The sequence below is a fragment of the Micromonospora sp. NPDC049139 genome (assembly GCF_055586845.1).
Map to the genome: position 1 here is coordinate 112,546 of NZ_JBVJHK010000014.1, position 56,761 is coordinate 169,306.

Sequence of the window (56,761 nt, forward strand, 5' to 3'; positions counted from 1 at the left end):
TGGAGTTGCGCCCGTAGGTCTTGCGCGCGCCGATGGCGAAGCCGCCGGGCAGCACGCCGCCGGGCAGGATGACCACGACCCGGTCGCCCGGGGCGAAGTTGCGGGCCCCGCAGACGATCTCCTGCGGCTCGCCGGTGCCGTTGGCGTCCCCGACGTCGACGCGGCAGAACCGGATCGGCTTCTTGAAGCCGGTCAGCTCCTCGATCTCCCGGACCTCACCGACCACCAGCTGACCGGTGACGGTCTCCCGCAGGTCCACGACGGACTCGACCTCGATGCCGAGGTCGACCAGGGCCTGCTCCAGGTCGCCGGCGGGCAGGTCGGCGGGGAGGTCGACGTACTCCCGCAGCCAACTGACAGAAACTCGCATGACTCAGACCACCGTCTCCGTAACTCGTACCCGCATCGCCTACGCCCCGGCCCCGAACGCGCGGGTGAACCGCACGTCGCCCTCGGCCATGTCCCGCATGTCGCTGACCCCGTGCCGGAACATCACCGTCCGGTCGATGCCCATGCCGAACGCGAATCCCGAGTAGACCTCGGGGTCGATGCCGCAGGCGCGCAGCACCCGCGGGTTGACCATGCCGCAGCCGCCCCACTCGACCCAGCGCGGGCCGTCGCGGTGCTCCGGGAACCAGACGTCGAACTCCGCCGACGGCTCCGTGAACGGGAAGTAGTGCGGCCGGAAGCGGGTCTTCGCGCCCTCGCCGAACATCGCCCGGGCGAAGTGGTCCAGGGTGCCGCGCAGGTGCGCCATGGTGATGCCCTTGTCCACCACCAGGCCCTCCACCTGGTGGAAGACCGGGGCGTGGGTGGCGTCCAGCTCGTCGGTGCGGTAGACCCGCCCCGGCACGATCACGTAGATCGGCGGCTTGCGGGTCAGCATGGTGCGCGCCTGCACCGGCGAGGTGTGGGTGCGCAGGACAAGGCCGGAACCCGCCGGCTCGCCGGCCGTCCCGGCGGTGCCGTCGGCGGGTGCGATGTGGAAGGTGTCCATCAGGCCGCGGGCCGGGTGGTCGGCCGGGATGTTGAGCGCGTCGAAGTTGGTCCACTCCAGCTCGACCTCGGGCCCCTCGGCCACCTCGTAGCCCATCCCGACGAACAGGTCACTGATCTGCTCCATCAGGGTGCTGATCGGGTGCCGGGCACCCCGGGGCCGCCGGTCGTGGGGCAGCGTCACGTCGACGCGCTCCTCCACCAGCACCCGCTCCGCCTGTTCCCGCTCCAGGACCTCCTGGCGGGCGGCGTAGGCGGCCTCGACGGCGCGGCGGGCCTCGTTGACCCGCTTGCCGGCGTCGGACTTCGCGGCCGGCGGCAGCGCGCCGATCTCCCGGCGTGCCAGCGACACCGGGGACCGGTCGCCGAGGTGCGCCGGGCGCAGCGCGGTCAGCGCGTCCGGGTCACCGGCCTCGGCGAACGCCTTCTCGGCGGCGGCGACAGCCTCGGCCAGGGCGGCCGGGTCGAGCAGGGCGACCTGCTTCGGGTCGTACGGATCGTTGCGGTAGCTCATGGCGTACGGGCACTCCCTCACGGCGGCGCCAGCCCTCACGGGGGCGGCGAAGCGAGTCTACGGACGCGCGGCTGTGCCGCAGCCCGCCGGTGGGAGTTGCGCGGAAAGCAGGTCAGGCCCGCCGCCCGCCGACACCGGCGGGCTGGCTAAACGAACGCCGTGGCGCGTTCACGGGCGGATGCTCTCCTCTGCTGGGTGCCTCGCGGGACCGGTGTCCGGTCACCGCTGCGCTCTCGCTGAAGCGTACAGGCAGACGGCGGCGGCCGCAGCCAGGTTCAGGCTCTCGGCGCGCCCGTGCAGCGGCACCCGGACGCGAGCGTCGGCGGCGCCGGTGAGCGCCTCCGGCAGGCCGTGCGCCTCGGAGCCGAACAGCCAGGCGGTGGGGGCGGCGAGCCGGCCGGCGTCGGCGAGGTCGTCGAGGTCGTCCTCGCCGTAGCCGGTGGTGGCGAGCACGGTGAGGCCGGCGGCGCGCAGCGCGGCGACCACGTCCAGCGGGTCGGGCGCGCGGACCACGTCGACGTGGAAGAGGCTGCCGGCCGAGGCCCGGACGCACTTGCCGTTGTACGGATCGACGGCGTCGCCGGCGAAGACGACCGCGCCGGCTCCGGCGGCGTCGGCGGTGCGCAGCACGGTGCCGGCGTTGCCCGGGTCGCGGATCTCGGCGAGCACCGCGACGAGGCGGGGCCCGCCGGCCAGGGCCCGCTCCAGGGGCACGTCGAGGTGCCGGCAGACGGCGACCAGGCCCTGCGGGGCGACGGTCTCGGCGAGGGCGGCCAGGGCCTCGTCGGTCACCTCGGAGACCGGCACGTCGGCGCGGGCGGCGCCGGCGGCCAGGTCGGCGTGCCGGTCGAGGGCGGTGGGCGTACCGAAGAGTTCGGTGACCACCCCCGGGCGGGCCAGGGCCTCGCGGACCGCCTGCGGCCCCTCGGCGAGGAACCGGCCGGTGGCCTCGCGGTCCCGGCGGCGCTGGAGCCGGCGGGCGGCGACCACCCTGGGGGTACGCGGGGTGAAGGGGCCGGAGACAGCGTCGAGGCGTCTCCCGCGCGATGGTGACTGCATGGGAGACGCCTCGATCTGCTGGTGCGCGGGGATCAGGCGGCCTGGGCCGCCGCGCCGCCGGTGCCCTCGGCCGTGACCGCGGCCCGGGCCAGCTCGACGATCGCCGCGAACGCGGCGGCGTCGTTGACGGCCAGGTCGGCCAGGATCTTGCGGTCGACCTCGATGCCGGCCAGGCGCAGGCCCTGGATCAGGCGGTTGTAGGTCATCCCGTTGGCGCGGGCGCCCGCGTTGATCCGCTGGATCCACAGCTGCCGGAAGTCGCCCTTGCGGTCGCGACGGTCCCGGTAGGCGTACTGCATCGAGTGCAGCACCTGCTCCTTGGCCTTGCGGTAGAGGCGGGAGCGCTGACCGCGGTAGCCGCTCGCGGTCTCCAGCAGGGTACGGCGCTTCTTCTGGGCGTTCACAGCCCGCTTGACGCGTGCCATCTCAACTCCTTCTTACGTCAGGTGGCGCGCGTCAGCGGCCGAGCAGCTTCTTGATGCGCTTGACATCGGCCTTGGCCAGCACGACGGTGCCGGTCAGCCGACGGGTCTGGGTGGAGGGCTTCTTCTCCAGGTTGTGCCGGAGGCCGGCCTGCTGGGCAACGATCTTGCCCTTGCCGGTCACCTTGACCCGCTTGCCCATCCCCGTGTGGCTCTTCATCTTCGGCATGTGGAACGTCTCTCCCCTGTTACTCGCCGCTGGTTTCGGCGACTGTGCCGGTGTCACCGGCCGCTGCGGTCTCGCCGGCCGGGGCGGCGCCCTCGGCTTCCCGCTCCCGCGGCCCGCCCCGGGCGGCCGTCGCGGCGACTGCGGCGGCCTTCGTGGCGCGGTGCGGCGCAAGCACCATGATCATGTTTCGGCCGTCCTGCTTCGGCGCGGCCTCGACGTACCCCAGCTCCGAGATCTCCGACTCGAGCCGGCGCAGGAGCCGGTAACCCAGCTCCGGGCGGCTCTGCTCGCGACCGCGGAACATGATCGTCACCTTGACCTTGTCGCCGGCCTTGAGGAACCGCACCACGTGACCCTTCTTGGTCTCGTAGTCGTGCGGGTCGATCTTCGGCCGGAGCTTCATCTCCTTGATGACGGTCTGCTGCTGGTTACGCCGCGCTTCGCGCGCCTTCAGTGCGCTCTCGTACTTGAACTTGCCGAAGTCCATGAGCTTGCACACCGGAGGGCGCGCCATCGGCGCAACCTCGACCAGGTCCAGGTCTACGTCCGCGGCCAGCTGAAGGGCGCGCTCCAGCGGGACGATGCCCACCTGCTCACCCTCGGGGCCGACCAGTCGGACCTCACGTGCCCGGATCTGCTCGTTCACGCGTGGTTCGACGCTGATGGGGCCTCCTCGAGTCAAAGTCTCCTGCGTGGCCGACCCCGCGGCTCCCGGATGGGAGCCGACCCGGAAAGCAGAAGGCCCCGGCGCATGCCAGGGCCCGCTCGACCGGTCGGCACAATCACATGATCGCGCATCCGGCGCCGGGACGTGCCCGGAACCGGTGACCGGACCCGGCCACCGTGGCGGCGACTCGGGTGGGAGCAGGCGCTCCTCTTTCATGGCTGTCTGGTCACGGGCGACTTGCTCGCACGCGGAGACAGCCTGGTCGACTCGACAACACTACACCCTCGCCCGAGCGCCCCCAAACCGGGCACCCCCGGGGGCGGGCCAGCGGCCTCGCCGGCGGCGGCTCAGCGGCCGGTCGCGCCCTCGGCGAGGCGGGCCTGGTGCGCCTGGTGCAGCCGGCGCAGCGCGCGGACCCCCTCGACGGCCAGCTCCTTGTCGGCGGCCTGCAGGGCGACCATCGGCAGCAGATCGTCGTCGTGCAGCTCCAGGCTCGCCCAGGGCGCGCCCCGGTCGAAGCGGACCCCGCGGACGACCTCCCACGGCAGCTCGTACGAGCCGAGGACGTTGCGCACGCGCACACCGCGCCCGTCCGCCTCCACCCGGGGCCGGGTGAAGAGCAGGAAGCCGAGGGCACCGAACACGCCGAGACCGACCATCGCGACCTGGTCGCCGCGTTGGAAGCTGCCGTAGCCGTTGCCGGTTGCCCCGGTCAGCGAGGTGGCCACCAGGCTGAACACCACGAGGAGCACGGCCGCCGAGGTCCAGCAGACCACCCGGATGCGGCGCGGGCGGAGGCGGATCGTCTCGGTTTCACTCACCCCACCAGTCTGCCACCCGCTCCGGGCCGCTCGTCCGCCGCCACACGGGCGGACGGCACCTCGGCGCGGGTACGCGACCGGGCGGAGCCCCAACCGGCGATCAGCGCGGCCAGCAGGGTCAGCAGCGCGCCGGCGAGCACCGGCAGCCGGACGCCCGGCCCGCCCGGCACCAGCGCGTCCAGCAGCAGGGCGCCGCCCAGTTGCCCGGCGACCAACGCCAGGCCGGTACGCAGCACCCCGATCGCGGGCACCCCGACCACCAGGCTCGCCACGATGACCACGCCGAGCAGGCCGCCGGTGTAGAGGTACCAGGCGTCCGGCCAGGTCGGGGCCGGGCCGGTCAGGACGCCGGCCAGCGCCGCGACGAGCAGCACCACCGGCGTGGCGGTGGCGAAGTTGACCGCGACCCCGGCGACGGCCGAGCCGGCGGCGGAGACCCGTGCGTTCAGCGCGGACTGGAGCGCGACGGCCACCCCGCCGGCCACGGCCAGCAGCACCAGCCCGAGGGCGAGGTCGCCGACGGGCCGGCCGAGCTGGGCCAGCGCCACGGCGGTCACGCCCAGCAGGGCGCCGGCCACCCGCGCCGGGGTGAGCGCCAGTCGCCCGACCGGCGCCAGCCCCGCCCGGTCCACGGCCAGCCCGCCGAGGCTGCCGCCGGCCACCTGCGCGATGGTGAAGACCGCCACCCCGAGCACCGGGACGATGTACGCGCCGAGCAGCACGATGGCCGCCCCGCCGAGCCCGCCCAGGTACGCCCACCAGGGCAGCCGGGCCCGGCGCAACGCGACCAGGCCGGCGCGTGCCGAGGGCAGTGCCAGCACCCCGACGCCGATCAGCAGCGTCCCGCCGAGGTTGTTGACCACCGCGCCCAGGGTGGCGTTGCCGGCCCGCTCGCCCAGCTCGGCGTTGGCCACGCCCTGCGCCGCCGAGGCGAACCCGGCGAGGGTGACCACCACCATGGCCGCCCACGGCGGCAGGACGCGCGGCACCGGCCGGGCCGGGATGCCCGCCGCCGCGGGTGGGCCGCTCACAGCCGGCAGGCGTGGATGTTGGTGACGAGGATCGCGCGGGCACCGAGCTCGTAGAGCTCGTCCATGATCCGGTGCACGTCGTCGCTGAGCACCATCGCCTGCACGGCCACCCAGCCCTCGCGGTGCAGCGGGGAGACGGTCGGCGACTCGATGCCCGGGGTCAGCGAGCTGGCCCGGTCCAGCAGGCCGGCCGGCACGTCGTACGCGAGCATCACGTAGCGGCGGGCCACCAGGACGCCGTGCAGGCGGCGCAGCAGCTGCTCCGACTGCGGGTGCGCCGGCGCGCCGGTGCGGCGGACGAGCACCGCCGAGGAGCGCAGCAGCGGCTCGCCGAAGACCACCAGGCCGGCCTGGCGCAGCGTGGTGCCGGTCTCCACCACGTCGGCGACCACGTCGGCGACGCCGAGCCGGATGGCGTTCTCCACCGCCCCGTCCAGGCGGATCACGTCGGCCTTCACGCCCAGCTCGGCCAGGTGCCGCTCGACCAGCCCCGGGTACGCGGTGGCGATCCGGTGCCCGCCCAGCTCCCGTACGTCGTCGACGTCCTCGGGGCGGGCGGCGAAGCGGAAGGTGGCCCGGCCGAAGTCGAGGTCCACCACCTCCTCGGCCGGCGCGCCGGAGTCGATCAGCAGGTCGCGGCCGGTGATCCCGACGTCGAGGTCGCCGGAGCCGACGTAGGTGGCGATGTCCTTGGGCCGCAGGTAGAAGAACTCGATGTCGTTGGCCTCGTCCCGGCAGACGAGGTCCTTGGGGTCGGTGCGCTGGCGGTAGCCCGCCTCGCGCAGCATCTGGGCGGCCTTCTCGGCCAGGGCGCCCTTGTTGGGTACGGCGACACGCAGCATGACGGAGTGCTCCTTCGATCGGATCTGATCAACGTCGGGGCGCACTCACAGATGTCGGTAGACGTCCTTCAGGTCGAGGCCGCTGGCCAGCATCAGCACCTGGACCTGGTAGAGCAGCTGGGAGATCTCCTCGGCGGTCCGCTCCGGCCCCTCGTGCTCGGCGGCCATCCACGACTCGGCCGCCTCCTCGACGACCTTCTTGCCGATGAAGTGCACGCCCTTCTCGAGCGCGGCGACCGTGCCCGAGCCAGGGGTGCCGGCGGCGGCCTTGGCCTGCAGCTCGGCGAACAACTCCTCGAACGTCTTCACGCCGCGATTCTTCCAGCCGCCCGCCGAGGTCTCGTGCTCCGGGTCCGGCCGCGTCGTCTTCCCCACCGCATCCTCCCGAGGGGTGGGACGGCCCACGCCGGTCGATCGACCCGGCCGCCCCACCGCCGGCCCCGGCGCTCAGCCGCCGAAGCCGACCCGGTGGCCGCTGGTGGCAATGCCCCGGATGGCGAGGGCGGCGTCGAGCGCGGCGACCGTGGCCGCCCAGCCCTTGTCCTCCGCCGAGCCGGGCAGCCCCGCCCGGTCCCGGGCCTGCTCGATCGTGTCCACGGTGAGGACGCCGTGCGCCACCGGCTTGCCCTCGTCCAGCGCGACCCGGGTCAGCCCGTCGGTCACCGAGCGGCAGACGTAGTCGAAGTGGGCGGTGGTGCCCCGGACCACCACGCCGAGCGCGACCACCACGTCGCAACGGCGCGCGAGGGCCTGGGCCACCACGGGCAGCTCGACCGAGCCGGCCACCCGGGCGGTCACCGCGCGGGCCCCGCACGCCTCGGCGGCGGCGACCGCCCGGTCGAGCATGTGGTCGGTCAGCTCCCCGTGCCACCGCGCGGCAACCACGCCGACCGTCATTCCGGCGGCGTCCACCGCCGTCACGCCCGGCTCCCCGAAACCTGCCATGTCTACGCTCCGATCTCGTCGCCGGGGACCGGCCGGCCCATCGGGGCCTCGGTGACCTCGTCCAGCTCGTCCAGCAGGTGCCCCATCCGGTCCCGCTTGGTGCGCAGGTAGCGCACGTTCTCCGGGTGCGGCCGCACCGGCAGCCCCTCGCGGCCGGTGACGGTCAGCCCGTAGCCCTCCAGGCCGGCCCGCTTGGCCGGGTTGTTGGTGAGCAGCCGCATCGAGCGCACCCCGATGTCGTAGAGGACCTGCGCGCCGGTGCCGTAGTCCCGGGCGTCGGCCGGCAGGCCCAGGTCGAGGTTGGCGTCCACGGTGTCCCGGCCCTGGTCCTGGAGCTGGTACGCCTGGAGCTTGTGCAGCAGGCCGATGCCGCGCCCCTCGTGGCCGCGCACGTAGAGCACCACGCCGCGCCCCTCCTCGGCGACCCGGTCCAGGGCCGCGTCGAGCTGGGGGCCGCAGTCGCAGCGCACCGAGCCGAAGACGTCGCCGGTGAGGCACTCGGAGTGCACCCGCACCAGCACGTCCCGCCCGTCGCCGATCTCGCCCATGACCAGGGCGACGTGCTCGGCCGAGTCGTGCTCGCTGCGGTAGCCCAGCGCCCGGAACACCCCGTGCCGGGTCGGCATCCGGGCCTCGGCGACCAGCTCGACCTGCTTCTCGGTGCGCCGCCGGTACGCGACCAGGTCGGCGATGGTGACCAGGGTCAGCGCGTGCTCGGCGCAGAACTTCTCCAGGTCCGGCAGCCGCATCATGGTGCCGTCGTCGTTGACCAGCTCGCAGAGCACGCCGGCGGGGCGCAGCCCGGCCAGCCGGGTCAGGTCGACGGCGGCCTCGGTGTGCCCGGGCCGGCGCAGCACGCCGCCCTCCCGGGCGCGCAGCGGCACCACGTGCCCGGGGCGGGCCAGGTCGGTCGGGCCGGTGCCGGGGTCGGCGAGCAGCCGGATGGTGTGCGACCGGTCGGCGGCGGAGATGCCGGTGCTGACCCCCTCCCGGGCGTCCACGGTCACCGTGTAGGCGGTGCCCCGCCGGTCCTGGTTGGTGTGGTGCATCGGCGGAAGGTCCAGCCGGTCGCACTCGCTCTCGGTCAGCGGCACGCAGATGTAGCCGGACGTCCACCGCACCATGAACGCGAGCAGCTCCGGCGTCGCCAACTCGGCGGCGAAGATCAGGTCGCCCTCGTTCTCCCGGTCGGCGTCGTCGACCACGACGACGGGCCGGCCGGCGGCGATGTCCGCCACCGCCTGCTCGATGCTCCCAAAGGTGGTCATGCCACGGCCTCCGAGTAGGTCTGCGGGATCGGGGCGGGCGCCGGGCGGGCGACCCGCGAGGTGCGCCACCAGGCGACGACGCCCCAGGCGCAGAAGGCGCCGTAGACGAGGTACATGGCCGCCGAGGGGTAGAACCCACCGCGTAGCAGCAGCGGCACGCCGACGGCGTCGACGGCGATCCAGACCAGCCAGAAGTCCACCCAGCCGCGGGCCATGCCGTAGGTGGCCAGCAGGCTGCCGGTGAGGATCCAGGCGTCCGGCAGCGGGCCCCAGGAGCCCAGCGCGGCGAGCACCGGGTAGAACGCGGCGGTGCCGAGGACGGCGGCGGCCAGCAGGCCCAGCCGCTCCCGGCCGGTGGCCCAGCGGGGCGCCACGGCGGCCTGGTCGTCGTCGCCGCCGTGGCGGCGGTTGCGCGACCAGCGCCACCAGCCGTAGAGGCTGACCGCGAAGAAGAAGACCTGCCGGCCGGCCTGCCCGTAGAGGTCGTGCGCCTGCGGCGTGGCGAAGACCCCGCCCAGGAACACGGTGAACAGCAGCGCGTTGCCGATCATGCCGACGGGCCAGGCCCAGACCACCCGGCGCAGGCCGAACAGGGCCGAGGCCAGCCCGAAGCCGTTGCCGACGATCTCCCGGACCAGCACCGGCGAGCCGCCGATGCTCAGCTGCGCGTCGAGCAGCCACCCGAGCGGGCCCATCAGGCCGCCCCGCCCGCCGCGGCGGCGTCCGGCAGGCCGGCGACCGGGGCGCCCGTGCCCGGGAGCCCGCCGGGCGGGCCGGCCTCGGGGCGGCCGGGGTCGGCCAGCCGGGCGCCGAGCAGCCGCTCGACGTACTTGGCGAGGACGTCCACCTCGAGGTTGACCGGGTCGCCGACGCCCCGCGCGCCGAGGGTGGTCAGCTTCAGCGTGGTCGGGATCAGCCCGACGGCGAACCAGTCCGGGCCGACGTCGGCCACGGTCAACGAGACGCCGTCGACGGTGATCGAGCCCTTCTCCACCACGTACCGGGCCAGGGCGGCGGGCAGGCGGAACCGGACGGTCTCCCACTGCGCGGCCGGCTCCCGGGCGAGCACCTCGCCGACGCCGTCGACGTGGCCCTGCACCAGGTGCCCGCCGAGGCGGCTGCCGAGCGCGGCGGCCCGCTCCAGGTTGACCGGGTCGCCGGCCCGCAGCCCGCCCAGCGCGGAGCGGCGCAGCGTCTCCCCCATCACGTCCGCCGTGAAGACCCCGTCGACGGCGTCCACCACGGTCAGGCAGACGCCGTTGACCGCGATCGAGTCGCCGTGCCGGGCGTCGGAGGTGACCAGCGGGCCGCGGACCGCGACCAGCGCCGAGTCACCCGCCGTCGGAGTGATCCGGACGACCTCACCCAACTCCTCGACGATGCCGGTGAACATGTCAGCCCTCCCTCTTCCGGGGCAGCGCGGTGATCCGCAGGTCCGGTCCGACCTGCGTGACGTCGACGTACTCCAGGTCGATGGCCTCGGCGATGGTGGTCACACCGGCGTCCACCAGGGCGGTCGGGCCGGCGCCGAGCAGCCGGGGCGCGACGTAGCCGACGATCTTGTCGACCAGGCCGGCGGCGAGGAAGGCGCCGGCCAGCGTGGGGCCCCCCTCCAGCAGCGCCGCCCGGACCCCGCGCCCGTGCAGCGCGGCGAGCAGCGCCGGCAGGTCGACCCGACCGTCGGGCCCGACGCCGACCTCCGCGGCGGTGGCGACCCACGTCCGGGCCGCGCCGTCGCGGACCCGGGCGTCGACCGGCGTACGCCCCGCCGAGTCCACCACCACGCGCAGCGGCTGCCGGATGCTGAGGGTGCCGTCGCGCAGGTTGCGGGCGGTGAGCCGGGGATCGTCGGTGAGCACCGTGCCCACCCCGGCGATCACCGCGTCGACGGTGCCGCGCAGCGCGTGCACGTCCATCCGGGCCGCCTCGGAGGTGATCCACATGCTGGTGCCGTCGGCCGCCGCCGACCGGCCGTCCAGCGTGGCGGCGAACTTCCAGATCACGTACGGCCAGCCGCGGCGCATCGAGGTGAGCCAGGCGATGTTGCCGGCCTCGGCCTCCACCTCGCGTACCCCCAGGTCCACCTGGACCCCGGCGGCGCGCAGCGTGGCGGCCCCGCCGGAGGCGACCGGATTGGGGTCGGGCACGGCGATGACCACCCGGGCGACGCCGGCCTGGACCAGCGCGGTGCTGCAGGGACCGGTGCGGCCGGTGTGGTCGCAGGGTTCGAGGGTGACCACGGCGGTGCCGCCGCGGGCGCGCTCCCCCGCCTGGGCGAGCGCGACGATCTCGGCGTGCGGCCCGCCGGCGTAGGCGTGGAACCCCTCGCCGACGACCTGGCCGTCGACGTCCAGCAGCACGCAGCCGACCACGGGGTTGGGGCTGGTCGTGCCGAGACCGCGCGCGGCGAGTTCGACCGCGCGACGCATCGCCTCGTCGACGGAGACGCCCCCCATTGCCCTGCCCTCTCATTCGCCGGTCGGCGCGCGGGCGGGTCACGGGAGGCAACGGCACGGGCCGCGGGCGTGCGGCGGCGGAGGTCCGGGTACGGCGGAGCCGACCCGGGGGGCGCGCACGGCACGCTGAGGTCAGCGGCCGGGCAGGGCCCGTCCGTCCCGCGCGCTGTCTCCCATCCGGACTGTCTGGGCGCGGTTTCCCGCCCCCAACCGTCGGCCCCGGATTCTCACCAGGTCCACCGGGCGGCACGAGGCCGACCGGGTCGCGGGCTTACCACGGTCACGCCGTGGATCACCGCCGGTTCGGAATTACACCGAGTCCCGCCAGCGCGTGGTGGGTACACCGGCAGTCTTACACGCCCGACGGGGGGTGGCGCCACCGAGGCGAGCTACTTCACAGCGGGAATACGCGGTCACGTCACCCCGCGTCGCCGGTCCACCGCCACGTACGAGCCGGGCTGGCTCTTGGCCACCGTCTTCATCTCGGAGGCGACCGCGATCGCCTCGAGGGGGTCGGTGAACCGCTTGTTGGCGTCGGAGATGGAGACGCCGATGGAGAGGGTGACCAGGGCGGCGCGCCGGATGTTGCCCCGCCGGTCCTTCAGCTCCACGTAGCCGCGGGCGGCGTCGGCGGGGTCGTAGAGCGAGTCGGCGGCCTTCTCGAAGTCGGCGGACACCCGCGAGGTGAGCGGACGCACCTGCTCCGGCGTGCAGACGATGACGAAGTCGTCGCCGCCGACGTGGCCGAGGAAGGCCGGCGGCAGCCCCACCGAGACCACCGCCCGGTGCAGGCTGCGCGCCAGGGCCGAGATGAAGTCGTCGCCGCGCACGAAGCCGTACCGGTCGTTGACGCTCTTGAACCGGTCGATGTCGATGTAGCCGACGGCGTAGTCGACGCCGCTGCGGACCCGGTCGGAGATCTCCCGGCGGATCCGGCTGTTGCCGGGCAGCCCGGTCAGCGGGGAGACCTCGCGGAACTCCTTGTTGCGCCGCAGCGTCGAGCTGACCCGGGCCACCAGCTCCGCCGTGTCGAAGGGCTTGACCAGGTAGTCGTCGGCGCCGGCGCTGAGCCCGTGCACCTTGTCCACCGTCATGCCCTTGGCGGTCAGCATGATCACCGGCAGCGCCGAGGTCATCGGGTCGGCCCGCAGCCGCCGGGTCAGCTCCAGCCCGTCGATGCGCGGCATCATCAGGTCGACCACGGCCAGGTCGGGCCGCTGTCGCTCGATCACCTCGAGCGCCTCCTGCCCGTCGCCGGCGTGGATCACCTCGAAGCCGTGCAGCCGCAGGTTGAACTCGACGAAGCGCGCGATGTCCTCGTCGTCGTCGACGACGAGGATGATGTCCTTGCGGTCGCCGGCGGGCTCCACGTCAGGCCCCGGGGGCGGCGCGTTCCGCGAGTGCCCGCAGCTTCCGGACGGCCTCGGCGGGGTCGTCGGCGCCGTAGACGGCGGTGCCGGCGACGAAGGCGTCCGCGCCCGCCTCGGCCGCCTGCGCGATGGTGTCGGCGGCGATCCCCCCGTCGACCTCGATGCGCAGTTCGAGGTGGCCGCTGTCGACGTGCCGGCGGGCGGCGCGCACCTTGTCCAGCAGTTGCGGGATGAAACGCTGCCCGCCGAAGCCCGCCTTGATCGTCATGATCAGCAGCGTGTCGAAGCTCGGCAGCAGCTCCAGGTACGGCTCGATGGGCGTGTCCCGGTCGATCGCCAGCCCGGCCTTCGCGCCGGCCGAGCGGAGGTCCTTGGCCAGCGCCACCGGGTCGTCGCACGCCTCGGCGTGGAACGTGACGTTGTACGCCCCGGCGTCGGCGTAGCCGGGGGCCCACCGGCGCGGGTCCTCGATCATCAGGTGCACGTCGAAGGGCAGCTTGGTGGCGGCCCGCAGGCTCTGCACCACGGGCAGCCCGATGGTCAGGTTGGGTACGAAGTGGTTGTCCATGACGTCCACGTGCAACCAGTCCGCGGCGTTCTCGACGGCACGGACCTCTTCGGCGAGGCGGGCGAAATCGGCGGCGAGGATGCTGGGCGCGACGATCGGCGGCGGTACGGTCACGGGGCCAGTGTACGAACGCGGTGATCGGCCGCCCGCAGCGCGCCACCCACCGACACCGGGTGACCCGGCGGTGACCACTGGTGATGATCGACCGGGGTGCGGTGTTTCCTGTGGAGCGACGACCGGAAGCCGACCCGCTCGATGCGGGGCGCCGGCCCGCAGGGACTCCCCGCGATGTGAGCGCGGTGCCGTATGCTGCCGCACCGTGACGTGTCCGGCCGCCTCGCGCCGCCCGGACCACGATCGGCGGGAGGTCGGGGCGATGCGACGGTGGTGGACGGCGGCCGCGGCCGGCGCGGTGGCGGCCCTGGTGCTCGCCGGCTGCGGCACCCCGGCCGGCACCGACGGGGACCTGACCGACGACTGGCCGGCGCCCGCGGCACCGCAGGCGTTCGTCCCCGCCAACGGCGTCTGCCACCGGGACATCCAGGACGTCGGCTACCTCACCGCCTACAACCCGGTCGACTGCGCCGAGTCGCACCGCGTGGAGACCGTGCACGTCGGCACGCTCACCGGGGCGGCGACCGAGCGCAGCACTCCTCCGCCGGCCGGCTCGGCCGGCATGCGCGCCGCCCGGGCCGAGTGCGACACGAAGGTCAACGAGGTGGTCGGCGGGGACTGGCGCTCCGGCCGGCTCGGGCTGGGCGTCGTGCTGCCGTCGCCGCAGGCGTGGGGCGGCGGCGCCCGCTGGTTCCGCTGCGACCTGAGCGAGCAGACCAGCCTCGACGAGCCGAGCGCGAAGTCCCGGACGGGAAGCCTGAAGGGCGCCCTGGCCGGCGCCGCCCCGCTCGCCCACCGCTGCTTCAACCCCAAGCTGAGCAACGACGAGGTGCGGGAGATGGTGGCGGTGGCCTGCACCAGCAAGCACCACGCCGAGTTCGTCGGCGTCTGGCGGGCCCCGGACACCAGCTACGACGCCTTCACCCGGGACAGCCTCGGGGTGCACCGGGCCTGCCGCGCGTTGATCGCGAAGTACGTCAAGGTGCCGAACAACGGCGACCTGAAGTACCGGGCGGGCTCGATCTTCTACCACCCCCTCGAGCAGGAGTGGCGCAACGGCAACCGGGGCGTGCAGTGCTTCCTCTGGGTCAGCGACCGCAACCTGACCCGCTCCGTGAAGGGCGCCGGCACGAAGGGTCTGCCGGTCACCTGAGCGCCCGGACCGGCACCGGACCGACCCGCGACGGGGCGGCCACCCGAGGGTGACCGCCCCGTCGGGCGTCCGTTGTCAGGTGCGGCGCAGCACCGCGAGGAACATCGCGTCGGTGCCGTGCCGGTGCGGCCACAGCTGCACCGTCGGCCCGTCGCCGAGGCCGGGCATCCCCGCCGGCAGCAGCGGCCGGGCGTCGACGAAGTCGACCGGCACTCCCGAGCGGCGGGCCGCCTCGGTCACCGTCACGTGCGTCTCCACGGTGTGCGGGGAGCACGTCACGTAGGCGACCAGGCCGCCCGGACGGACGGCCCGCAGCGCCGCGGCGAGCAGCTCCCGCTGCAACCGGGTCAGCGGCGGCAGGTCCGACGGCTCGCGCCGCCAGCGGGACTCCGGCCGGCGGCGCAGCGACCCCAGGCCGGTGCAGGGAGCGTCGACCAGCACCCGGTCGAAGTGCGCCTCCGGCAGTTTCGGGTCGGCGCCGACCGTGCGGCCGTCGGTGTGCAGCACGGTCACCGGCAGGCCCCGGGTGGCCTGGGCGACCAGCCGCGCCCGGTGCTCGGAGACCTCGACGGCGGTCAGCCGCGCGTCCCGCTGCGCGGCGAGGGCGCCGAGCAGGCCGGACTTGCCGCCCGGGCCGGCGCACAGGTCGAGCCAGCGCCCGTCCGGGCCGTCCAGCGGGGCCACCGCCAGGGCGTTGGCCACCAGCTGGGAGCCCTCGTCCTGCACGTGGGCCCGCCCCTCGGCCAGCGCCGGCAGGTCGCCGGGCGCCCCGCCCGAGAGATAGACGGCGTACGGGGAGAAGGCCCCCGGGGCCCCGCCGACCTCGTCGGCCAGCGCGACCGGGTCGGCCAGCCCGGGCCGGGCGCACAGGTGCACCGGCGGGCGCTCGTTGTCCTCGATGAGCAGCCGGGCGGTCTCGCCGAGGTCGCCGCCGAGCGCCTCGGCGAAGGCCCGCACGATCCACTGCGGATGGCTGTACGCCAGCGCGAGGTGCCCGATCGGGTCGGTCTCCATCGGCGGGGCGAGCTTGGCCACCCAGGCGTCCGCGTCCCGGCCGGCGACCTCGCGCAGCACCGCGTTGGCGAAGCCCGTCGCGCCGGGGCCGACCGCGCGGACCAGGTCGACGGTCGAGGAGACCGCGGCGTGCGCCGGCACCCGGGTGTGCAGGAGCTGGTACGCCCCGAGCCGCAGCGCGTCGCGTACCGGCGGGTCGATGCGCTGCACGTCCCGCCCGGCCGCGTCGGTGAGGATCGCGTCGAGGGTGCCGAGGTGGCGCAGCGTGCCGTAGGTCAGCTCGGTGGCGAAGGCCGCGTCCCGGCCGGTCAGCCCGGTGTCACGCAGCAGCGACGGGAGCACCAGGTTGGCGTACGCGTCGTCCCGGTGCACCGCCGCGACGGCCTCGTACGCGACCTGCCGCGGCAGGTCCACCGCCGGGCGGGCCGGGCGCCGGCCGCCGTCGCGCCGGTCGCCGCCGGGGCGGGCGCCCCACCGGCCGCCCCCCGCCGGCCGGTCGCCGCGGCGATCGCCCGCCGGGCGATCGGCGCGCCCGGGGCCACCGGGCCGCTCACCGCGTCGCTCCGCCGGGAAACGGTCGCCGGAGGACCGCTCGGGGCCCGTCACGCGAGCTCCTCCCCCGCGGCCACCCGGGCGCCGCGCGCCCAGTCGGTCGCCGCCATCGCCCGCTTGCCCGCGGCCCGCACCTCGCCGAGCCGCACCGGGACGGTGGCCGTGCCGGCCAGCACCCGGGACTTCTCCACCAGCAGCTCACCCGGCTTCAGCTCGGGGCCGTCGGTCACCGGGGCGACCGGGCCGAGCTTGACCCGCTCGCCCCGGAAGGTCGTCCACGGCCCGGGCGCCGGCGTGCAGGCCCGGATCCGCCGGTCCACCGCGAACGCCGGGTCGGCCCAGCGCACCCGGGCGTCCTCCACGGTCAGCTTCGGCGCCAGCGACACCCCGTCGGCGGGCTGCGGCTCGGCCCGGGCGGTGCCGTCGGCGATCGCGTCGAGGACGGCCACCAGCAGGCCCGCGCCGGAGTGGGCGAGCCGCTCCAGCAGGTCGCCGGAGGTGTCGGCCGGGCGGATCTCGTCGGTGAGCGTGCCGTAGACCGGCCCCGTGTCGAGGCCCTCCTCCAGCTGGAAGACGCTGGCCCCGGTCAGCTCGTCGCCGTGCAGCACGGCGTGCTGGACGGGCGCGGCCCCGCGCCACGCGGGCAGCAGGGAGAAGTGCAGGTTGATCCACCCGTGCCGGGGGATCTCCAGGGCGGCCGGCGGCACCAGCGCGCCGTAGGCCACCACGGGGACGCAGTCCGGGGCCAGCTCGCGCAGCCGGTCCAGGAACTCCGGCTCGCGCGGGCGGGCCGGGGTGAGCACCTCGATCCCGTGCTCGTCGGCCCACGCCCCGACGGGGGACCGGGACAGCCCGCGCCCCCGCCCGGCGGGCGCGTCGGGGCGGGTGACCACGGCGAGCAGCTCGTGGCGGGAGGCCGCCACGGCGGCCAGGGCGGGTACGGCGACGGCCGGGGTGCCGGCGAAGATCACGCGCACGGGCGGCTCACCGACCCAGGCCGAAGGGGCTGCTGGCGGTGTGCGGGTTGAGCTTCACCGTCGGCGGGGCGGCCGGGTCGTACCACTCCGCCTGGCGGATCGCCTTCATCGCCTCCTTGCGGCCGGCCGGGTCCAGCCGGTCCACGAAGAGCACCCCGTCGAGGTGGTCCGTCTCGTGCTGCACGCAGCGCGCCATCAGGCCGGTACCGACGATCTGCAGCGGGTCGCCGTAGCCGTTGAAGCCCTTGGCGATCACGTTCTGCCGGCGCTTGGTGTCGAAGTAGAGGCCCGGAATGGACAGGCAGCCCTCCGGCCCGTCCTGCTCCTCGGCGTCGGGAAACTCCAGCACCGGGTTGACCAGGTGGCCCAGCACGTCGTCGACGTCGAAGGTGAACACCCGCAGGCCCACACCGAGCTGCGGCGCGGCGAGGCCGGCGCCGTTCTGCTCGCGCATCGTGTCGGTCAGGTCCGCGATGAGCTTGCGCAGCTCGACGTCGAAGTCGACCACCGGATCGGCCGGCGTGCGCAGCACCGGATCCCCGAACAGACGGATGGGCTGGACGGTCACTCGGCGTGGCTCCTTCGGCTGGACGACGTGGTGCCGTACCAGTCTACGGAGTGCCGGGAGCCGTCCCGGGCGGCGTACCGCGTTGCGCCGCCGCCGGTTCCGTGTCGATGATCACCACGCAGCCGGTCGTACGTCCGGTCGGCCCGCGGGCGCCCGCGGAACAGCTGCCGGTCCTGAGGTGTGGCCGACCGGGCGGCTCAGGCGCCGGCGCCCGGCTCCCCGGCCAGCACCGTGCCCCCGCCGAGCAGGGCGTGCTCCGGCAGCGGCAGCTCGATCTTGTGGGCGGCCTCCCAGTCGTGGATCAGGGTCGGCCGGGCCTGGGCGGCGAAGTAGTCCACCGCGCTCATCCCGCCGACCACCTGCTCGTCGACCTCGGCAACGAGTTGGGCCGGCACCAGGCGGAAGCCGTTCTGCAGGGCGGCGCTGAGCCGGCGGTGCCCGTCGACGACGAAGAAGTACTCCCCCGTGTAGCCGATCCGCAGCGGCTCCAGCGCCTCGTCGCCGGCCGCGGCGACGTCGCCGACGAACTCCGAGTCCCACAGGTCGCGCAGGGCGGCGATGTCCTCGGTCGGGTAGACCCGGGCGGGGTCGAGCAGCAGCAGCGGCGGGGCGTCGCGCAGCACGTCCGCGCACAGCCGGCCCTCGTACGCGTCGACGATGTGCTCGATGACCTCGTCCGCCGAGGCGCGGGTGGTGTCGCAGATCAGGTCGTAGTTGCGCAGCCGTGCCTTGTCCACCCCGTAGCGGACGATGAACCGGCCCCGCTCGCTCTCGCTGCGCTCCCGCAGCTTGGCCGTGGCTTCCTCCAGCGACGTGTAGCTCTCGGCCGGGCCGGAGGGGCGGGCGAGCACCCGGCGGGCCGCCTCGCCCGGCTCGGTGATCATGTGCACCTTGAGCGCGTCGGTGAAGAAGTGCCAGGCCAGCCGGGAATCCATGACCAGCCGCTCGCCCGAGGCGGCGATGTCCCGCTGGAGCTGGTCGACGTAGCCGTCGACGGCCTGGTCCAGCTCGGCGTGCAGGTTGAGCTGAAGCGCGGTCATCTGCCGCTCCTGCGCCATCTGCCGGTAGAGGTCACCGACGCTGACCCGGCGCAGGCCGAGCCGCTTCGCGATCTCCACCGAGACGGTGCTCTTGCCGCTGCCGAGGTCACCATTGAAGACGATCGACTGACGAACGGTCACGACTGGTCCACCCCTGATCACCGGCTGATTGACATCATCGACATCGCGCCGAACCGACGCGCTCCCGCCATCGTCGCGCGATCCTGCGACAACTCCAGCTCGGCGCGTCTGACGCCGCGCCCCGACCTGGAGCCGTCGTACGCCCCGGCATGACGGGCGATGCTATCACCCGATCGCGGGCCGCCCGCCGTACCCGGCGTGCGACGGCGGGCCGGTCGGGCGCCCGGAACGGCGGGACCGTGCGGCGGATCACGGGCGGCCCATCACGGGCGGCAGGGCCGTGGCGAGGGATCGCGGTCGTGGCGACGGACCGCCGGCGGCCCGGGCAGGGCGGCGGATCACCGGCGGCCCGGCCGTGGCGACGGACCGCCGGCGGACCGGCCGTGGCGACGGACCGCCGGCGGCCCGGCCGTGGTCGCGGGCGGCGCGGGTGTCGTCCCGGTCAGAAGAGGCTGAGTGGGTCCACCTGGAGACGGACCGGGTCGACGGCCTTGCGCGCCGTGCGCACCCCGGCCGCCGAGTGCAGCGCACCGGCCAGCGCGACCGCCCGGGCCCGGGGCACCCGGACCAACATCCGCTCCCGCTCCCCGTCGGCCGGCACCGGCCCGAGCAGCTCGGCCTCGGCCGGGAGCCGGGCCTCGGCCAGCAGGTCGGCCACCGCCGCCGGCGGGCCGGTCACGCTGGCCATCCGCACCGCCGGCGGGAAGCCCAGCTCCCGCCGCTCGGCCAGCTCCCGGGCGGCGAACCAGGCGGCGTCCCAGCGCAGCAGCGCCTGCACCGGGGCGAGGGCGCCGTCGGCGACCACCACCACCCGGCCGCCGCCGGCCGCGGGGCGGGCCAGCGCGGCGGCGGCCAGCCAGCGGCGCAGCGCCTCCTCCCCCGCCCGCAGGTCGGCCCGGGTGAGCAGGGCCCAGGAGTCCAGCAGCAGCACCGCGCCGAAGCCGCCCTCGGCGACCGGCTCGGCGCCGGGGGTGGCGATGACCAGGCCGGCGCCGCCCGGCACGGTGGCGAGCACCTCCTCACGGCCGGAGGTGCGCACCGGCACGCCGGGGAAGGCCCGCCCCAGCTCCTCGGCCGTGCGCCGGGCGCCGGTGACGGAGGCGCGCAGCCGCCGCCCGCCGCACTCCGGGCAGGCGTACGCGGCGGCGACCCGCCCGCACCACCGGCAGGCCGGGGTGCCCTCGGCCGAGGGCAGCGCGAGCGGCCCGGCGCAGTGCGGGCACCGGGCCGGGGTCCGGCACTCGGCGCAGGCCACCGAGGGCAGGTAGCCGCGGCGGGGCACCTGGACCAGCACCGGCAGGTCGGCCCGGATCGCCTCGCGGGCGGTGGTCCAGGCCAGGCTGGGCAGCCGGGCGGTGGCCGCCCCGGGGTCCCGGGCCAGCTGCGGGTCGTCGCCAGTGGGCGCGATCGCCGGCATCCGGGCCCGCAGGGTGGCCCGGTCGGCCACCACCTCGCGGGCCCACCCCGTCTCCACCAGCAGCTGCGCCTCGGCCGTGCGGGCGAACCCGCCGACCAGGGCGGCGGCGTCGCCGAGCTGGGCGCGGGTGAGCAGCACCTCCCGGGCGTGCGGGTAGGGGGCCCGGGGCTCGGCGTGCAGGTCGTCGCCGTCGTCCCAGATCGCCACCAGGCCGAGGCGGGCGACCGGGGCGAACATCGCGGCGCGGGTGCCGACCACCACGGGCACGTCGCCGCGCCGGGCGGCGAGGAACGCCCGGTAGCGCCGGGCGGGGCCGAGGGCGGCGGAGAGGCAGACGTGCCGCCCCGGGCCCAGGGCGGCGTGCAGGGCGACGTCGAGGCGATCCAGGTCGCGGTTGTCGGCGACCACCACCACCGCGCCCCGGCCGCCGGCGACGGTCGCGGCGACGGCCTCGGCGTACCGGGCGGGCCAGTCCTCCCCGGGCAGCGCCGACCAGACCGCGCGGGGTGCCCGCCCGTCGGCCAGCGCCCGGAGCAGGGCCGGCCCGGCCGGGTAGTCCCGCCAGGCGTCCGGACCGGGCCCGACCACCGGCCCGGCGCCCGCCGGGGCGTCCACCGGCACCGCGACCTCGGGCACGGCGACCTCGGCGGGACCGTCGTCCGGCACGCCGGAGCCTCCGCCGGACGCCGTGCGGCCGCCCTCCGGCGCCGCGGCGTCTCCGCCGGACACGTCGGCGCCTCTGGCGGACACCGCCGCGTCCCCGGCCGGCGCGGGCGCGTCCCCGGCCGGCGCGGGCGCGTCCCCGGCCGGCGCGGGCGCGTCGCGGGCGCGGACGTCCTTTTCCACCCGGGCGTGCCGGGGCGGTACGGCGAGGCGGAGCACGTCGGCGAGGCTGCCGGCGTAGCGGTCGGCGACCGCCCGGGCCAGCCGGGCGACCTCCGGGGCGAGCACCGGCTCCGGCGACACGACCTTCTCCAGGTACGCCAGTCGGCCGGTGTGCCCCGAGTCGTCAGCCCGCTCCAGCAGCCAGCCGTCGACGAGCTGCCCCGCGAAGCGGACCTTCACCCGCGTGCCGGGAACGGCGTCGGCGTCCAGCTCGGCGGGGACGAGGTAGTCGAACGGGCGGTCCAGGTGGGCCAGGGGCAGGTCGACGCAGACGCGAGCGACCGGCGACCCCGCAGCGGGTCGCCGGTCGCTGCGCCTGGTGCCGGTCAGGCTCCCGCGGCCGACTTGAGGTCGGCGGCCCGGTCGGTGCTCTCCCAGGTCAGGTCCGGCAGCTCACGGCCGAAGTGGCCGTACGCGGCGGTCTGCTGGTAGATCGGGCGGAGCAGGTTGAGGTCGCGGATGATGGCGGCCGGCCGCAGGTCGAAGACCTCGGTGACGGCCTGCTCGATCGAGGCGACCGGCACGGTCTCGGTGCCGAACGTCTCGACGAAGAGGCTGACCGGGTGGGCCTTGCCGATCGCGTAGGCGACCTGCACCTCGCACCGCTCGGCCAGGCCGGCGGCGACCACGTTCTTGGCCACCCAGCGGGTCGCGTACGCCGCCGAGCGGTCGACCTTCGACGGGTCCTTGCCGGAGAACGCGCCACCGCCGTGCCGGGCGTACCCGCCGTAGGTGTCGACGATGATCTTGCGTCCGGTCAGGCCGGCGTCGCCCATCGGCCCGCCGATCTCGAACCGGCCGGTCGGGTTGACCAGCAGCCGGTAGCCCTCGGTGTCCAGGCCGAGGCTCTCCAGCTCCGGGGCGATGACGTGCTCGCGCACGTCGGGGGTGAGCAGCGATTCCAGCGAGATGTCCGCGGCGTGCTGGCTGGAGACGACCACCGTGTTGAGCCGGACCGGGCGCAGCCCCTCGTACTCGATGGTGACCTGGGTCTTGCCGTCCGGGCGCAGGTAGGGGATGGTGCCGTCCTTGCGCACCTGCGACAGCCGGCGGGCCAGCCGGTGCGCCAGCGCGATCGGCAGCGGCATCAGCTCGGGCGTCTCCGAGCAGGCGAACCCGAACATCATGCCCTGGTCGCCGGCGCCCTGGGCGTCCAGCGCGCTCTCCGAGGCCCCGGTACGCAGCTCGAAGGCGTTGTCGACGCCCTGGGCGATGTCCGCCGACTGGGCACCGATGGAGACGTTGACGCCACAGGAAGCGCCGTCGAAGCCCTTCTTCGACGAGTCGTAGCCGATGTCGAGGATGGTCCGACGGACAATGGTCGGGATGTCGGCGTACGCCTTGGTGGTCACCTCGCCGGCGATGTGCACCTGGCCGGTGGTGATCAAGGTCTCGACCGCGACCCGGCTGCGCGGGTCCTCGGCGAGCAGGGCATCGAGAATGCCGTCGCTGATCTGGTCGGCGATCTTGTCCGGGTGGCCTTCCGTGACCGATTCGGAAGTGAAGAGGCGGCGTGTCACGGCACTCCTAGCTTGTGGATAAGTCGTTCCGCGGAAGTCTAGTCATCCGCGCGCGCGCCGGGGGCCTTCGGTCATGCTCGGTTCCAGCCGTCAGGAACGGTCGGGCAACCGGGCCGCCGCGAGATCCCAGACGGCGTCGGCGAGGTCCTCCTTGGACTGTTCGGGCAGCCGGCTGACCGACCCGTCCGCGCCGATGACGGTCGCCGCGTTGGTGTCGGCGCCGAAGACCTTGTCGGTGCCGACCTCGTTGATGACGATGAGGTCCGCCCGCTTGCGGGCGAGCTTGGCCCGGCCGTTGGCCTCGGCGTCGCCGGTCTCCGCGGCGAACACCACCAGCACCTGCTCCGGGCGACGGCGCTGGCCCAGCTCGGCGGCGATGTCCGGGTTGGTGACGAGCGCGATGGTGGGTGCGTCGCCGTCGTCCGACTTCTTGATTTTGCCAGGCGCGTAGGTCGCCGGGCGGAAATCGGCCGGAGCCGCCGCCATCACCACCACGTCGGCCCCGGCGGCCGCCGCGAGCGTGGCCTCGCGCAGCTCGGCGGTGGTGCCGACCCGGACCAGGTCGACGCCCGCCGGGTCGGGCAGCGAGACGTTGGCCGAGATCAGGGTGACCCGGGCCCCGCGGGCGACGGCGCAGCGGGCAAAGGCGTAGCCCTGCTTGCCGGAGGAGCGGTTGCCCAGGAAACGGACCGGGTCGAGGGGCTCGCGGGTGCCGCCGGCGGTCACCACCACGTGCCGCCCGGCCAGGTCGGCGGGGGCGGCGAGGCCTCGGGCCAGGGCCCGGCGGGCGACCGCGAAGATCTCCGCCGGGTCGGGCAGCCGACCCTTGCCGGTGTCGGCCCCGGTGAGCCGGCCGACGGCGGGCTCGACCACCCGGACGCCGCGGGAGCGCAGCGTCGCGACGTTGGCGACGGTGGCGGGGTGCTCCCACATCTCGGTGTGCATGGCCGGGGCCAGCACGACCGGGCAGCGGGCGGTGAGCAACGTGTTGGTCAGCAGGTCGTCGGCGAGGCCGTGGGCGGCCTTCGCGAGCAGGTCGGCGGTGGCCGGCGCGACCACGACGAGGTCGGCCTGCTGGCCGAGCCGGACGTGCGGCACCTCGTGCACGTCGGACCAGACGTCGTCGGCGACCGGCTGGCCGGAGAGCGCCGCCCAGGTCGGCGCCCCGACGAAGCGGAGCGCCGACGCGGTCGGCACGACCCGGACCCGGTGACCCGACTCGGTGAAGAGTCGCAGCAGCTCGCACGCCTTGTAGGCGGCGATGCCGCCGCCGACCCCGAGGACGATCCGGGGGGACATCGGCGCGGGGCGGGTTACGGCTGGTCGGTCGGCTCGGCGGTGAGCAGGCCCGCGTTGATCTCGCGCATGGCGATGGAGAGCGGCTTCTCCTGCGGGGTGGTCTCGACCAGCGGGCCGACGTACTCCAGCAGGCCCTCACCGAGCTGGCTGTAGTAGGCGTTGACCTGGCGCGCGCGCTTGGCGGCGAAGATGACCAGCGCGTACTTCGACGTCGTCTTCTCGAGGAGCTCGTCGATCGGCGGGTTGGTGATGCCTTCGGGGCTTGCGATGGATCCCACGAATTAACCTCTGCGTCTATCGCACCGCGGACAGCGGTGCTGGCGCTCAACCGCGCAGATGCGGTCGCGCCGGAGCCAGGAAAGAAGAACCGGACAAGCCTACCAGCTCCTCGACGACCCGATCGGTGAGGCCGTGCGGGACGGTGTGGTCGAACGCGGCGAGGGTGCCCGCCGGGGGGACGATGCCGGGCGGGTGCAGCAGCACCAGCCGGGCGTCGGGCAGCGCCGCCCGGACCAGCAGCGCGCCGGCGAGGTCGAGGCCGAGCAACACCGGCTGCCCGACGGCCAGCCGGGCCCGCACCGGCCCGCCCGGCGTGCCGCGCCGGTGGGGTCCGGCCCGGCTCCACTCCAGCAGCTCCCCCGCCGCGACCATGCGGTCGAACTCCGGCGGGGTCAGGAAGAGGCGGTCCACCCCGTCCAGCTCGCCCTCCCGACGGGGGCGCGTGGTGGCCGGCACCGGGACCCACACGGACGGAGAACGCGCCCGGACGCACTCGACGACACTCTCCGTGCCCGAACCCTCAGGTCCGGCCAGGACAGTGAGCCGAGCCGCCGGGCGCGCCTCGTCATCCGTGCTCACTGCTTGTTTCTACACGCTGCCAGCCTCAGTTGGCGGCGAACTCCCCAAGCAGTGCCTTGCGCTGCTGCTCGCCGAGGCCACGCAGGCGACGGCTGTCGGCGATCTTGAGCTTCTCCATGATCTGGGTGGCCCGGATCTTGCCGATACCCGGCATCGCCTGCAACACGGCGGAGACCTTGAGCTTGCCGACGACGTCGTCGGACTCGGCGCGCTCGAGGACGGCTCCGAGGGTGGTCTTGCCCTGCTTGAGCTGCTCCTTCAGCTCAGCACGGGCCTTGCGAATCTCCGCGGCCTTCTCCAGCGCGGCAGCGCGCTGTTCCGGGGTCAGTGACGGGAGCGGCACCAGTTCTCCTCAGGTCCCTATCGCGACGGGCGGGACGCCACGCCGCATCTGTGAAACGTGGTGTCGCTGTGAACCAAGGGGTCCATGGTTCCCAGCGCCGGGAAAACTAGCGGCCAACGACGGTTTCGGCAACGTGGACGCGCGATGATCATCGCAAAGTGACCGAGCCGTCAGTCAGTCAGCCGGCGGTCAGGGCAGCCCGGCAGTCGGTCAGGGCCCGGTCAGCGGCGGCCCGCAGCGCGGCCGGGTCCGGGCCCGCGTTCAGCACCTCGCGGGAGTACGAGGGCAGCACGGCGGGCAGACTGGAGCCGAAGACGACGCGCAGATCCGCCGCGGTGGCGCCCTGCGCCCCGAGGCCCGGGGCGAGCAGCGGGCCGTTGGCCCGGGACAGGTCGTGGCCGGTGTCGCCGATGGTCGCGCCGACCACCAGGCCGAAGCTGCCGAGCGGCTCCGCACCCGCGTTGAGCTGGGAGATCTCGTCGATGACGGTCTGCGCCACGGTCCGCCCGTCGGCGGTGCGGGCGCGCTGCACGGCGGCGCCCTCGGGGTTGCTGGTGAGCGCCAGCACGAAGACCCCGCCGCCGTGCTCGGCAGCCAGATCGAACATCGGGGCGAGCGAGCCGACGCCGAGGTACGGGCTGGCCGTCACCGCGTCGACATGGACCGGACTGGATGGGTCAAGGTACGCCGAGGCGTACGCGGCGACGGTCGAGCCGATGTCGCCGCGCTTGGCGTCGAGGAGAACGAGCGAGCCGGCCTCGCGTAACTGTCGGATAGTTGACTCTAGGATCGCCACTCCGCGCGAGCCGAACCGTTCGAAAAAGGCCGACTGGGGCTTGACCACCGCGACCCGGTCACCGAGGGCTTCCGCGACCGTCCGGGCGAACCGGTCAAGCCCCCGGACGTCGTCGTCGAGCCCCCAGCGGGCCAGCAGCCCCGGGTGCGGGTCGATGCCGACGCAGAGCGGCCCACGCTCGTTGACGGCCCGGTGCAGGCGGGCGCCGAAGCTCTCCATCCGGTTCTCTCCCTCTCCTCGCCCGGGCGTCCGCCGCCCGGGGCACGCTCGTCTGCGGGCGGCGCGCCGCCCGCGTACTCCCGCCGGACCGTGACCGGCGGCTCAGCCGGCCCGCACGGCGGCGGCCACCCCGGCGGCGATCCGGGCCAGGTCGGCGTCGTCGGTGACGTACGGCGGCATGGTGTAGACCAGGTCGCGGAACGGCCGCAGCCAGACGCCCTCGGCGACTGCGGCGGCGGTGGCGGCGGCGAGGTCCACCTCGTGGTCGAGCTGCACCACGCCGATCGCGCCGAGCACCCGCACGTCGCGCACCCCCGGCGCGCCCCGCAACGGCTCCAGGCCGGCCCGCAGGCCCGCCCGCACCCTCGACACCTGCCCCGCCCAGTCCCCGGCCCGCAGCAGGCCCAGGGACGCGTTGGCGACCGCGCAGGCCAGCGGGTTGCCCATGAACGTCGGGCCGTGCGCCAGCACCCCGCCGGCGGAGATGCCCCGGGCGACCTCCGCCGTGCAGAGCGCGGCGGCCAGCGTCAGGTAGCCGCCGGTGAGCGCCTTGCCCACGCACATCACGTCGGGCACCACCCCGGCGTGCTCGGCGGCGAACATGGCGCCCGTCCGGCCGAAGCCGGTGGCGATCTCGTCGAAGACCAGCAGCACCCCGTGCGCCCGGGTGACCTCGCGCAGCACCCGCAGGTAGTGCGGGTGGTGGAAGCGCATGCCCCCGGCGCCCTGGACGACCGGCTCCACGATGACCGCCGCCAGCTCGTGGGCGTGCCGCTCGACCGCCTCGACCAGGGCCGCCTCGTAGGCGGCGTCGGGCGGGGTGTCGAAGCCGCCGGGCGGGACGGGGGCGAAGACCTGGCGGGGCAGCACGTCGCCCCAGAGGTGGTGCATCCCGCCCTCGGGGTCGCAGACGCTCATCGGGTGGAACGTGTCGCCGTGGTAGCCGCCCCGCCAGGTGCCCAGCCGGCGGCGTTCCGGCCGGCCGGTGGCGCGTTGGTACTGCAGGCACATCTTCACGGCGACCTCGACGGCGACCGAGCCGGAGTCGGCCAGGAAGACGTGCTCCAGCCCGTCCGGGGCCAACTCGACGAGGGTGGCCGCCAGGCGGACCGCGGGCTCGTGGGTGAGCCCCCCGAACATCACGTGGCTCATCCGGCCGAGCTGGTCGGTGACCGCCGCGTCGAGCACGGGGTGCCGGTAGCCGTGGATCGCCGCCCACCACGACGACATCCCGTCGACCAGCTCCCGGCCGTCGGCCAGCCGCAGTCGTACGCCCTGTGCGCCCTCCACCACGTAGGGCGGGCTGGCCGGCGGCAGGGCCGCGTACGGGTGCCAGACGTGCCGGCGGTCGGCCGCCAGGATCTCCTCGGGTGTCACGCGCGCTCCTTCGTCGTCGCCCCCGCGATCTTGCACTTGTGGCCCCCTTCTCGTCCGGTATGAGGCATTGGCCGGGGCGGAAAGTGCAAGATCACGGGTACTGCGGTCACCGGGCCGGTGCCGGGGCGGCGGCCGTGGCGCGGGCGACGGCCCGGGGCAGGGCCGGGCCGCGGTAGATGAAGCCCGTGTAGAGCTGGACCAGGGCGGCGCCCGCGTCGAACATCCGGGCGGCGTCGTCGGGGTCGAGGATGCCGCCGACGCCGACCACCGGCAGCCGCCCGCCGGTCTCCCGGTGCACGAACGACACCACCTCGCGGGCCCGGTCGGCCAGCGGCCGGCCGGACAGGCCGCCCGCCTGCGCGCCGCGCTCCCGGTCGGCCGGGGCGAGGCCGTCGCGCGCCAGGGTCGTGTTGGTGGCGATCACCCCCGCCGCGCCCCGCGCCAGGCAGACCTCCAACAGCTCGGCGATCGCCGGCTCGGTGAGGTCGGGGGCGATCTTCACCAGCACCGGCTTCTCCCCCACCAGCGCGGCGAGCAGGGCGTCCAGGTGCGACCGGTCCTGCAACGCGCGCAGGCCCGGGGTGTTCGGCGAGGAGACGTTGACCGCGAAGTAGTCGCCGTGCCCGCGCAGCGCCCGGTAGGAGGCGAGGTAGTCCTCCACGGCCCCGTCCAGCGGGGTCACCTTGGACTTGCCGAGCGAGATGCCCAGCGGCACCCCGAGCGGGCGGGGCAGCGCCGCCAGCCGGGCCGCGAGGGCCTCGGCGCCGGCGTTGTTGAAGCCCATCCGGTTGACCACGGCCTCGCTGTCGGGCAGCCGGAACAGCCGGGGCCGCGGATTGCCCGGCTGCGGGTGCGCGGTGACCGTGCCGACCTCGACGAAGCCGAAGCCCAGCGCCGGCCACGCCGGCAGCGCCGCGCCGTCCTTGTCCATCCCGGCGGCGAGCCCCACCGGATTGGGGAACTCGACGCCGAACACCGTGCGCGGCGCCCGGACGGCGTACCGGGCGCGCAGGGCGGCCAGCGCCGCCGGCCGGCGGGACAGTCCCGCCAGCCGGCGCAGCGTCCACTCGTGCGCCACCTCGGCGTCCCCCGCCCCGATCCGGAACAGCCCCGGCCGCACCACCCGCTCAAAGATCACCGCGCCCACCCTCCTGGCCCCCGTTGATCATGAGGTTGTTGCCCGTCGCACCGGCGTGTCACGACAACAACCTCATGATCAACCGGCTGGGGGCGGGTCACTCGGCGGCCCGCAGGGCGGCGTGCAGCTCCTGGAGGGGGCGGACCTGCATGTCGCCCCGGATGCGCGCCTCGATGCCCATCACGGCCGCCGCCGCGCCCGGCACGGTGGTGATGCACGGGATGTCCGCCGTGACGGCGGCGCTGCGGATCTCGTAGCCGTCCGAGCGGGCGCTGGCACCCGAGCCCTGCGGGGTGTTGATGACCAGGGCGACGTCGCCGCCGAGGATCAGCGACACCGCGTCCTCGCCCGCGCCGGACTCGTAGTGCTTGCGGATCTGCTCGCAGGCGATGCCGTGCCGGCGCAACACCTCGGCGGTGCCGGTGGTGGCGACGATCTCGAAGCCCAGGTCGGCCAGGCGCTTCACCGGGAAGATCATGCCGCGCTTGTCCCGGTTGGCGACCGACACGAAGATCTTCCCGGCGGTCGGCAGCGAGCCGTACGCGGCCGACTGGGACTTGGCGAAGGCGTTCCCGAAGGCCGTGTCGATGCCCATCACCTCGCCGGTCGACTTCATCTCCGGCCCGAGCAGCGAGTCCATGCCCTTGCCCGTCGGGGTGCGGAACCGCTTGAACGGCAGCACCGCCTCCTTGACCGCGATCGGGGCGCCGGCCGGCAGCGAGCCGCCGTCCCCGGTGGCCGGGAGCAGCCCCTCGGCACGCAGCTCGGCGATGGTGGCGCCGAGCGCGATCCGGGCCGCCGCCTTCGCCAGCGGCACCGCCGTGGCCTTGGAGACGAACGGGACCGTCCGGGACGCGCGGGGGTTCGCCTCCAGCACGTAGAGCACGTCGTCCTTCAGCGCGTACTGCACGTTGAGCAGGCCGCGCACGCCGATGCCCCGGGCGATCGCCTCCGTGTACCGGCGGACCTGCGCGACGTGCGAGCCGGCCAGGGTGATCGGCGGCAGCGAGCAGGACGAGTCGCCGGAGTGGATGCCCGCCTCCTCGATGTGCTCCATCACCCCGCCGAGGTAGACCTCGCCGTCGGCGTCGCAGAGCGCGTCCACGTCGATCTCGATGGCGTCGTCGAGGAACCGGTCCACGAGCACCGGGTGGTCCGGGGAGATGTCGGTGGCCCGCCCGATGTAGTCGCGCAGCGTCGCGTCGTCGTAGACGATCTCCATGCCGCGCCCGCCCAGCACGTACGACGGCCGGACCAGCACCGGGTAGCCGATCTCGTCGGCGATCGCCTTCGCCTCGTCGTACGAGGTGGCCATGCCGTGCGCCGGGGCGCGCAGCCCCGCCCGGGCCAGCACCGCCCCGAACGCGCCCCGCTCCTCGGCCAGGTGGATCGACTCCGGGGAGGTGCCGACGACCGGCACGCCCGCGTCCTTGAGCCGCTGCGCCAGGCCCAGCGGGGTCTGCCCGCCGAGCTGCACGATCACCCCGACCACGCCCGGCCCGCCGGCCGCCCTGCCGGAGGAGTCCTCCGCGTGCCAGACCTCCAGCACGTCCTCGAAGGTGAGCGGCTCGAAGTAGAGCCGGTCGGCCGTGTCGTAGTCGGTGGAGACCGTCTCCGGGTTGCAGTTGACCATCACGGTCTCGAAACCGGCGCCGGCGGCGCCCGAAGCGGACGCAGCGGCGCCCGAAGCGGACGTAGCGGCGCCCGCGGCGCCCGAAGCGGACGCAGCGGCGCCCGCGGCGCCCGAAGCGGACGCAGCGGCTGTGCCGACCGGCGCGCTGCGCAGCGCCTGAACCGCGTGCACGCAGGAGTAGTCGAACTCGATGCCCTGCCCGATCCGGTTCGGCCCGGAGCCGAGGATCAGCACCTTCGGCCGGTCCGACCCGACGACCTCCGTCTCCGAGTCGTAGGAGGAGTAGTGGTAGGGCGTGGTCGCCTCGAACTCGGCGGCGCAGGTGTCCACGGTCTTGTAGACCGGGCGGACGCCCAGGCGGTGCCGCAGCGTGCGTACGCCGTCCTCGGCCGCCAGCTCCGGGCGCAGCGCGGCGAGCTGCCGGTCGGACAACCCGGCCCGCTTGGCCAGGCGCAACAGGTCGGCGTCGAGCACCGGCGCGGCGACGATCTCCGCGCGCAGCTCGACCAGGGCGGCGATCTGGTCCAGGAACCACGGGTCGATCCCGCCGGACGCGGCGGCCACCTCGGCGATCGAGGCGCCCAGCCGCAGCGCCCGCTCCACCGTGTAGAGCCGGCCGTCGTGCGGCATCCGCAGCGCGGCGAGGGTGTTCTCCTTCGTCGCGCCGGCCGGGTCGGGCAGCGTCCAGAAGCCGCCCGCCTTGGTCTCCAGCGAGCGCATCGCCTTGTTCAGCGCCTCGCTGAAGTTGCGGCCCAGGCTCATCGCCTCGCCGACGGACTTCATCGTGGTGGTCAGCTCCGGGTCCGCGCCGGGGAACTTCTCGAACGCGAACCGCGGGATCTTCACCACCACGTAGTCCAGGGTCGGCTCGAACGCCGCCGGGGTCTTCAGCGTGATGTCGTTGGGGATCTCGTCCAGGGTGTAGCCGATGGCCAGCTTCGCGGCGATCTTCGCGATCGGGAAGCCGGTGGCCTTGGAGGCCAGGGCCGACGACCGGGACACCCGGGGGTTCATCTCGATCACGACGATCCGGCCGTCGGCCGGGTTCACCGCGAACTGGATGTTGCAGCCGCCGGTGTCCACGCCGACCTCGCGCAGCACCGCGATTCCCAGGTCGCGCAACTGCTGGTACTCCCGGTCGGTCAGCGTCATGGCCGGGGCCACGGTGACGCTGTCGCCGGTGTGCACACCCATCGGGTCGACGTTCTCGATCGAGCAGACGACCACCACGTTGTCGTGCCGGTCGCGCATGAGTTCGAGCTCGTACTCCTTCCAGCCGAGCACGCTCTCCTCGATGAGCACCTCGTGCACCGGGCTGGCGGTGAGCCCGTCGCCGGCGATGCGGGCCAGTTCCTCCGGGGTGTGCGCCATGCCGGAGCCGAGGCCGCCCATCGTGAACGACGGCCGGATCACCACCGGCAGGCCCAGCTCGGCGACCGTGGCCTCGACCTCGGCCATCGAGTGGCAGACCCGGGACCGGGGCACCAGGCCGGACGGGTCGGCCAGGCCCAGGCGTACGCCGGCCTTGGCGACGATGTCCTTGAACAGCTGGCGGTCCTCGCCCCGGTTGATCGCCTCGATGTTGGCGCCGATCAGCTCGACGCCGTACTTGTCCAGCACGCCCGCCTCGTGCAGGGCGACCGCGGTGTTCAGCGCGGTCTGCCCGCCCAGGGTGGGCAGGATCGCGTCCGGGCGTTCCTTGGCGATGACCAGCTCGACGAACTCCGGGGTGATCGGCTCGACGTAGGTGGCGTCGGCGAACTCCGGGTCCGTCATGATCGTCGCCGGGTTCGAGTTGACCAGGCTGACCCGGATCCCCTCGCTGCGCAGCACCCGGCAGGCCTGGGTGCCGGAGTAGTCGAACTCGCAGGCCTGCCCGATCACGATCGGCCCGGAGCCGATCACCAGGATGTGCTTGAGATCGGTCCGCTTAGGCATGTGTGCGCCCCTCGTTCTGGGTCCGGCCCTCGATCAGCTCGGCGAAGCGGTCGAAGAGGTAGTCCGCGTCGTGCGGACCGGCTGCCGCCTCCGGGTGGTACTGGACGGTGAAGGCGGGCACGTCCTTGGCCCGCAGCCCCTCGACGACGTTGTCATTGAGGCAGACGTGACTGACCTGGACGCCACCGAACTCGGTCTCGATCACCTGATCGGGTACGACGGCGCCCTGCCGTGCGCCCGGGACCTCGACCGCGAAGCCGTGGTTGTGGCTGGTCACCTCGACCTTGCCGGTGACCCGGTCGAGCACCGGCTGGTTGATCCCCCGGTGGCCGTAGCCCAGCTTGTACGTGCCGAAGCCGAGCGCCCGGCCGAGGATCTGGCTGCCGAAGCAGATGCCGAACAGCGGCACCTTCCGGCGCAGCACCTCGCGGGCCAGCGCCACCGGCGCGTCCGCGGTGGCCGGGTCGCCGGGGCCGGGCGAGAAGAAGACGGCGTCCGCGCCGGTGGCGAGCAGGTCGTCGATGGTGGACGTGGCGGGCAGCACGTGGGTGGTGACGCCGCGCGCGGCCAGCCGGCGCGGCACGTTGCGCTTGATGCCCAGGTCCAGCGCGGCCACCGTGAACCGGTGCTCGCCCTCGGCCGCCACCACGTACGGCTTCGCGGTGGTCACCTCGGCCGAGAGGTCCGCGCCCACCATCTCCGGGGACTGCCGCACCCGGGCCAGCAGCGCGCGGGGATCGGTCTCGACGCTGGAGATGCCGACCCGCATCGCGCCGCGCTCGCGCAGGTGCCGGGTCAGCGCCCGGGTGTCGACGCCGCTGATGCCGACCACGCCCTCGGCGGCCAGCCGGTCCTCCAGCCCGCCGGTGGCCCGCCAGTTCGAGCCGATCCGGGCCGGGTCGCGGACCACGTAGCCGGCGACCCAGATCCGGCCGGACTCGTCGTCCTCGCCGTTGACGCCGGTGTTGCCGATGTGCGGGGCGGTCTGCACGACCACCTGCCGGTGGTAGGAGGGGTCGGTCAGGGTCTCCTGGTAGCCGGTCATGCCGGTGTTGAAGACCGCCTCGCCGAAGGTCTCCCCGACGCTGCCGTACGCCTCGCCGTGGAACGTGCGCCCGTCCTCGAGGACGAGGATCGCCGGTTGTCTGCGGGTCACTTGATGGCCTTTCCGTCCAGGACCGTCGGCTCGCCGCGCAGGAAGGTCGCCACGATGCGACCCGGCAGCGTCATGCGGGCGTACGGGGTGTTGCGGCTGCGACTGGCCAGCTCCGCCGGCTCGATGGTGCGGCGGGCGGCCGGGTCGACCAGGGTCAGGTTGGCGGGCACGCCGGGCGCCGGGTCGAGGCCGTGCCCCTCCAGGCCGGCGATCCGGGCCGGGGTGCGCGACATCCGCTCGGCGATCAGGTCCCACTCGGGGCCGAGCACGTCGAGGGCGATGGACAGCGCCGTCTCCAGGCCGAGCATGCCCGGCCGGGCGTACGCCCACTCGCACTCCTTGTCCTCCACCGCGTGCGGGGCGTGGTCGGTGGCGACGATGTCGATCACGCCCTCGACCAGGGCGGCCCGCAGCGCGGCGATGTCGGTCGCGGTGCGCAGCGGCGGGTTGACCTTGTAGACCGGGTCGTAGGCTCCGGCTGGGCTCCAGTTGTTCGCCAGTGCGGGGCTCGCAAGCTCACTCCTCCCGCTCACGACCTCGTCGGTGAGCAGCAGGTGGTGCGGGGTCACCTCGGCGGTGACCCGGATGCCCCGGGCCTTGGCCTGGCGCAGCACCTCGACGCTGCCGGCGGTGGAGACGTGGCAGACGTGCAGCCGGCTGCCGACGTGCTCGGCGAGCAGCACGTCCCGCGCGATGATCGCCTCCTCGGCGACCGCCGGCCAGCCGGTCAGCCCGAGCCGGGTCGACACCTCGCCCTCGTGCATCTGCGCGCCCTCGGTGAGCCTGGGCTCCTCGGCGTGCTGGGCGATGATCCCGTCGAACGCCTTCACGTACTCCAGGGCGCGGCGCATCAGCTTCGGGTCGGCGACGCAGTGCCCGTCGTCGGAGAAGATCCGCACCCGGGCCGCCGAGTCGGCCATCGCGCCCAGCTCGGCGAGCTGCTCGCCGGCCAGACCGACGGTGACCGCACCGATGGGCTGCACGTCGACCAGCCCGGCCTCCCGGCCGAGCCGCCAGACCTGCTCGACCACGCCGGCGGTGTCGGCGACCGGCGAGGTGTTGGCCATCGCGCAGACGGCGGTGTAGCCGCCGAGCGCCGCCGCCCGGGAACCGGACTCGACGGTCTCGGCGTCCTCCCGGCCGGGCTCGCGCAGGTGGGTGTGCAGGTCGACCAGGCCGGGCAGGGCGACCAGCCCGGTGCCGTCGACGACGGTGGCGTCCGGCGCGTCCAGCCCGGCGCCGACGGCCGCGACGACGCCGTCGCGGATCAGCAGGTCGGTCGGCGCGGCGCCGACGACGCTCACGTTGGAGATGAGGTACGAGCTCACCGGTTGTTCCCCCCGAGCAGCAGGTAGAGGACGGCCATCCGGACGGAGACGCCGTTGGCGACCTGTTCAACGATGGTGGAGCGGGGCGAGTCGGCGACCTCGGGCGTGATCTCCATGCCCCGGTTCATCGGGCCGGGGTGCATGACGATCGCGTGCTCGGGCAGCCGGCGCATCCGCGGGCCGTCCAGGCCGTAGCGGCGGGCGTACTCGCGGGCGGACGGGAAGTAGGAGTCGTTCATCCGCTCCCGCTGCACCCGCAGCATCATCACCACGTCCGACTGCGGCAGCACCGCGTCGAGGTCGTAGGAGACGTCGGTGCCGGGCGCGAGCGCCTGCGCGATGTGGACGGGGATCAGTGTCGGCGGCCCGACCAGGGTCACCTTGGCGCCGAGGGTGGACAGCAGCAGCACGTTGGAGCGGGCCACCCGGCTGTGCAGCACGTCCCCGACCACCGCGACCGACAGGCCGGCCAGCCGCCCCAGCCGGGAGCGCATCGTGTACGCGTCGAGCAGCGCCTGGGTGGGGTGCTCGTGGGTGCCGTCGCCGGCGTTGACCACCGAGCCGTCGACCCAGTCGGCGAGCCGGTGCGGGGCGCCGGAGGCGGGGTGCCGGACGACCACCGCGTCGGCGCCCATCGCCTGGAGGGTCAGCGCGGTGTCCTTCAGGCTCTCGCCCTTCGCCACGCTGGAGCCCTTGGCCGAGAAGTTGATCACGTCGGCGCTGAGCCGCTTCGCCGCCGCCTCGAACGAGATCCGGGTCCGGGTGGAGTCCTCGTAGAAGAGGTTCACCACGGTGCGACCCCGCAGGGCGGGCAGCTTCTTGACCTCCCGGCCGGCGACGGTGGCCATCTCGGCGGCGGTGTCCAGGATCTGGGTGGCCGTGGCGGCGTCGAGGTCGGCGCCGGAGAGCAGGTGCCTGATCATGAGGGGGTCCCCCCGTACAGCTTGACCTCGTCGGTGCCGTCGGTCTCCGCGAGGGTGACCTTCACGCTCTCCGCGAGGGAGGTCGGGATGTTCTTGCCGACGTAGTCGGCGCGGATCGGCAGCTCGCGGTGCCCGCGGTCGACCAGGACGGCGAGCTGGACGGACGCCGGGCGCCCCACGTCGTTGAGCGCGTCGAGCGCGGCCCGCACCGTACGGCCGGAGAAGAGCACGTCGTCGACGAGGATGACGCGCTTGCCGTCGATGCCGCCGGGCGGCACCTGGGTCGGCCCGACCGCGCGGGTGGCGTGCCGGCGCAGGTCGTCGCGGTAGAGGGTGATGTCGAGCACGCCGACCGGGACGGCCACGTCCTCGAAGGTGCTGATCCGGGCGGCGAGCCGCTTCGCCAGCGGGGCGCCCCGGGTGGGGATGCCGAGCAGGACGGTGTTCTCGGCGCCCTGGGTCTTTTCCAGGATCTGGTGGGCGATGCGGTCGACCACGCGCTGGACGTCGGCGCTGGCGAGGATCACCTTCACCGAGGGTTGTCGCGGCGGCGACGACTGGGCAGCCGGTGGGTAGGCCACGGCGGACCTCCTTCCCCGCCTCACGGGACGGGTCGTTAAAGGACGTCGGATGCCGGTGCCGGACCGCGAGCGGCCCGGACCGGGGCTTCACGCCACGTTACCAGTGGTCACCGCGCCAACCGCCGCCGGCCACTGACCCTCTAATCAGCCGACGAAACGGGACAACTCTCCCGACGGTCCCCAACGGTAGGGTCACGACCACTTGACCACGTGTCGCAATCCCCGTACCGTCACGCTCCGTAGCGATCGCTGGGAGAACCCCGAGCAGCACTGGGAGTGTCCGAATGCCCTCTGAATACGCCAAGTCTCTGGGCGCCCGCCTGCGCTCCATCCGCCAGCAGCAGGGCCTGTCCCTGCAGGGCGTGGAGGAGAAGTCGAACGGGCGGTGGAAGGCGGTGGTGGTCGGTTCGTACGAGCGCGGCGACCGCGCCGTCACGGTGTCGCGCCTGGCCGAGCTGGCCGACTTCTACCGCGTTCCCGTCTCGGAGCTGCTGCCCGACGGCAGCGGGGTGCGCCACGAGCCCACCAGCAAGATCGTCCTGGACCTGGAGCGGCTGTACGACGAGGCCTCCGAGGACCTGGCCTACGTCGCCCGCTACGCGCGCGCCATCCAGCAGCAGCGCGGTGACTACAACGGGCGCGTGCTCTCGATCCGCGCCGACGACCTGCGCGCGCTCGCGATCGTCTACGACGCCTCGCCGTCCGGCCTGATCGAGCGGCTCACCGAGCACGGTGTGCTGGTCGCCGACCCGCGGGCGTTCTTCGCCTCCTGAGCCCGACCACGAGAAGGGGCCCGTGCCGTCCGGCACGGGCCCCTTCTGTCGTACGTGTCACACGGCCGCCGGCGGCGAGGACGCCGCGAATGCCGGGAATGCTGCGGGCCGCCTCAGCGGGTGGCGTACTCGGCGATGCGGCCGAGGATCCCGTTGAGGAAGCGCGGGGAGTCGTCGGTCGACATCTGCCGGGCCAGCTCGACGGCCTCGCTGATCGCCACCGCGTCGTCGATCTCGTCGACGTAGAGCAGCTCGTAGACCGCGATGCGGGCCAGGTTGCGGTCGACCACGGGCATCCGGTCGAGCGTCCAGCCCTCGGCGTAGCTGGCGATCACCTCGTCGATCCGGTCGAGGTGCGCGGCCACCCCCTCGACCAGGCTCACCGCGTATCCCAGGTGCTCGGGCCGGGGCTTCTCGATCCGCTCGATGTAGCCGGCGAGCACCTCGACCGGCGGGCGGTCCCGCAGGTCGGCCTCGAAGAGTACGTCCAGCGCCCGCTTGCGCGCCTTGCGGCGCGCCGGCATCTGCTGCTTGGGACCCTCGGCCATCAGGCGCGGCCGAGGTAACGGCCGTCGCGGGTGTCGACCTTGATCTTCTCGCCGGTGGTGATGAAGAGCGGGACCTGCACGGTCGCGCCGGTCTCGACGGTGGCCGGCTTGTTGCCGCCGGTCGACCGGTCGCCCTGCAGACCCGGCTCGGTGTAGGTGACCTCCAGCACGACGCTGGTCGGCAGCTCGATGTAGAGCGGGACGCTCTCGTGGGTGGCGACGGTCGCCTCGGCCTCGGGCAGCAGGTAGTTCGCCGCCTCGCCGACGGTGCCGCCGGGGACGGTGATCTGGTCGAACGTCTCCAGATCCATGAAGACGTAGTCCTCGCCGTCGGCGTACAGATACTGCATCGTGCGCTTGTCCACGGTCGCGGTCTCGACCTTGGTGCCCGCGTTGAAGGTCTTGTCGACCACCTTGCCGGACAGCACGTTCTTCAGCGTGGTACGCACGAACGCACCACCCTTACCGGGCTTGACGTGCTGGAACTCGACGACGGCCCAGAGCTCTCCGTCGAGGTTGAGTACCAGGCCGTTCTTCAGGTCGTTGGTGGTGGCCATTTCCTGCCTTGATCATCAATTGGCGGACAGACCTGGCAAGTCTACTAGTTGCGCCGCGCGCCGCTGCCCGCCGTCTACCGGCGCCCGCCGCGTCCGCCCCCGCCCCGCCCGCACCACCGGCCGTCTCCCCCGCTCCACGCCCGTGACGCTTCGCACATGCCGCTCGCCCGTCGGACACCCACCTCGCGCGCCCTTTGCTCTGCACCCACGGACGCACCGTTCACCCTGTGTGACATTCGTCGCGCAGCGGCCTCTCGCGGCCGGCCGAAGACTCCCAGCTCAGGCCGCCGGTGCGCATGTGGGTGCAGAGCAAAGCGTCCGCGAGGCGTTTCACGGACGCGAGGAAAGCAGTGACGCGGAGTGACGAGCGTCGAGCGTCACTCCGCGCGACGAGTAACCGGATTCCGACCCCGGCTGGCGGATCCCCGCTTGTTCGGCGGTCGCGCCGTCAGCGGTTTCGGTTTCCGTGGGCCAGGCGGGCCAGGTGGGCCAGGTGGTGCAGGGCCAGGCGGTAGCCGTCGACGCCGAGCCCGCAGATCACCCCGGTCGCGACCGCCGAGACCACGGAGTGGTGCCGGAACTCCTCCCGGGCGTGGATGTTGGAGATGTGCACCTCGACCAGCGGCCCGCGCAGCATCGCGCAGGCGTCCCGGACCGCGTACGAGTAGTGCGACCAGGCCGCCGGGTTGAGCACCACCGCGGCGCCCTCGTCGGCGGCGGCGTGCAGCCAGCCCAGCAGTTCGTGCTCGGCGTCGGTCTGCCGGACGGTCACGTCCAGGCCGAGCTCACGCCCAGTCGCCTCACAGAGCGCCACGAGGTCTGCGTAGCTGGTCGCGCCGTAGACGTCCGGCTGACGGGTGCCGAGCCGGCCGAGGTTGGGGCCGTTGAGCACGTGGACCCTCACGCCGCGACCTCGCGGTAGGCCGCCTCCAGCAGGTCGTCCGCCGGGCCCTCGAGGATGGCGGGGCGGGCCAGCCCGTCCAGCACCACGAAGCGCAGTTGGCTGCCCCGGGCCTTCTTGTCCACCCGCATCGTGGCCAGCAGCCGGGGCCAGGCGTCGGCCGGGTAGCTGGTGGGCAGGCCCAACGCCGCCATCGCCGTGCGGTGCCGCTCCGCCGTGGCGGCGTCCAGGCGGCCGGCGAGCCGCGCCAGCTCACCGGCGTAGACCATGCCGACGGCCACCGCGTGCCCGTGCCGCCAGCGGTAGCCCTCCTCCTTCTCGATGGCGTGGGCGAGGGTGTGACCGTAGTTGAGCACCTCCCGCACCCCCGACTCGCGCAGGTCGCCGGAGACCACGTCGGCCTTGACCCGGATCGCCCGCTCGATCAGCTCCCGCGTCACGGGGCCGGTCGGGTCGGTGGCCGCCGCCGGGTCCCGTTCCACCAGGTCGAGGATCACCGGGTCGGCGATGAACCCGCACTTGACCACCTCGGCGAGGCCGGCGGCGAGGTCGGCCGGGGGCAGGCTGTCCAGGGTCGCCAGGTCGGCGAGGACCCCGACCGGCGGGTGGAACGCACCCACCAGGTTCTTCCCGGCCGAGGTGTTGATCCCGGTCTTGCCGCCCACCGCGGCGTCGACCATGCCCAGCAGTGAGGTCGCCACCGGCACCCAGCGCACGCCGCGCAGCCAGGACGCCGCCACGAAGCCGGCCAGGTCGGTGACGGCGCCGCCGCCCACCCCGACCACCGCGTCGCTGCGGGTGAACCCGGCCTCGCCCAGCCTGTCCCAGCAGGCCGCGGCGACGTGGATGTGCTTTCCCGCCTCGGCGTCCGGCACCTCGATCGGCAGCGGCGCGACGCCGGCCGCGCGCAGCCGGTCGCCGATCGCGTCGGCCAACTCCTTGAGCGGGGGCGCGTGCAGCACCGCCACCCGGGTCGCGCCCGGCAGCAGGCCGGGCAGCGCGTCGAGCAGGTCGCGTCCCACCAGCACGTCGTACGGGCGCTCGCCGCCGACGGGGATCCGGGTCATTTCGTCCATCGCCGGCAGCCTAGTCCAGCCGTCCGGTCCCGGACCGGGACTGTCCACGTGGTGGCCACCCCGGCCCGTCGGAACCGCCGGCACGAGGCGACCGGGCCGCCGGCACCGAGGCGACCGGGCCGCCGGCGGCCGGGTCAACCCGGCGTCCGTCCGGCCCAACCGGCGAGCCGGCGGGCGTGCTCGGTCACCGCGGTACGCAGGGCGTCCGGGCTCAGCACGGTGAACGGCCAGCCCAGCCCGGCGAGCAGTTGGGCCATCCCGTCGAGGTTCTCCGCGCGGGTGCGCAACAGCACCCCGTCGGCGCTTTCCGCCAGCTCGGCCACGCTCGGCGGGACCCGCCGTCGGGCGGTCGCCAGGTCGGTCTCGAGCAGCACCTCGACGTCGTGGGCGTAGGGCACGCCGGCCAGCGAGCGGGTCACCTCGGCCACCGGGTCGAAGCCGTCGGGCACGACGAAGGTCTCGGTCCCCGTCTCCACCTCGCCGATGCGGTCCAGGCGGAACGTGCGCACCTCCCCGCGCAGGTGGTCGTGCCCCGTCACGTACCACCGGCCGGCGTGGAAGACCAGGCCGTACGGGTCGAGCTGCCGCCGGGAGGCTGCGCCGGACCAGGAGCGGTAGTCCAACCGCACCCGGCGCCGGTGCCGGGCGGCCGCGCCGAGGGTGAGCAACGTCCCGGTCGCCGGGCGGGCCTCCGCCGTGGGGCGCCGCAGCGTGAAGCCGAGGTGCTCCTGCACCGCGGCTAGCCGGTCGCCCAGCGCGAACGGGAGCACCCGGCGGATCTTGGCCAGCGCGGTGGCGGTCGCCGGTTCCTCGGTGCCCAGCCCGAGCCGCTCGGCGGCGACCAGCCCGAGCAGCACGGCCACCGCCTCGTCGTCGGTGAGCATCAGCGGCGGCAGCTTGTAGCCGGGGCGCAGCCGGTAGCCGCCGTGGCGGCCGCGCTCGGCGGCCACCGGGATGCCCAGCTCGGCCAGCGTCGCGGCGTAGCGCCGCACGGTGCGCTCGTCCACCGACAGCCGGCGGGCCAGCTCGGCCCCGGTGAGCCGGTGGTGGCTCTGGAGCAGCTCGAGCATGCCGAGCACCCTGGCGGCGGGATGTGACACGAGCCACTCCTTCAATCAGGGCGGAAAGCGTCCGGATTCGATCGTACGGTCTCCCGGAGCGACGACAGAGGGAGAAGGCAGATGACGACGTTCGTGCTGGTTCCGGGCTTCTGGCTGGGTGGTTGGGCATGGCGGGAGGTGACCGCGGCGCTGCGCGAGCAGGGCCACGAGGTGTACCCGGTGACGCTGACCGGGTTGGCCGAGCGCGCCCACCTGGCCGGCCCCGAGGTGGGCCTGGAGACGCACACCACCGACGTCGTCCGGCTGATCGAGGTGGAGGACCTGCACGACGTGGTGCTGGTGGGGCACTCGGGTGGCGGGCTGCCGGTGACCCAGGCGGCGGAGCGCGTCCCGGACCGGATCGCCCGGGTGGTCTATGTGGAGAGCGGGCCGATGCCGGACGGCATGGCGCAGTTCGACGCCAACCCGCCGGAGGAGCAGGAGCGGCTGCGCGCCCGGATCGGCGACGGCCACCTGCTGCCCCCGCCCGCGTGGGACCCGGCCGAGGACCCGGCGAACCTGGCCGGCCTGGACGCCGCCGCGCTCGCGCTGCTGCGGCGACGCGCCACCCCCCATCCGCTGCGCGCCGCCACCGACCCGGTGCGCCGCACCGGTGGGCGCGCGGTGCCGACCGCGCTGGTGGCCAGCACCTTCCCGCTGGAGGTGGTGGAGGGCCTGATCGCGCAGGGGCACCCGTTCTTCGCGGGGCTGGCCGGTGGCCAGTTGCACGCGCTGCCCACCGGGCACTGGCCGATGCTCAGCGAGCCGAAGGGCCTGGCGGACGTGCTCGACCGGATCGCCGGGAGCTGACGACAGCCTGAGCGGCCACACCGTGACGGTGGCACCCGGCCCGGGCGGACGGCGCACCCCGCGCGGCGGCGGTCCCGCCCGCCGGATCCGGTCGCGGCGCACTCCTGACGTTGCGCCGCGGCCGGCCGGCCGCTCAGTGCTTCAGCAGCGCCGCGACCTCGGCGGCGATCTCCTCCGGGGCCCGCCCGTCGGTGACCACGGTCGCGGTGGCCACCTCGGCGTAGAGCGGGCGGCGCTGGTCCAGCAGGTGCTTCAGCGTCGCCCTCGGGTTGATCGCCAGCAGCGGCCGGCCCGCCCCCAGCCCGACCCGCTTGACGGCGTCGGGCAGTTCCACGGACAGGTGCACCACGGGGTGCCCGACCAGGGCGGCGCGGTTCTCCTCCGCGAGGACCGCGCCGCCGCCGAGGGCCAGCACCCCCTCGCAGGAGGCCAGCGCCGCCGCCACCGCCGCCCGTTCGAGGGCACGGAAGTGGGCCTCGCCCTCGTCGATGAAGATCTCCGGGATCGGCTTGCCGGCGAGCCGCTCGATGTCCACGTCCGTGTCGCGGAACTCGACCCCGAGCAGCTCCGCGAGCGCCTGCCCGATCGTGGTCTTGCCGGAGCCCGGCGCCCCGACCAGCACGCAGACCGGCGCCATCAGCGGCACCGCCCGGCGCCCCCGCGCCCGGCCGACCCGCCCGCGCTCACCGGATCACCAACGCGTCGAGGTAGCCGGCCAGGTTGCGGCGGATCTCGGCGACGGAGTCGCCGCCGAACTTCTCGGTGGCCGCCTCGGCGAGCACCAACGCCACCATCGCCTCGGCGACGACCGCGGCGGCGGGCACCGCGCAGACGTCCGAGCGCTGGTTGATGGCGGTGGCCGGCTCGCCGGTGGTGACGTCCACCGTCGCCAGGGCCCGGTTCAGCGACGAGATCGGCTTCATCGCGGCCTTCACCCGCAGCGGCTCGCCGGTGGTGATGCCGCCCTCCAGCCCGCCGGCCCGGTCGGTGACCCGGCGTACGCCGGTGGCGGTGGGCACGATCTCGTCGTGCGCCTCGGAGCCGCGGGAACGCGCCTGCTGCCAGCCGTCCCCGATCTCGACGCCCTTGATCGCCTGGATGGACATCAGCGCGGTGGCGAGCCGGGCGTCGAGCTTGCGGTCCCACTGCACGTGGCTGCCCAGACCCGGCGGCACCCCGTACGCCAGCACCTCGACGACGCCGCCCAGGGTGTCGGCGGCCTTCTTCGCGGCGTCGACCTCGGCGACCATCCGGGCGCTGGCCTCGGGATCGAGGCAACGCAGCGGGTCGGCGTCGATGCGGGCGGCGTCCTCGGGCACCGGGCGCAGCCCGGGCTTGACGGCGACCGGGCCCAGCTCGACCACGTGGGAGACGATCTCGATGCCGAGCGCCTGCCGGACCAGCGCCTTGGCGACCGTGCCGACGGCGACCCGGGCGGCGGTCTCCCGGGCGCTGGCCCGCTCCAGGATCGGCCGGGCGTCGGTGTGGCCGTACTTCTGCATGCCGGCCAGGTCGGCGTGGCCCGGCCGGGGGCGGGTGAGCGGCGCGTTGCGGGCCTGGCTGGCCAGCTCCGCCGGGTCGACCGGGTCGGCGGCCATCACGGTGCGCCACTTGGGCCACTCGGAGTTGCCGACCCGGATCGCGACCGGGCTGCCGAGGGTCACGCCGTGCCGGAGCCCGCCGATGATCTCGACCTCGTCCTGCTCGAACGACATCCGGGCGCCCCGGCCGTAGCCGAGCCGGCGCCGGGCCAGCTCACCGGCGATGTCCCCGGTGGTCACCTCGACGCCGGCGGGCACGCCCTCCAGCAACGCGACGAGGGCGGGACCGTGCGATTCCCCTGCAGTCAACCAGCGCAACACAGCGGTCAGTCTGTCACGCCCGGTGGCCGCCGCCGTACGGTGCCCGCCGCGTCCCGCCCTGCGGACGCCGCCGTCCGACGAGCGGCCGGCGCCCGAAGCCGGGACAGGGCGCTCGGGCGGGGACACCGACGCGGGACCCTGGATGACCCGGGGCGCGGGCCGGCGTCGCCGGTCCGCCGGCTCAGATGCCCCGGCCGCGCTTGTGCAGGGTCCGCAGCACCGCGTCGGCGCGGACCACCCGCCCGGCCACGGCGAGGGCGAGGTACGCCCGCGGCTCGCGCGGGTTGCGCCGGATGGTGTGCCGGGCCCACCGCATCGCGCCCCGCCGGTCGCCGGAGGCGGCCCGGGCGAAGGCGATCTGCCCGGCGACCCGCGCCTCGCCGGCCGGCTGCGTGCCGAACTCCGGGTAGCGCTCCAGCAGCCACTGCAACGCCTCGGAGATGGTGTCCCAGCGCTGCGCGAAGTAGGACCGCTTGTGCCAGCGCACCAGCACGTACGGCGTGCGCAGGTTGACCAGCGGCGCGCTGCGGGCGGCCCGGAGCAGGAACTCGTAGTCCTCCGCGTAGCTGCCCGGGATCTCCTCGTCGACCAGCCCGAACCCGTCCCGCAGCGCGGCGGCGCGGATCAGGAAGGTGGACGGGTGCAGCTCGGTCATCCGGTCGCGCAGCAGGTCGGCCAGGGTGACCGAGTCCTTCGGCAGCGCCCGGTCGACGGTGTGCCCGTCGTAGCTGACCCGGATGCCGCAGCTGACGAACTCCGCGTCGGGGGCGGCGGCGAGCGCCTCGACCTGGGCCCGCAGCTTGCCGGGCAGCCACTCGTCGTCGTCGTCGCAGAACGCGACCAGCTCCCCGGTGGCCGCCAGGATTCCCGAGTTGCGGGCACCGGCCAGGCCGGGGGTGCGCTCGTTGCGGATCACCCGCACCAGGCGGTCCGGGCGGGACAGCTCGGCCAGTGAGCCGTCCGGCTCGGACCGGTCGTACACGACCACCACCTCGACCGGGCCGGGGTGGTCCTGGTCGAGGACCGCCCGCACCGCGGCCCGGAGCAGCTCCGGCCGGTCCCGGGTCGGCACCACCACGCTGACGCTCGGGTGTCCGGTCATCGCCGTTCTCCGTTCCGGTCCGGCCGTGCCCACGGCCGCCACCTCGCCCGCTGCCGTCGTCCGGTCGACGCGGCCACCAGTTCCTCCACGATCCGCCCCACCTGCTCCACCGCGGCGCGGCGCGCCTCGGACGCGGCCGGGTCGGCCGCGACGGCGAACCGGGAGGGGTCCGCCAGCCCCGCGGTGAGCGCCGCGAACAGCGCCTCCCGGGTCTCGGCCAACGCCACCATGCCGGCCGCGCCCAAACGGCGGGCGAAGAGCTGCTGGTGGTCGTCGACGTGCTCGCCCCGCGTCGGGTCCCGGGGCACCACGATCGGCAGGTGACCGTGCCGGCGGGCCTCCAGGATGGTGGCCGGCCCGCCGTGGCAGACCACCAGGTCGGCCTCGGCCATGGCGGTCTGGAGCTCGTCGTGGCCGAGGAACGGCACCGCCCCGGGCACGCCGGGCGCCCGGGTGTGTCCGTGCTGGACGGTCAGGCCGACGTCCTCGGCGACGCCGGGATGCCACTCCTCCAGCCAGCCGACCAGCCGGCCGAACGGGTGCTTGTCGGTGCCGACAGCGACCAGCAGCCGGGCGCGGGCGACGTCGTCGTGGTCACGGGGTCGAGGCACCCGGCCCGCCTGCGACGGCCGGGGACGGCCGGGGGCGACCCGGTGCGCGGGGGCGGTTCCGGTGCTCTCGGCGGTCACAGCAGGGTCCCCACGACGGTGGCCTCCGGGTACTGGCGGCGCTGCTCGTCCCACTGCACGAGCATCGCGGACAGGAACGGGCGGCAGAGCCGGGCGGTCAGGGTCGGGGTGTCGATCCGGTCGTACACCTCGATGTAGACGGTCGGGATGCGGCGCAGCCGGGCCAGCACCACGAACGGCACGGCGACCCCGGCGCCGGTGGTCACCACGGCGGCGACCCGGCGCGACCGCAGCACCCGCCAGGCGAGGACGGCGTTGCGCAGCAGGTTCGGCACGTTGCGGGTGGTCGGGTGGTGCGCCGGGACCAGGTCCTCGCCGGCGAGCAGCGAGACCGCCTCGGGCGTGTCGAAGGTGACCCAGCAGCGGCGCCAGCGTTCGTACCACGGGCGCAGGGCGAGCAGTTGGGCCAGATGGCCGCCGCTGGAGCCCACCAGGAGCAGGACTCCGGGATCGCCGGCGTCCTCGATTGTCGTTTCCACGCGACTCCCCACAAAGTTCGCTTGGAGTTTCGGTCGGCGCTCCGCCAGCAGATCACAGGTCTTCCGCCGGTCAAATAGGACGACCGGGCGACTGTCGTTTGTCGACGACGTCCAGCAGGGCGGGATGCAGCGCGGCGTTCCAGCCCGCGCCGGCATCGGCGAGCCGCCACGTGCGCAGCCACATCTCCAGCAGGTAGCCGTCGGCCACCAGCCGGCGCGCCGCCGGCCCGAGCCCCAGCCCGCCGCCGTGGTGGTCGAGGTGCGCGTCGACGGCCCGCGCCGCCGTCGCCGCCGACTCGCCCCGCAGCACCAGGGCGCGCTGGAACGCGTCGTGCGCCAGGTCGAAACCCAGCGGCACGTCCGGCCCGCTGTGCTCCCAGTCCCAGGCGACCAGCCGGCCGGCGTGCACGCCCAGGTTCCACGGCACCCAGTCGCCGTGCCAGTGCCCGAACTCGACGGCCGTGTCCCCGTGCCGGCGGGCCAGCGCGGCCACGGCGGCGACCGCCCGGGCCCCGTCGGGCGTGCCGGCGGCGGCGCGCTGCGCCTCGGCGGCGAGCCGGGCCAGGAAGGCCGACCCGGCCAACGGGCGCGGCGAGGCCGGCGGGCGGCCCCGGCGGGCCACCGCGAGCAGCGCCGCCAGCCGCGGCGGATCGCCGGCCGGCACCCCCCGCACCTCCGGCGGCAGCGGCTCGACCAGCGCGATGACCTGCCCGGCCGCGGTCACCTCGGCCAGCAGCCGGGGCGCCGCCGGGTGGTCGGGCGTCCCGGCCACCACCGGCAGCTCGCGCAGGGCCGCCGCCTCGGCGGTCACCAACGCCCGGGTGGCGCCGTTCCAGCCGATCTTGGCGTAGCCGAGGGGCCGGCCGGCCGGGTCGAACAGTTGCAGGGTGGGCTTGTGGTTCGGGTCCGGCGGGCGGACGCCGCAGGCCGCGTACACCGACGGGCCGCCGAGCGCGCCGGCCAGCCGCCGCGCCAGCAGCACCTCGTCGGCGGCGAGCCCGTCGGGCAGCGACACGGTGAGCCGCGGGAACGGGGCCAGGTCGACCGCGCCGACCCGGGCGAACCCGCCGAGCGCGGCCCGCACCGCCCGCACCTTCGACGGGCGCAACGCGTTGTACGCCAGCAGCGAGGCGGCCGTGGCCCGGGGCGCGCCGAGCGGCAGCAGGAACCGGGCCCGGGCGACCGACGGGACGACCGCGTACCGGGCGACGGCGCGGTGGCCGGGCGGCGGGGGGCCGCCCACGGTCAGGGCGAGCCGCTCGTCGCCGAACACCGCCCGGGTGACCCAGCCCAGCCCGTCCGTCCGGGAACGGGGATCGGCCGGCGCGGCGACCCGCGCCGTCACGCGGCCCGGTCCGCCCAGTCGAGGTCCAGCCCCAGCCGCTGCCGCAACGCGTCGTTGTACGGGCGGTAGTACTCGGTCAGCTCGGCGCGCACCACCGGCTCCAGGGGCGCCGAGCGGCGGTCGTTGTAGACCTTGAAGTCGGGCAGGTCGTGCGGGGGCAGGCCGAGGAAGTCCAGCGTCCGGCGGTAGGTGGACCGGGCGTCGCGGTAGAGGTCCTCGCTGGGCAGGAAGAGGATCTGCTCCCGGTCGAACCGGTCCAGCCACGGCTCCAGGTGCTCCAGGTAGCGGCCCCGGGCGCGGTAGGTGTACCAGTCGTACGGCTCGCTGAAGTACTCCGGCTCCGCGATCAGCCGCTCCCGCTCCCCCGCCGTGCGCTCCTCCTCGGCGGCGAGCGCGGCGGCGAAGTCGAGCGGCTCGATGCCGTGCGTCCGCCGTTCCTTCCAGTGCGAGTACGCCCGCTCCACCGGGTCGCGCAGCAGCACGATCAGCCGCACCGACGGCATCAGCGCGGCGACCCGCTGGGCGGCGAGGGGGTGGAACATGTACAAGGGCGCCGCCTCGCCGACCCGGACCGGCCCGCCGTGCCGCCTCGCCAGCGCCTCCCGCTGCCGCTGCGTCGGGAAGTGCGACCGATACCAGGCCTCGCCGCGCCGCCAGTGCTCCTCGAAGTAGTGCGCGGACTTCGTGTTCCAGGCCGGGAAGAGCCGGGGCACCAGCGGATGCTGGATGAGGTAGTTCCACAGCGACGTCGTGCCGCCCCGCTTGGTGCCGATGATGAGGAAGTCCGGCAGCGGCCGCCGGTCGCTGGTGCGCACCCCGTAGTCGACGAGGGACTCCTTCACCCGGTTCGTCACCTGCGTCGGGACGAGCTGCTTCACCCGGTCACGGATGGACGGCACGACGGACCTCACCTGCCCTTCGACTCCTCCGGGGCGGGCCCGGCGGCGGCCGGGGCCGCCTCCCGCCGCCCACGGATCTGCACCATGGTCACCCGGATGCCGCGTCGCACCCGGGGCAACGTCAGCAAGCCGACGCAGCCGGCGGCCAGCACCCCCACCGCCACCGCCAGCCCGCCGATCCCCCGCCCGCCGGCCAGCACCCCGACCGTCGCCGCGAACCCGACCCCGGCGACGGTGGCCGCCCCGGCCCGCAGCATCGCCGCGTCGACCAGTGGCTGGCCGACCACGACCCGGGCGCAGCATGCCGCGGTGAGGTTCTCGGTGGCGATGCCGAGCGCCCAGGCCAGGGCCGCGCCGGTCGCGCCGTGCGCCGGGATCAGCCACAGGCCGAGGGAGACGGTGACCAGCAGCCCGGCCAGCGTGGCGGCCAGGTGCAGGCCGCTGCGACCGCCCATGAGCAGCAGGCTCTGCACGTTGCCGACCCCGGTGTTGACCAGCATGGCCAGCGCGAGCACGGTCATCGCGTGGGCGCCGGCGGTGAACTCCGGCCCGAAGAGCTGGAGGAACGCCAGGCCGAAGACGGCGAGCAGCAGGTAGACCGGCCAGGACAGCACCAGCCCCCAGGTGGTCAACTGCCGGTGCACGGCGGCCGCCGCGCCCCGCTCCCCCCGCCCGAGCAGCCGGGACAGCTGCGGCGACACCGCCACCCGCAGCCCCTGCATGGCCAGTTGACCGGCGAGAATGTAGCGGCCGACGGCGCCGAACACGCCGGCGTCGGCCGGGCCGGCCAGCACCGAGGTGAGCAGCACGCCCACCCACATGTTGCCGGCGTCGATCGCCGCGGAGGCGGCGCGGGGCAGGGCGAACCGCCAGAAGGCCGACCAGTCGGCGCGCTGCGGCCGCAGCACCGCGCCCCGGCCGACGCCGAGTGGGCCCGCGACCAGCGTCAGGCAGGCCAGCAGGGCGAGCGCCGCCGGCACCAGCCAGCCGGTCATGCCGGCGAGCAGGCCGCCGCCGGCGAGCACCGCCGCGCCGACCAGCACCGGCCGCGCCACCGGCAGCAGGAAGAACTGCACCCCGACGTACGCCCGGATGGGGCGGACGCAGCGCAGCGCGGCGAGCAGCAGCGTCATCGCCACCACCACCGGCACCGCGGCGAAACTGACCGCCAGCAGGGCCGCACCGTCGGCGTCGGATCCGTCGAGCAGGCGCGGGGCGAGCGCGTCCGCGGCGAGCACCCCGGCCACGGCGACGAGGACCGCGGCCAGCAGCGGCGGCAACAGCGCCACCGGCAGCACCCGGGCGGCGTCGCCGCCGGCGCCGGAACGGCGGCGGGGCAGCGCCCACATCAGCCCGGTCTCGGCGCCGAGGGTGCAGACGGCGGTGGCGACGGTGACCACGCCGATCGCGGCGAAGAACGCGCCGGAGCCGACCGTGCCGTAGCCGCGGGTGATGACGACCGCGAGCAGGAAGCCGAAGAGGCCACTGGTGGCCGCGCCGACCAGCCCGGCGGCCCCGCTGCGGGCGCTGCGCCGGGTCTCCGTGTCGTCGGCCGGCGCGCCGGCGGAGGCCACGGCGCCGGCCGGCGGGCGGGTGGCGGCGGTCATGCCGGCACCGCCTTCGGGCCGACCGGGCGGAGGTGGTGCGGTCGGGCGGACGCCTCCCGCTCGGTGAGCACCATCGCGAAGGCGACGGCGAAGAAGGCGACCGCGAGGTTCTGGTTGGCCATGCCGTAGAACGGGATCTGCACCAGGCAGATCACCGGCACCACGGACAGCCACTGCCCGGCGGCCGAGGTGGCGCGGGCACAGCTCAACGCGGCGACGACGAACCAGGCGAGAAAGCACAGCAGCGCGGGGACGCCGTGGCTGAACAGCACCATCCACAGCTGCCCCTGGGTGCCGATGGGCGCCTGGGCCGTGACGGTGTCCACGTTGACCGGCGCGCCGTAGCCGAGCCACGGCGACTCCTTCACCCGGCGGATCACCTCGACGTAGAGCGAGAGCCGGTCGGTGTTCGTGTCGCTGGACTCGACGCGGTTGCCGATCAGCTCGGCGATCGGGATGAACAGGGTGGCGACGCCGCCGATGACCACCACGCCGACGATCGACGCGGCCACCCGGACGTTGCCGCGCAGGGCGGCCCGGACGCCGAGCACCGCGAGGCCGGCGCCGATGCTGAGGAACATCGCCCGGTTGAGCGTGAGGAAGGCCGGGACCAGCGACAGCGGCAGCGACGCCAACAGCGCCCAGCGCAGCGCGCCGCGCCGGCGCAGCATGGTGAAGGCGACCACGCAGGGCAGGGTCATCGCGTACGCGCTGCCGAAGTTGTTCGTGTACGCGAACGGCGCGGCCGGCCGGTAGATCGGGTTCAGTGACCGCTCGCTGTACTCGGCGGTGCTCAGGTGGACCATGTCCCGGATGAACGGGTTACCGGCCACGCCGCCCGGGAGCAGCACCTCCACCGGGGTGGTCAGCGCGAACCGGGGCGCCAGCACGCCCAGCCAGCCGAGCGCGACCAGCGCGAACCAGAACGCGCAGAGCGGCACGAGCACCGGGACAAGGTCGGCGCGTTCCCGGGCGACCGCGTAGACGTAGACGCCGACCACGAGCGCGGTGACGTAGAAGGCGAGCCGCAGGCCGAAGGTCAGCACCGAGGCCGGCGACTGGAGCTGGGTGGCGCTGACCAGGACGACGGCCAGGAACAGCAGCCAGATCCCGGCGGCCGGGGGCAGCGGCACCCGCCCCCGGATCACCAGCAGCGCGAACAGCAGCGCGCCGAGCAACGGCCAGCCGAGATAGAACGCGCCGGTCAGCCACCAGAGCGGCACCAGGCCGAACATCGCCGCCAGCGGCCACAGCGGCAGCCGGGGCGGAGCCGGCGGCTGCGGCGGCGGGGCGGCGCCGTCCGGGCCGCCGGCCGGCTCGCTCGTGGCCGGCGCGCGGGTGACGGGCACGGGTCAGCCCCGGCCGCTGCGGGTCAGCACGAAGCCGAGCGGGGTGACCCCGGCGGCGCGCAGCCGCTCCACGAGCCGGCGCAGGTCGTTCTGCCGGGTGCGGTCGCGCTCGACCACCACCACGGCCGTGCCCTGCCGGGCGACGGCGACACCGCGCTCGTCGGACTCGGCCGGCGGGGCGTTGAACAGCACGAGGCTGTGGTCGGCGCCCTGCCGCCAGGTGCCGAACCGGACGCTGCCCGCGCCCACGGTCACCGGGTCGGCGCCCGTCACCCGGCTGTTCACTCCGCTCGCCGAGGAGGCGACCCGGGGCAGGGTGAGCGTGGCGTCCGGGTCGGTGGACGGGCGCGCGCCGGGCGGGTGCGGCGACGGGCGGCGGGCCGCCGGCGGGGACGCGTCGCCGGCTGCCGCGTCCGCCGAGCCCGCCGGGCGGGGCTTGGGGACGGCGGGACGGGACGGGTCGGCCGCGGCGGGCAGCCGCTCCCGGTCGGCGAGCACCGTGTCGCGCAGCCGGTCGGCGCGGCCGCTGTCGTCGGCGACGAAGACCTCCCGGCCGACCGCCGCCAGCGCCACCGCCAGGCCGGCGGTGATGGCCGTCGCGTCCTCCTCGCGGGAGGTCAGCAGCGACACCCGGGCGGGCTGGCGCACCCGCTCGGCGATGGCCATCGCCACGTACCGGATGTCGGCGTCGACCGCCTCCTTGCGACCGCGCCACCCGCGGCTGCGCACCGTGCCGAGCAGCGGCAGGCCGGTGGCGTCGCGCCCGTCGTCCACCGACCGGATCCGCCGGTCGACGGACTCCCAGGCGTACGCCAGCACCACGCCGAGCAGCGTCCCGCCGAGCAGGCCGGCGAGCACGTAGAGCGGGCGGTTCCCGGCGGAGGAGGCCAGGGCCCGCTCGGCGGTCTGGGTGACCCAGCCGGGGCTGACGTCGACGGCGGCGATCTCCGTACGCGCCGCGTTGAGCTGGGTGAGCTGGTTGTTGATGCCGGCCAGCTCGGTCACCGCCGCGTCGACGGCGCCCTCCCGGGCGTTGTTGACCCGCTTCTGCAGGGCGGCCTGCTGGGCGGCCACCTTGTTGATGCTCTCGTCGTACGAGCGCAGCATCTCCGCCCGCTGCTTCTCGTACATCGCCCGGCGCACATCCAGGTAGGCCCGGGCGGCCAGGTTGACACTCTCCACCGCCTGCTCGGCCGTGGGGGCCGAGTAGACGAAGCGCAGGATCTGCCCGCCGGTGGGCACCTCCACCTCCAGGGCGTCGCGCACCTCGCGCGGGTCCAGCCCGCCGGCGTCGGCGAGCCGCTGCACCACCTCGGTGCCGGTGGCGATGCCGCTCTCCACGTTCATGTTCACCGCCCGCTCGGCGTTGGCCCCGCTGGGCGTGAACGCATCCGTGACGACGGGGCGGACCGCCACGACCGCGCTGGCGGTCACCGCGGCGGGGACGAGGAGCACGTAGCCGAGCGCGGCGGCCAGGCCGACCGCGGCGACGGCCGCCACCAGCCGGATCCGGTGCAGCGGTACGCGGAGCAGGTCGGTCAGCGTGACGGTGCGGCCCGCCCCGCCACCGGTGGGGACGCCGGCGGACCAGGAGGCGGGAGGAACATCAGTCATGGAACTTCTTCACCGTCTGTTGTGGATTTCCGGCGACCACGACCCGCGGCGGCACGTCCGTGCGGACCACCGTGGCGGCGCCCACGACACTGTCCCGGCCGATCCGCACGCCCTTCATCACCAGGGCGTGCGCTCCGATCCACACGTTGTCCTCGATCGTGATCGGGGCGCGGGTGGCCGGGACGGGTGGGTCGTGCCGCTGCTCGGGCGGCAGGTTGTGGAAGTCGTTGTCCAGCAGCTCGCAGTCCGAGAGCAGGCACCGGTCGCCGATCGTGACCGACGTCCAGGTGCCGATCCAGGTGGCGTTCAGCAGGCAGTCGGCGCCGACCGTCACCTCGCCGGGGCCGGCGAAGCGGACCAGCTTGTTCACCCGGGTGCGGTCGCCGATGCTCACCCGCACGCCCCGGCGCAGCCGGATCCGGCCGCGGATCTCCACGCCCCGGCCGAGGGTCAACCGGGGGTAGCGCAGCCGGTACCAGCCGCGCTTGACCGCGAAGACGACCCGCACCGGGAGCCCTCGGCGGATGCCACCCGCGCCGACCAACGACCCTCCCCACGTCGCGGGGCCGGCGACGGCTGATCCGTCGCCGGCCCAACGTGAACAATCTACCGATGTCCGTTACGAACTGTTGACCCTCACTGCACGGAGAAGAACGTCGACGGGGTGGACCAGCTCACACCGGCCGCCGCCGGAGCGACGACGGTCGCCGCCGTCCCGTCGACCGCCGGGGCGGCCGTCGGGTCGAACGGCACGCTGCGCAGCGTCCCGTCGGTGGCGCCGTACACGATCCTGCCGGCGACCCAGGCCATGCCGCGCACGATCGACCAGGTGACCCCGGTGGTCGGCAGGGTGAACTCCGTGGCGCCGAGGTAGTTGCCGTCGATCTCGAAGTAGCGGTAGTAGAGGCCGCTGGCGCCCGACCGGGTGTAGTACAGGCGACCGTCGAGATAGAACGCGCCGGTCATCGCCGCCGGGTTGAACCAGTCGTTGTAGCCGGACGCCTCCCACGGCACGCCGATCGCGCCGCCGTTGAACATCGAGATGTCGATCCGGCTGCCGGTGGGGGTGCCGGCGACCGTGTGCGACCAGTAGATCCGGTCGGCGACCCGCCAGGTGGCGCCGGCCGCCGTGTAGTTCGGCTGGCTGACCGTGGTCGGGGCGCCGACGGCGGTGCCGTCGAACGGGACCTTCGCCAGCTCGCCGGGCCCGGTGCCGACGTAGAGGTTGCCGGCGGTCGCGGTCGGCGCGTTCTTCGGGGTGATGGTGCGCCCGCCGGCCAGCGGGAACATGCCGAGCCGGCCGTGGTACTCGTTGCCCATGCCGTCGGAGTTGTGGCCGAAGTAGAGGCCGTCGCTGCCGCGCCAGAGCACCGGCACCGAGGAGCCCCAGTTGCTGGTGCCGGCCGGCATCGACGCGCTGCCGCTGCGGCGGGGGTTCCAGTTCACCGGCATGCCGGTGGCCGGGGTGACGGCGGCGATGCCGAGCCGGTCGATCGCGCCGTCGCCGGCCCGGTCGCTGGCGTTCGGGTTGTTCAGCCAGCGGAAGTGCCCGCCGAGGTAGATGACGTTGTCGGCGACCTCGACGGAGGTGATGGTGTCGTTGCCGGTGTAGTCGACCCAGGTGCCGAGCTGGCCGGTGCCCCGGGCGGCGGTCTCGAACCGCACCAACGCGTCGCAGTACGCGGCCGGCCAGCCCGCGCCGCCGTTGGTGCCGACGACGAACCAGCTGCTGTCGGCGCCGAACTTGACGTCCTGCACGTAGTGCACGAAGGTCGCCGGCGCCGCGCACGGCGGCACGAACTTCTCGGTGCTCCAGTCGAGCAGGGTCGGCGTGCCGGAGAGGTCGACCAGCGCCATCTGGTTGCGCGGCAGGCCGTTGACGTACATGAAGTTGCCGCCGACGGCCAGGGTGGCGCCGTCGGGGGCGACGTCGATGGTCCAGACGTACGGGGTGGTGTCGTGGCGCCCGACGGTGGCGTTGACGTTGAAGGTCGGGTCGATCGCGCCGGTGGTGGCGTCGAGCCGACCCAGGCCGGCGTGCGCGGTGCCGTTGAGCCAGTTGAACGCGCCGGCCACGTAGAGGTGGTTGCCGTGCAGGGCCAGGTCGCGGACGGTGCCGCCGTCGGAGCGGCCGACCCAGCTGTCGACGATCGCGCCGGTGGCCGGGTCGAGCGCCACCAGGTTCTTACGCGAGACGCCGTTGACGGTCTTGAACGCGCCGCCGACGATCAGCGTCCCGTTGGGCCCGGCGACGAGCGTGTTGACCGCGCCGTCGAGCACCGGCAGGAAGGCGGTCGAGATCGTCCCGGTGGCCCGGTCGTACGCGAAGAGGTAGCGCTGTGTCGTCCACGCCGCGCTGGCGGTCTGCCGGATCTGGGTGAAGCTGCCGCCGACGTACACCATGGAGCCGACCTGCGCGAAGGCGCGGGTCTCGCCGTCCCTGGCGTGGGGGGTGGCGTCGGCGGGGTTCGCCGAGACCAGGGTCGCCGGTTCGGGGGCCGGCACCACGGCGGCGGAGGTCCCGGTGGGGACGGCCAGCACGGCGGCGACGGTCACCAGCGCGACCACCCCCGCCCGGGTGCGGAATCCGGCGGATCGCCGGAAGCGCGGGATTTCGGGCACGCTACGCCTCCAAGGTGGAAGAAGACCCGCGTAGCGTGCCTCGCCCACCCCGCTCGGCGATATCCGCCGATTGGGCGGTCAGTGCCTCCGCAAGCGACAGACCGTGTGTTCTGTCGGATGTCCGACTCATCCGGTCGTCCGCCGGCCTGTGCCGACGGTCAGCGGCTCCCTCCGGTGGGCTGCCGCAGGTAGCTGTCGCGACCGGCGCGGGTGAACCCAGCCACCGCCGAGGCGTCGTGGTTCATCGTCATGTCGCACGTGCTCGTCCGGCGGGTCATCCCGGCGGAGTTGAAGTAGATCGCGGCCTTGATCTTCGGGTGCGCCCTGAGCGCCGCCGGGAACTCCTCGAACCAGCGCCGCTTGGCGTCCGGGTCGGCCGCGTTGAAGTTGGTGCCGAACTCGGCGAGCATCCGCGGCTTGCCGACGCCGAGGCGGTGCTCGTCCAGCCAGCGGTAGAAGCCGCCGATGGTGGTGGCGGGGCTCTTCCACACCGTGCTGCCGTTGCAGACGTGGAAGTTGTACGGGTCGTAGCCCACCCAGTCGACGTACCGGTCGCCGGGATAGAGGGCGGCGTACCGGTCGTAGTGGCCGGACCAGCCCATCATCGTCCACACCCAGACGGCGTTGTGGGCGCCCGCCGCGGCGAACCGGTCGTGCACGTGCCGCCAGGCGCGGACGAAGTCGGCGTCGCTGCCCTTCGCCGGCTCGTCCTCCGGCTCGTGGTCGAAGCCCATGAAGACCGGCACGCCGGTGTCGCGGATCCGCCCGGCGACCGCGTCGATGGTGGCGTCGTACCGGCCACTGTAGACGTCTCGCCAGGTCAACACGGTGCCGGAGGAGAAGACGCGGGACTCCCAGGCGAAGAACATCAGCCGGCCCTCGCGCATCTGCTGTCGCTGGTAGGCGTCCGGGAACGCGCCGTTGCTGCCGGTGCCGGAGAAGTCGTGATAGCGGTGCACGATGTCGAACTTCCGCCCGACCTGCGCCTCCACTTCGGCGACCGCCGCCCCGTGGTCCCACCCGTCGGCCGCGCCGGCCGGGGAGTACATCCCCCACCAGGCGCCGCACGAGGGGACCAGCCTGTCCGACACCTCGCCGCACCGCCCGGTGCCGCCGGACGGGCTCGCCGACGGGCGGGGCGTGGCACGGGTCGGGCTGGCGCTGGGGGTCGGCCGTGGCGCGAGCGTGGGCGCCACCGTCCGGCTCGGCGAGGGCGCGGCGCTGGTGACCGCCGGCGTGGGCGAAGTGCCGACGTCGTAGCGGATCTCCA

56 protein-coding genes and 1 riboswitch (2 of these 57 running past the window's edge) are annotated in these 56,761 nt (G+C 74.6%); of the genes, 3 read left to right on the forward strand and 53 right to left on the reverse strand.

From position 1 onward, the window contains the following. From pheT to rpe, 17 genes are all read right to left on the reverse strand, one after another. On the reverse strand, positions 1-370 hold the start of the coding sequence (gene pheT, locus ACZ6Q9_RS22570) for a phenylalanine--tRNA ligase subunit beta (RefSeq protein ID WP_393456504.1). It extends 2,210 nt beyond the left edge of the window; 370 of the gene's 2,580 nt are visible here — the first part of the coding sequence; its start codon is at positions 368-370; the stop codon falls past the left edge of the window. A 39-nt stretch (positions 371-409) separates the two neighbouring features. Then, complete coding sequence (pheS, locus tag ACZ6Q9_RS22575; protein WP_393263746.1) at positions 410-1,510, reverse strand: phenylalanine--tRNA ligase subunit alpha; 1,101 nt, start codon at positions 1,508-1,510, stop codon at positions 410-412. A 219-nt stretch (positions 1,511-1,729) separates the two neighbouring features. Then, a complete protein-coding gene (locus ACZ6Q9_RS22580) occupies positions 1,730-2,569 on the reverse strand; it encodes a TrmH family RNA methyltransferase (protein WP_393263748.1) in 840 nt (279 codons plus the stop codon). A 32-nt stretch (positions 2,570-2,601) separates the two neighbouring features. Continuing rightward, positions 2,602-2,994, reverse strand: a complete 393-nt coding sequence (rplT, locus tag ACZ6Q9_RS22585) for a 50S ribosomal protein L20 (RefSeq protein ID WP_184184750.1) — start codon at positions 2,992-2,994, stop codon at positions 2,602-2,604. A gap of 31 nt (positions 2,995-3,025) precedes the next feature. Continuing rightward, positions 3,026-3,220, reverse strand: coding sequence for a 50S ribosomal protein L35 (gene rpmI / locus ACZ6Q9_RS22590; protein ID WP_007458415.1), 195 nt, complete (start codon positions 3,218-3,220; stop codon positions 3,026-3,028). A 19-nt stretch (positions 3,221-3,239) separates the two neighbouring features. After that, on the reverse strand, positions 3,240-3,866 hold the full coding sequence (gene infC, locus ACZ6Q9_RS22595) for a translation initiation factor IF-3 (protein WP_357457708.1): 627 nt from the start codon (positions 3,864-3,866) through the stop codon (positions 3,240-3,242). 368 nt (positions 3,867-4,234) lie between these two features. Then, positions 4,235-4,708 carry a PH domain-containing protein gene (locus ACZ6Q9_RS22600; protein WP_393263749.1) on the reverse strand — a complete coding sequence of 158 codons (474 nt, stop codon included), beginning with the start codon at positions 4,706-4,708 and terminating at the stop codon, positions 4,235-4,237. Then, positions 4,705-5,739, reverse strand: a complete 1,035-nt coding sequence (locus tag ACZ6Q9_RS22605) for a DMT family transporter (protein ID WP_393263750.1) — start codon at positions 5,737-5,739, stop codon at positions 4,705-4,707. The genes ACZ6Q9_RS22600 and ACZ6Q9_RS22605 overlap by 4 nt, the downstream gene beginning before the upstream one ends. Then, a complete protein-coding gene (gene hisG, locus ACZ6Q9_RS22610; protein ID WP_393263751.1) occupies positions 5,736-6,581 on the reverse strand; it encodes an ATP phosphoribosyltransferase in 846 nt (281 codons plus the stop codon). The genes ACZ6Q9_RS22605 and hisG overlap by 4 nt, the downstream gene beginning before the upstream one ends. A 45-nt stretch (positions 6,582-6,626) precedes the next feature. After that, on the reverse strand, positions 6,627-6,890 hold the full coding sequence (locus ACZ6Q9_RS22615) for a phosphoribosyl-ATP diphosphatase (RefSeq protein WP_088947482.1): 264 nt from the start codon (positions 6,888-6,890) through the stop codon (positions 6,627-6,629). A 138-nt stretch (positions 6,891-7,028) separates the two neighbouring features. Continuing rightward, the gene (gene ribH, locus ACZ6Q9_RS22620; RefSeq protein WP_350708915.1) at positions 7,029-7,526 is read right to left on the reverse strand and encodes a 6,7-dimethyl-8-ribityllumazine synthase; all 498 of its coding nucleotides are present in this window, start codon (positions 7,524-7,526) and stop codon (positions 7,029-7,031) included. Positions 7,527-7,528: 2 nt separating this feature from the next. Next, the gene (locus ACZ6Q9_RS22625; RefSeq protein ID WP_393263752.1) at positions 7,529-8,794 is read right to left on the reverse strand and encodes a bifunctional 3,4-dihydroxy-2-butanone-4-phosphate synthase/GTP cyclohydrolase II; all 1,266 of its coding nucleotides are present in this window, start codon (positions 8,792-8,794) and stop codon (positions 7,529-7,531) included. Further along, positions 8,791-9,489 carry a nicotinamide riboside transporter PnuC gene (pnuC, locus tag ACZ6Q9_RS22630; RefSeq protein ID WP_357457685.1) on the reverse strand — a complete coding sequence of 233 codons (699 nt, stop codon included), beginning with the start codon at positions 9,487-9,489 and terminating at the stop codon, positions 8,791-8,793. Before pnuC ends, ACZ6Q9_RS22625 begins: the two co-directional genes overlap by 4 nt. Further along, complete coding sequence (locus ACZ6Q9_RS22635; RefSeq protein WP_393263754.1) at positions 9,489-10,187, reverse strand: riboflavin synthase; 699 nt, start codon at positions 10,185-10,187, stop codon at positions 9,489-9,491. Before ACZ6Q9_RS22635 ends, pnuC begins: the two co-directional genes overlap by 1 nt. 1 nt (position 10,188) lies before the next feature. After that, the gene (gene ribD / locus ACZ6Q9_RS22640; protein WP_393263756.1) at positions 10,189-11,250 is read right to left on the reverse strand and encodes a bifunctional diaminohydroxyphosphoribosylaminopyrimidine deaminase/5-amino-6-(5-phosphoribosylamino)uracil reductase RibD; all 1,062 of its coding nucleotides are present in this window, start codon (positions 11,248-11,250) and stop codon (positions 10,189-10,191) included. Positions 11,251-11,411: 161 nt separating this feature from the next. Continuing rightward, positions 11,412-11,583: riboswitch (FMN riboswitch) on the reverse strand. Between the two features lie 80 nt (positions 11,584-11,663). Next, entirely contained in the window at positions 11,664-12,620 is a 957-nt protein-coding gene (locus ACZ6Q9_RS22645) for a GGDEF domain-containing response regulator (RefSeq protein WP_393263758.1), read from the reverse strand. Position 12,621: 1 nt separating this feature from the next. Next, positions 12,622-13,302, reverse strand: a complete 681-nt coding sequence (gene rpe, locus ACZ6Q9_RS22650; RefSeq protein WP_396829485.1) for a ribulose-phosphate 3-epimerase — start codon at positions 13,300-13,302, stop codon at positions 12,622-12,624. A 262-nt stretch (positions 13,303-13,564) separates the two neighbouring features. On the opposite strand from rpe, the gene ACZ6Q9_RS22655 reads away from it, so the two are divergent. Beyond that, the gene (locus tag ACZ6Q9_RS22655; RefSeq protein WP_396829484.1) at positions 13,565-14,455 is read left to right on the forward strand and encodes a septum formation family protein; all 891 of its coding nucleotides are present in this window, start codon (positions 13,565-13,567) and stop codon (positions 14,453-14,455) included. A gap of 75 nt (positions 14,456-14,530) precedes the next feature. Here ACZ6Q9_RS22655 and ACZ6Q9_RS22660 read toward each other — a convergent pair whose 3' ends face one another. From ACZ6Q9_RS22660 to pyrR, 18 genes are all read right to left on the reverse strand, one after another. Further along, the gene (locus ACZ6Q9_RS22660) at positions 14,531-16,075 is read right to left on the reverse strand and encodes an RsmB/NOP family class I SAM-dependent RNA methyltransferase (RefSeq protein WP_393456499.1); all 1,545 of its coding nucleotides are present in this window, start codon (positions 16,073-16,075) and stop codon (positions 14,531-14,533) included. Then, the gene (gene fmt, locus ACZ6Q9_RS22665; RefSeq protein ID WP_393456496.1) at positions 16,072-16,998 is read right to left on the reverse strand and encodes a methionyl-tRNA formyltransferase; all 927 of its coding nucleotides are present in this window, start codon (positions 16,996-16,998) and stop codon (positions 16,072-16,074) included. The genes ACZ6Q9_RS22660 and fmt overlap by 4 nt, the downstream gene beginning before the upstream one ends. 7 nt (positions 16,999-17,005) lie before the next feature. After that, entirely contained in the window at positions 17,006-17,566 is a 561-nt protein-coding gene (def, locus tag ACZ6Q9_RS22670; protein WP_393263763.1) for a peptide deformylase, read from the reverse strand. Between the two features lie 197 nt (positions 17,567-17,763). Beyond that, positions 17,764-18,747 carry an AAA family ATPase gene (locus ACZ6Q9_RS22675; protein ID WP_393263765.1) on the reverse strand — a complete coding sequence of 328 codons (984 nt, stop codon included), beginning with the start codon at positions 18,745-18,747 and terminating at the stop codon, positions 17,764-17,766. Between the two features lie 442 nt (positions 18,748-19,189). Continuing rightward, a complete protein-coding gene (locus ACZ6Q9_RS22680; RefSeq protein WP_396829526.1) occupies positions 19,190-21,310 on the reverse strand; it encodes a primosomal protein N' in 2,121 nt (706 codons plus the stop codon). A 65-nt stretch (positions 21,311-21,375) separates the two neighbouring features. Then, a complete protein-coding gene (metK, locus tag ACZ6Q9_RS22685; RefSeq protein WP_393263766.1) occupies positions 21,376-22,569 on the reverse strand; it encodes a methionine adenosyltransferase in 1,194 nt (397 codons plus the stop codon). Between the two features lie 90 nt (positions 22,570-22,659). After that, a complete protein-coding gene (coaBC, locus tag ACZ6Q9_RS22690; protein ID WP_393263768.1) occupies positions 22,660-23,868 on the reverse strand; it encodes a bifunctional phosphopantothenoylcysteine decarboxylase/phosphopantothenate--cysteine ligase CoaBC in 1,209 nt (402 codons plus the stop codon). Positions 23,869-23,882: 14 nt separating this feature from the next. Next, positions 23,883-24,146 (reverse strand): DNA-directed RNA polymerase subunit omega, encoded by a 264-nt coding sequence (rpoZ, locus tag ACZ6Q9_RS22695; RefSeq protein WP_101366725.1) that lies wholly within the window; start codon positions 24,144-24,146, stop codon positions 23,883-23,885. 46 nt (positions 24,147-24,192) lie between these two features. After that, positions 24,193-24,726: a guanylate kinase gene (locus tag ACZ6Q9_RS22700; RefSeq protein WP_396829483.1), complete on the reverse strand. Its 534-nt coding sequence runs from the start codon at positions 24,724-24,726 to the stop codon at positions 24,193-24,195. Between the two features lie 25 nt (positions 24,727-24,751). Beyond that, positions 24,752-25,069, reverse strand: coding sequence for an integration host factor, actinobacterial type (mihF, locus tag ACZ6Q9_RS22705; RefSeq protein ID WP_007458370.1), 318 nt, complete (start codon positions 25,067-25,069; stop codon positions 24,752-24,754). A 178-nt stretch (positions 25,070-25,247) separates the two neighbouring features. Continuing rightward, complete coding sequence (gene pyrF / locus ACZ6Q9_RS22710; RefSeq protein ID WP_396829482.1) at positions 25,248-26,084, reverse strand: orotidine-5'-phosphate decarboxylase; 837 nt, start codon at positions 26,082-26,084, stop codon at positions 25,248-25,250. A 102-nt stretch (positions 26,085-26,186) separates the two neighbouring features. Next, entirely contained in the window at positions 26,187-27,461 is a 1,275-nt protein-coding gene (locus tag ACZ6Q9_RS22715) for an adenosylmethionine--8-amino-7-oxononanoate transaminase (RefSeq protein ID WP_393263775.1), read from the reverse strand. 106 nt (positions 27,462-27,567) lie between these two features. After that, positions 27,568-28,599: a quinone-dependent dihydroorotate dehydrogenase gene (locus ACZ6Q9_RS22720; RefSeq protein ID WP_396829481.1), complete on the reverse strand. Its 1,032-nt coding sequence runs from the start codon at positions 28,597-28,599 to the stop codon at positions 27,568-27,570. A gap of 97 nt (positions 28,600-28,696) precedes the next feature. Further along, entirely contained in the window at positions 28,697-32,170 is a 3,474-nt protein-coding gene (carB, locus tag ACZ6Q9_RS22725) for a carbamoyl-phosphate synthase large subunit (RefSeq protein ID WP_396829480.1), read from the reverse strand. Then, a complete protein-coding gene (gene carA, locus ACZ6Q9_RS22730) occupies positions 32,163-33,326 on the reverse strand; it encodes a glutamine-hydrolyzing carbamoyl-phosphate synthase small subunit (RefSeq protein ID WP_393456478.1) in 1,164 nt (387 codons plus the stop codon). The genes carB and carA overlap by 8 nt, the downstream gene beginning before the upstream one ends. Beyond that, positions 33,323-34,654 (reverse strand): dihydroorotase, encoded by a 1,332-nt coding sequence (locus ACZ6Q9_RS22735; protein WP_393456475.1) that lies wholly within the window; start codon positions 34,652-34,654, stop codon positions 33,323-33,325. Before ACZ6Q9_RS22735 ends, carA begins: the two co-directional genes overlap by 4 nt. Continuing rightward, positions 34,651-35,577, reverse strand: a complete 927-nt coding sequence (locus tag ACZ6Q9_RS22740) for an aspartate carbamoyltransferase catalytic subunit (RefSeq protein ID WP_091095578.1) — start codon at positions 35,575-35,577, stop codon at positions 34,651-34,653. Before ACZ6Q9_RS22740 ends, ACZ6Q9_RS22735 begins: the two co-directional genes overlap by 4 nt. Further along, on the reverse strand, positions 35,574-36,158 hold the full coding sequence (gene pyrR / locus ACZ6Q9_RS22745) for a bifunctional pyr operon transcriptional regulator/uracil phosphoribosyltransferase PyrR (protein WP_393456472.1): 585 nt from the start codon (positions 36,156-36,158) through the stop codon (positions 35,574-35,576). Before pyrR ends, ACZ6Q9_RS22740 begins: the two co-directional genes overlap by 4 nt. A gap of 284 nt (positions 36,159-36,442) precedes the next feature. On the opposite strand from pyrR, the gene bldD reads away from it, so the two are divergent. Next, the gene (bldD, locus tag ACZ6Q9_RS22750; protein WP_013285505.1) at positions 36,443-36,931 is read left to right on the forward strand and encodes a transcriptional regulator BldD; all 489 of its coding nucleotides are present in this window, start codon (positions 36,443-36,445) and stop codon (positions 36,929-36,931) included. A gap of 113 nt (positions 36,932-37,044) precedes the next feature. Here bldD and nusB read toward each other — a convergent pair whose 3' ends face one another. The 5 genes from nusB to ACZ6Q9_RS22775 form a co-directional block, all read right to left on the reverse strand. Continuing rightward, entirely contained in the window at positions 37,045-37,455 is a 411-nt protein-coding gene (gene nusB, locus ACZ6Q9_RS22755) for a transcription antitermination factor NusB (protein WP_176737511.1), read from the reverse strand. A 23-nt stretch (positions 37,456-37,478) separates the two neighbouring features. After that, positions 37,479-38,036, reverse strand: coding sequence for an elongation factor P (efp, locus tag ACZ6Q9_RS22760; RefSeq protein ID WP_013285503.1), 558 nt, complete (start codon positions 38,034-38,036; stop codon positions 37,479-37,481). A gap of 448 nt (positions 38,037-38,484) precedes the next feature. Beyond that, entirely contained in the window at positions 38,485-38,940 is a 456-nt protein-coding gene (gene aroQ, locus ACZ6Q9_RS22765) for a type II 3-dehydroquinate dehydratase (protein WP_393263782.1), read from the reverse strand. After that, a complete protein-coding gene (gene aroB / locus ACZ6Q9_RS22770; protein ID WP_393263784.1) occupies positions 38,937-40,013 on the reverse strand; it encodes a 3-dehydroquinate synthase in 1,077 nt (358 codons plus the stop codon). Before aroB ends, aroQ begins: the two co-directional genes overlap by 4 nt. A 134-nt stretch (positions 40,014-40,147) precedes the next feature. After that, complete coding sequence (locus ACZ6Q9_RS22775) at positions 40,148-41,113, reverse strand: helix-turn-helix transcriptional regulator (RefSeq protein WP_393263786.1); 966 nt, start codon at positions 41,111-41,113, stop codon at positions 40,148-40,150. An 81-nt stretch (positions 41,114-41,194) separates the two neighbouring features. On the opposite strand from ACZ6Q9_RS22775, the gene ACZ6Q9_RS22780 reads away from it, so the two are divergent. Then, positions 41,195-41,923 (forward strand): alpha/beta fold hydrolase, encoded by a 729-nt coding sequence (locus ACZ6Q9_RS22780; protein ID WP_393263788.1) that lies wholly within the window; start codon positions 41,195-41,197, stop codon positions 41,921-41,923. Positions 41,924-42,056: 133 nt separating this feature from the next. Here ACZ6Q9_RS22780 and ACZ6Q9_RS22785 read toward each other — a convergent pair whose 3' ends face one another. The 13 genes from ACZ6Q9_RS22785 to ACZ6Q9_RS22845 all read right to left on the reverse strand — a co-directional run. Next, complete coding sequence (locus tag ACZ6Q9_RS22785; RefSeq protein WP_350708966.1) at positions 42,057-42,560, reverse strand: shikimate kinase; 504 nt, start codon at positions 42,558-42,560, stop codon at positions 42,057-42,059. A 46-nt stretch (positions 42,561-42,606) separates the two neighbouring features. After that, the gene (gene aroC / locus ACZ6Q9_RS22790) at positions 42,607-43,785 is read right to left on the reverse strand and encodes a chorismate synthase (protein WP_350708967.1); all 1,179 of its coding nucleotides are present in this window, start codon (positions 43,783-43,785) and stop codon (positions 42,607-42,609) included. A gap of 181 nt (positions 43,786-43,966) precedes the next feature. Beyond that, positions 43,967-44,887: a glycosyltransferase family 2 protein gene (locus ACZ6Q9_RS22795; RefSeq protein ID WP_357701421.1), complete on the reverse strand. Its 921-nt coding sequence runs from the start codon at positions 44,885-44,887 to the stop codon at positions 43,967-43,969. Next, positions 44,884-45,498: a glycosyltransferase gene (locus ACZ6Q9_RS22800; protein ID WP_357457887.1), complete on the reverse strand. Its 615-nt coding sequence runs from the start codon at positions 45,496-45,498 to the stop codon at positions 44,884-44,886. The genes ACZ6Q9_RS22795 and ACZ6Q9_RS22800 overlap by 4 nt, the downstream gene beginning before the upstream one ends. A 74-nt stretch (positions 45,499-45,572) precedes the next feature. Beyond that, positions 45,573-46,055 carry a UDP-N-acetylglucosamine--LPS N-acetylglucosamine transferase gene (locus ACZ6Q9_RS22805; RefSeq protein WP_393263790.1) on the reverse strand — a complete coding sequence of 161 codons (483 nt, stop codon included), beginning with the start codon at positions 46,053-46,055 and terminating at the stop codon, positions 45,573-45,575. A 70-nt stretch (positions 46,056-46,125) separates the two neighbouring features. After that, on the reverse strand, positions 46,126-47,400 hold the full coding sequence (locus ACZ6Q9_RS22810; protein ID WP_393263792.1) for a hypothetical protein: 1,275 nt from the start codon (positions 47,398-47,400) through the stop codon (positions 46,126-46,128). Further along, the gene (locus tag ACZ6Q9_RS22815) at positions 47,397-48,299 is read right to left on the reverse strand and encodes a sulfotransferase domain-containing protein (protein ID WP_393263850.1); all 903 of its coding nucleotides are present in this window, start codon (positions 48,297-48,299) and stop codon (positions 47,397-47,399) included. Before ACZ6Q9_RS22815 ends, ACZ6Q9_RS22810 begins: the two co-directional genes overlap by 4 nt. Before the next feature lie 8 nt (positions 48,300-48,307). Next, a complete protein-coding gene (locus tag ACZ6Q9_RS22820; RefSeq protein ID WP_396829479.1) occupies positions 48,308-49,906 on the reverse strand; it encodes a lipopolysaccharide biosynthesis protein in 1,599 nt (532 codons plus the stop codon). Continuing rightward, positions 49,903-51,255: an O-antigen ligase family protein gene (locus tag ACZ6Q9_RS22825; RefSeq protein ID WP_396829478.1), complete on the reverse strand. Its 1,353-nt coding sequence runs from the start codon at positions 51,253-51,255 to the stop codon at positions 49,903-49,905. The genes ACZ6Q9_RS22820 and ACZ6Q9_RS22825 overlap by 4 nt, the downstream gene beginning before the upstream one ends. 3 nt (positions 51,256-51,258) lie before the next feature. Then, entirely contained in the window at positions 51,259-52,869 is a 1,611-nt protein-coding gene (locus ACZ6Q9_RS22830; protein WP_396829477.1) for a lipopolysaccharide biosynthesis protein, read from the reverse strand. After that, on the reverse strand, positions 52,862-53,413 hold the full coding sequence (locus ACZ6Q9_RS22835; RefSeq protein WP_393263799.1) for an acyltransferase: 552 nt from the start codon (positions 53,411-53,413) through the stop codon (positions 52,862-52,864). The genes ACZ6Q9_RS22830 and ACZ6Q9_RS22835 overlap by 8 nt, the downstream gene beginning before the upstream one ends. A gap of 92 nt (positions 53,414-53,505) precedes the next feature. After that, on the reverse strand, positions 53,506-55,437 hold the full coding sequence (locus ACZ6Q9_RS22840) for a hypothetical protein (protein ID WP_396829525.1): 1,932 nt from the start codon (positions 55,435-55,437) through the stop codon (positions 53,506-53,508). Between the two features lie 212 nt (positions 55,438-55,649). Next, positions 55,650-56,761 carry the 3' portion of a glycosyl hydrolase gene (locus ACZ6Q9_RS22845; RefSeq protein ID WP_396829476.1) on the reverse strand. 589 nt of this gene lie beyond the right edge of the window, so only the last 1,112 of its 1,701 coding nucleotides appear in the window; its start codon lies beyond the right edge, outside the window — the gene reads right to left on this strand; its stop codon occupies positions 55,650-55,652.

What these genes read in the sequence shown, in the direction of transcription:
- pheS (WP_393263746.1), bottom strand. Translation starts at nt 1,510, where the DNA reads ATGAGCTACCGCAACGATCCGTACGACCCGAAGCAGGTCGCCCTGCTC.
- ACZ6Q9_RS22580 (WP_393263748.1), bottom strand. Translation starts at nt 2,569, where the DNA reads ATGCAGTCACCATCGCGCGGGAGACGCCTCGACGCTGTCTCCGGCCCC.
- rplT (WP_184184750.1), bottom strand. Translation starts at nt 2,994, where the DNA reads ATGGCACGCGTCAAGCGGGCTGTGAACGCCCAGAAGAAGCGCCGTACC.
- rpmI (WP_007458415.1), bottom strand. Translation starts at nt 3,220, where the DNA reads ATGCCGAAGATGAAGAGCCACACGGGGATGGGCAAGCGGGTCAAGGTG.
- hisG (WP_393263751.1), bottom strand. Translation starts at nt 6,581, where the DNA reads ATGCTGCGTGTCGCCGTACCCAACAAGGGCGCCCTGGCCGAGAAGGCC.
- ribH (WP_350708915.1), bottom strand. Translation starts at nt 7,526, where the DNA reads ATGGCAGGTTTCGGGGAGCCGGGCGTGACGGCGGTGGACGCCGCCGGA.
- ACZ6Q9_RS22625 (WP_393263752.1), bottom strand. Translation starts at nt 8,794, where the DNA reads ATGACCACCTTTGGGAGCATCGAGCAGGCGGTGGCGGACATCGCCGCC.
- pnuC (WP_357457685.1), bottom strand. Translation starts at nt 9,489, where the DNA reads ATGGGCCCGCTCGGGTGGCTGCTCGACGCGCAGCTGAGCATCGGCGGC.
- ACZ6Q9_RS22635 (WP_393263754.1), bottom strand. Translation starts at nt 10,187, where the DNA reads ATGTTCACCGGCATCGTCGAGGAGTTGGGTGAGGTCGTCCGGATCACT.
- ribD (WP_393263756.1), bottom strand. Translation starts at nt 11,250, where the DNA reads ATGGGGGGCGTCTCCGTCGACGAGGCGATGCGTCGCGCGGTCGAACTC.
- ACZ6Q9_RS22655 (WP_396829484.1), top strand. Translation starts at nt 13,565, where the DNA reads ATGCGACGGTGGTGGACGGCGGCCGCGGCCGGCGCGGTGGCGGCCCTG.
- coaBC (WP_393263768.1), bottom strand. Translation starts at nt 23,868, where the DNA reads ATGTCCCCCCGGATCGTCCTCGGGGTCGGCGGCGGCATCGCCGCCTAC.
- pyrF (WP_396829482.1), bottom strand. Translation starts at nt 26,084, where the DNA reads ATGGAGAGCTTCGGCGCCCGCCTGCACCGGGCCGTCAACGAGCGTGGG.
- carB (WP_396829480.1), bottom strand. Translation starts at nt 32,170, where the DNA reads ATGCCTAAGCGGACCGATCTCAAGCACATCCTGGTGATCGGCTCCGGG.
- ACZ6Q9_RS22740 (WP_091095578.1), bottom strand. Translation starts at nt 35,577, where the DNA reads ATGATCAGGCACCTGCTCTCCGGCGCCGACCTCGACGCCGCCACGGCC.
- bldD (WP_013285505.1), top strand. Translation starts at nt 36,443, where the DNA reads ATGCCCTCTGAATACGCCAAGTCTCTGGGCGCCCGCCTGCGCTCCATC.
- nusB (WP_176737511.1), bottom strand. Translation starts at nt 37,455, where the DNA reads ATGCCGGCGCGCCGCAAGGCGCGCAAGCGGGCGCTGGACGTACTCTTC.
- efp (WP_013285503.1), bottom strand. Translation starts at nt 38,036, where the DNA reads ATGGCCACCACCAACGACCTGAAGAACGGCCTGGTACTCAACCTCGAC.
- aroB (WP_393263784.1), bottom strand. Translation starts at nt 40,013, where the DNA reads ATGGACGAAATGACCCGGATCCCCGTCGGCGGCGAGCGCCCGTACGAC.
- ACZ6Q9_RS22780 (WP_393263788.1), top strand. Translation starts at nt 41,195, where the DNA reads ATGACGACGTTCGTGCTGGTTCCGGGCTTCTGGCTGGGTGGTTGGGCA.
- ACZ6Q9_RS22785 (WP_350708966.1), bottom strand. Translation starts at nt 42,560, where the DNA reads ATGGCGCCGGTCTGCGTGCTGGTCGGGGCGCCGGGCTCCGGCAAGACC.
- ACZ6Q9_RS22795 (WP_357701421.1), bottom strand. Translation starts at nt 44,887, where the DNA reads ATGACCGGACACCCGAGCGTCAGCGTGGTGGTGCCGACCCGGGACCGG.
- ACZ6Q9_RS22820 (WP_396829479.1), bottom strand. Translation starts at nt 49,906, where the DNA reads ATGACCGCCGCCACCCGCCCGCCGGCCGGCGCCGTGGCCTCCGCCGGC.
- ACZ6Q9_RS22830 (WP_396829477.1), bottom strand. Translation starts at nt 52,869, where the DNA reads ATGACTGATGTTCCTCCCGCCTCCTGGTCCGCCGGCGTCCCCACCGGT.